General features: G+C 66.8%; 42 protein-coding genes (1 of these 42 running past the window's edge). 8 read left to right on the plus strand and 34 right to left on the minus strand.

The genetic code is table 11. The features are described from left to right. Positions 1-476, plus strand: the 3' portion of a protein-coding gene (locus BMZ69_RS08340; RefSeq protein ID WP_244543272.1) for a dioxygenase family protein. Its footprint begins 118 nt before the window's first position; the window shows 476 of its 594 coding nt (coding positions 119-594); its start codon lies beyond the left edge, outside the window; its stop codon occupies positions 474-476. A 3-nt stretch (positions 477-479) separates the two neighbouring features. On the opposite strand, the gene BMZ69_RS08345 is transcribed toward BMZ69_RS08340, so the two are convergent. The 22 genes from BMZ69_RS08345 to ruvA all read right to left on the minus strand — a co-directional run bounded on the left by BMZ69_RS08345 (position 480) and on the right by ruvA (position 21,810). Continuing rightward, entirely contained in the window at positions 480-2,465 is a 1,986-nt protein-coding gene (locus BMZ69_RS08345; RefSeq protein ID WP_139219000.1) for a hypothetical protein, read from the minus strand. Between the two features lie 99 nt (positions 2,466-2,564). After that, complete coding sequence (locus BMZ69_RS08350) at positions 2,565-2,978, minus strand: low affinity iron permease family protein (protein ID WP_092156097.1); 414 nt, start codon at positions 2,976-2,978, stop codon at positions 2,565-2,567. 74 nt (positions 2,979-3,052) lie between these two features. Further along, on the minus strand, positions 3,053-4,165 hold the full coding sequence (locus tag BMZ69_RS08355) for an S-(hydroxymethyl)glutathione dehydrogenase/class III alcohol dehydrogenase (protein ID WP_092156098.1): 1,113 nt from the start codon (positions 4,163-4,165) through the stop codon (positions 3,053-3,055). 32 nt (positions 4,166-4,197) lie between these two features. Continuing rightward, positions 4,198-4,497, minus strand: coding sequence for a metal/formaldehyde-sensitive transcriptional repressor (locus BMZ69_RS08360; RefSeq protein ID WP_092156099.1), 300 nt, complete (start codon positions 4,495-4,497; stop codon positions 4,198-4,200). Between the two features lie 119 nt (positions 4,498-4,616). Beyond that, a complete protein-coding gene (locus BMZ69_RS08365) occupies positions 4,617-5,477 on the minus strand; it encodes an outer membrane protein (protein ID WP_092156100.1) in 861 nt (286 codons plus the stop codon). A gap of 255 nt (positions 5,478-5,732) precedes the next feature. Then, entirely contained in the window at positions 5,733-7,076 is a 1,344-nt protein-coding gene (gene glmM, locus BMZ69_RS08370) for a phosphoglucosamine mutase (RefSeq protein WP_092156101.1), read from the minus strand. A 206-nt stretch (positions 7,077-7,282) separates the two neighbouring features. Then, positions 7,283-9,208: an ATP-dependent zinc metalloprotease FtsH gene (ftsH, locus tag BMZ69_RS08375; RefSeq protein ID WP_092156102.1), complete on the minus strand. Its 1,926-nt coding sequence runs from the start codon at positions 9,206-9,208 to the stop codon at positions 7,283-7,285. A gap of 112 nt (positions 9,209-9,320) precedes the next feature. Further along, positions 9,321-10,379: a tRNA lysidine(34) synthetase TilS gene (tilS, locus tag BMZ69_RS08380; protein WP_092156103.1), complete on the minus strand. Its 1,059-nt coding sequence runs from the start codon at positions 10,377-10,379 to the stop codon at positions 9,321-9,323. After that, positions 10,376-11,311, minus strand: coding sequence for a tol-pal system protein YbgF (ybgF, locus tag BMZ69_RS08385; protein WP_092156104.1), 936 nt, complete (start codon positions 11,309-11,311; stop codon positions 10,376-10,378). The genes tilS and ybgF overlap by 4 nt, the downstream gene beginning before the upstream one ends. A 129-nt stretch (positions 11,312-11,440) precedes the next feature. Then, positions 11,441-11,941 carry a peptidoglycan-associated lipoprotein Pal gene (pal, locus tag BMZ69_RS08390; protein ID WP_092156105.1) on the minus strand — a complete coding sequence of 167 codons (501 nt, stop codon included), beginning with the start codon at positions 11,939-11,941 and terminating at the stop codon, positions 11,441-11,443. 177 nt (positions 11,942-12,118) lie between these two features. Then, positions 12,119-12,778: a DUF2939 domain-containing protein gene (locus tag BMZ69_RS08395; RefSeq protein ID WP_092156106.1), complete on the minus strand. Its 660-nt coding sequence runs from the start codon at positions 12,776-12,778 to the stop codon at positions 12,119-12,121. A 131-nt stretch (positions 12,779-12,909) separates the two neighbouring features. Then, the gene (tolB, locus tag BMZ69_RS08400) at positions 12,910-14,232 is read right to left on the minus strand and encodes a Tol-Pal system beta propeller repeat protein TolB (protein WP_092156107.1); all 1,323 of its coding nucleotides are present in this window, start codon (positions 14,230-14,232) and stop codon (positions 12,910-12,912) included. Positions 14,233-14,276: 44 nt separating this feature from the next. Beyond that, a complete protein-coding gene (gene tolA / locus BMZ69_RS08405; protein WP_175506721.1) occupies positions 14,277-15,398 on the minus strand; it encodes a cell envelope integrity protein TolA in 1,122 nt (373 codons plus the stop codon). A 46-nt stretch (positions 15,399-15,444) separates the two neighbouring features. Beyond that, complete coding sequence (gene tolR / locus BMZ69_RS08410) at positions 15,445-15,891, minus strand: protein TolR (RefSeq protein ID WP_092156109.1); 447 nt, start codon at positions 15,889-15,891, stop codon at positions 15,445-15,447. A gap of 11 nt (positions 15,892-15,902) precedes the next feature. Continuing rightward, positions 15,903-16,616 carry a protein TolQ gene (gene tolQ / locus BMZ69_RS08415; protein ID WP_092156110.1) on the minus strand — a complete coding sequence of 238 codons (714 nt, stop codon included), beginning with the start codon at positions 16,614-16,616 and terminating at the stop codon, positions 15,903-15,905. Between the two features lie 395 nt (positions 16,617-17,011). Then, positions 17,012-17,464 carry a DUF2852 domain-containing protein gene (locus BMZ69_RS08420; RefSeq protein WP_092156111.1) on the minus strand — a complete coding sequence of 151 codons (453 nt, stop codon included), beginning with the start codon at positions 17,462-17,464 and terminating at the stop codon, positions 17,012-17,014. A 157-nt stretch (positions 17,465-17,621) separates the two neighbouring features. Continuing rightward, the gene (locus BMZ69_RS08425) at positions 17,622-18,269 is read right to left on the minus strand and encodes a TetR/AcrR family transcriptional regulator (protein WP_092156112.1); all 648 of its coding nucleotides are present in this window, start codon (positions 18,267-18,269) and stop codon (positions 17,622-17,624) included. A 57-nt stretch (positions 18,270-18,326) separates the two neighbouring features. Further along, positions 18,327-18,734: a tol-pal system-associated acyl-CoA thioesterase gene (gene ybgC / locus BMZ69_RS08430; RefSeq protein WP_092156113.1), complete on the minus strand. Its 408-nt coding sequence runs from the start codon at positions 18,732-18,734 to the stop codon at positions 18,327-18,329. A 328-nt stretch (positions 18,735-19,062) separates the two neighbouring features. Then, complete coding sequence (locus tag BMZ69_RS08435; protein WP_092156114.1) at positions 19,063-19,566, minus strand: DUF3828 domain-containing protein; 504 nt, start codon at positions 19,564-19,566, stop codon at positions 19,063-19,065. Between the two features lie 95 nt (positions 19,567-19,661). Continuing rightward, on the minus strand, positions 19,662-20,684 hold the full coding sequence (gene ruvB / locus BMZ69_RS08440; RefSeq protein ID WP_092156161.1) for a Holliday junction branch migration DNA helicase RuvB: 1,023 nt from the start codon (positions 20,682-20,684) through the stop codon (positions 19,662-19,664). 23 nt (positions 20,685-20,707) lie between these two features. Further along, on the minus strand, positions 20,708-21,196 hold the full coding sequence (locus BMZ69_RS08445) for a GNAT family N-acetyltransferase (RefSeq protein ID WP_092156115.1): 489 nt from the start codon (positions 21,194-21,196) through the stop codon (positions 20,708-20,710). Further along, the gene (ruvA, locus tag BMZ69_RS08450; protein ID WP_092156116.1) at positions 21,193-21,810 is read right to left on the minus strand and encodes a Holliday junction branch migration protein RuvA; all 618 of its coding nucleotides are present in this window, start codon (positions 21,808-21,810) and stop codon (positions 21,193-21,195) included. Before ruvA ends, BMZ69_RS08445 begins: the two co-directional genes overlap by 4 nt. A gap of 91 nt (positions 21,811-21,901) precedes the next feature. Here ruvA and BMZ69_RS08455 point away from each other — a divergent pair, with 91 nt between their 5' ends. Further along, positions 21,902-23,113: an NAD(P)/FAD-dependent oxidoreductase gene (locus tag BMZ69_RS08455; protein ID WP_244543273.1), complete on the plus strand. Its 1,212-nt coding sequence runs from the start codon at positions 21,902-21,904 to the stop codon at positions 23,111-23,113. Here BMZ69_RS08455 and ruvC read toward each other — a convergent pair. Continuing rightward, positions 23,095-23,613 carry a crossover junction endodeoxyribonuclease RuvC gene (gene ruvC / locus BMZ69_RS08460; protein WP_092156117.1) on the minus strand — a complete coding sequence of 173 codons (519 nt, stop codon included), beginning with the start codon at positions 23,611-23,613 and terminating at the stop codon, positions 23,095-23,097. The two genes, BMZ69_RS08455 and ruvC, sit on opposite strands and share 19 nt — an antisense overlap. Positions 23,614-23,841: 228 nt before the next feature. Here ruvC and BMZ69_RS08465 point away from each other — a divergent pair, with 228 nt between their 5' ends. Both BMZ69_RS08465 and BMZ69_RS08470 read left to right on the plus strand, forming a co-directional pair. Further along, positions 23,842-24,621, plus strand: a complete 780-nt coding sequence (locus tag BMZ69_RS08465) for a sulfite exporter TauE/SafE family protein (protein WP_092156118.1) — start codon at positions 23,842-23,844, stop codon at positions 24,619-24,621. A gap of 99 nt (positions 24,622-24,720) precedes the next feature. Further along, a complete protein-coding gene (locus tag BMZ69_RS08470; RefSeq protein ID WP_139219002.1) occupies positions 24,721-26,496 on the plus strand; it encodes a hypothetical protein in 1,776 nt (591 codons plus the stop codon). Between the two features lie 9 nt (positions 26,497-26,505). Here the strand turns inward: BMZ69_RS08470 and BMZ69_RS08475 are convergent, their stop codons facing one another. Beyond that, positions 26,506-27,249, minus strand: coding sequence for a YebC/PmpR family DNA-binding transcriptional regulator (locus BMZ69_RS08475; protein ID WP_092156120.1), 744 nt, complete (start codon positions 27,247-27,249; stop codon positions 26,506-26,508). A 179-nt stretch (positions 27,250-27,428) separates the two neighbouring features. Here BMZ69_RS08475 and BMZ69_RS08480 point away from each other — a divergent pair, with 179 nt between their 5' ends. Together BMZ69_RS08480 and BMZ69_RS08485 are read left to right on the plus strand one after the other, a co-directional pair. After that, a complete protein-coding gene (locus BMZ69_RS08480) occupies positions 27,429-28,781 on the plus strand; it encodes a globin-coupled sensor protein (RefSeq protein ID WP_092156121.1) in 1,353 nt (450 codons plus the stop codon). A gap of 79 nt (positions 28,782-28,860) precedes the next feature. After that, the gene (locus BMZ69_RS08485; RefSeq protein WP_092156122.1) at positions 28,861-30,864 is read left to right on the plus strand and encodes a PhoX family protein; all 2,004 of its coding nucleotides are present in this window, start codon (positions 28,861-28,863) and stop codon (positions 30,862-30,864) included. Between the two features lie 220 nt (positions 30,865-31,084). Here BMZ69_RS08485 and fba read toward each other — a convergent pair whose 3' ends face one another. The 7 genes from fba to tkt all read right to left on the minus strand — a co-directional run bounded on the left by fba (position 31,085) and on the right by tkt (position 38,006). Next, positions 31,085-32,167, minus strand: a complete 1,083-nt coding sequence (gene fba / locus BMZ69_RS08490; RefSeq protein WP_092156123.1) for a class II fructose-bisphosphate aldolase — start codon at positions 32,165-32,167, stop codon at positions 31,085-31,087. A 93-nt stretch (positions 32,168-32,260) separates the two neighbouring features. Continuing rightward, positions 32,261-32,521, minus strand: coding sequence for a hypothetical protein (locus BMZ69_RS08495; protein ID WP_092156163.1), 261 nt, complete (start codon positions 32,519-32,521; stop codon positions 32,261-32,263). A 54-nt stretch (positions 32,522-32,575) separates the two neighbouring features. Then, the gene (locus BMZ69_RS08500) at positions 32,576-33,769 is read right to left on the minus strand and encodes a phosphoglycerate kinase (protein ID WP_092156124.1); all 1,194 of its coding nucleotides are present in this window, start codon (positions 33,767-33,769) and stop codon (positions 32,576-32,578) included. Between the two features lie 13 nt (positions 33,770-33,782). Continuing rightward, positions 33,783-34,352 (minus strand): putative glycolipid-binding domain-containing protein, encoded by a 570-nt coding sequence (locus tag BMZ69_RS08505; protein ID WP_092156125.1) that lies wholly within the window; start codon positions 34,350-34,352, stop codon positions 33,783-33,785. Then, positions 34,349-34,813 carry a hypothetical protein gene (locus BMZ69_RS08510; RefSeq protein WP_092156126.1) on the minus strand — a complete coding sequence of 155 codons (465 nt, stop codon included), beginning with the start codon at positions 34,811-34,813 and terminating at the stop codon, positions 34,349-34,351. Before BMZ69_RS08510 ends, BMZ69_RS08505 begins: the two co-directional genes overlap by 4 nt. A 70-nt stretch (positions 34,814-34,883) precedes the next feature. Further along, positions 34,884-35,894, minus strand: coding sequence for a type I glyceraldehyde-3-phosphate dehydrogenase (gene gap / locus BMZ69_RS08515; RefSeq protein ID WP_092156127.1), 1,011 nt, complete (start codon positions 35,892-35,894; stop codon positions 34,884-34,886). A gap of 108 nt (positions 35,895-36,002) precedes the next feature. Next, complete coding sequence (tkt, locus tag BMZ69_RS08520; protein ID WP_092156128.1) at positions 36,003-38,006, minus strand: transketolase; 2,004 nt, start codon at positions 38,004-38,006, stop codon at positions 36,003-36,005. A gap of 258 nt (positions 38,007-38,264) precedes the next feature. Between tkt and BMZ69_RS08525 the strand changes: the two genes are divergently transcribed. Both BMZ69_RS08525 and BMZ69_RS08530 read left to right on the plus strand, forming a co-directional pair. Then, positions 38,265-38,573: a DUF4164 family protein gene (locus tag BMZ69_RS08525; protein WP_244543274.1), complete on the plus strand. Its 309-nt coding sequence runs from the start codon at positions 38,265-38,267 to the stop codon at positions 38,571-38,573. After that, positions 38,573-38,941, plus strand: coding sequence for a cell division protein ZapA (locus tag BMZ69_RS08530; protein WP_092156129.1), 369 nt, complete (start codon positions 38,573-38,575; stop codon positions 38,939-38,941). Before BMZ69_RS08525 ends, BMZ69_RS08530 begins: the two co-directional genes overlap by 1 nt. 63 nt (positions 38,942-39,004) lie before the next feature. Here the strand turns inward: BMZ69_RS08530 and BMZ69_RS08535 are convergent, their stop codons facing one another. From BMZ69_RS08535 to BMZ69_RS08545, 3 genes are read right to left on the minus strand one after another with little or no spacing between them, the layout of a single operon-like run. Beyond that, the gene (locus BMZ69_RS08535; RefSeq protein ID WP_092156130.1) at positions 39,005-40,195 is read right to left on the minus strand and encodes an ABC transporter substrate-binding protein; all 1,191 of its coding nucleotides are present in this window, start codon (positions 40,193-40,195) and stop codon (positions 39,005-39,007) included. A gap of 39 nt (positions 40,196-40,234) precedes the next feature. Further along, the gene (locus BMZ69_RS08540; protein WP_092156131.1) at positions 40,235-41,257 is read right to left on the minus strand and encodes an N-acetylglucosamine-6-phosphate deacetylase; all 1,023 of its coding nucleotides are present in this window, start codon (positions 41,255-41,257) and stop codon (positions 40,235-40,237) included. 6 nt (positions 41,258-41,263) lie between these two features. Beyond that, positions 41,264-42,007, minus strand: coding sequence for a glucosamine-6-phosphate deaminase (locus BMZ69_RS08545; RefSeq protein WP_092156132.1), 744 nt, complete (start codon positions 42,005-42,007; stop codon positions 41,264-41,266). Positions 42,008-42,256 lie beyond the last annotated feature (249 nt).

Genomic DNA, 42,256 nt, shown 5'->3' on the forward strand with positions numbered 1-42,256 from the left:
GCGAGGGACACGCCAGTGCAACGCCGCGCCAGACCGAGGGGCCCTTCTTCACCCCGTCCTCGCCACAGCGGGCCGATCTGCGGGACGACGGCAATGGCACTCTGCTGGTGCTGAGCGGCTTCGTACTGACCCGGCAATGCCGGCCGATCCCTGGCGCCCTGCTCGACTTTTGGCACGCCGACATGTCCGGGCAATACGACAATCGCGGCTTCCGCTTCCGCGGCCATCTATTCGCCGATCAACAGGGGCGCTATCAGCTCGCCACCCGCACGCCTGGGCTCTATACCGGCCGCACCCGCCATCTCCATGTGAAGGTGCGATCGGGCGCGCAGAGCCCGGTGCTCACCACGCAACTCTATTTCCCGGACGAGCCCGGCAACCGCCGCGACGGCCTATTCGACCAGAAGCTGCTGATGACTCTACGCCCGGCCGAGGGCGGCCAGCTCGGCCGCTTCGATTTCGTGCTGGCGGCCTGAGCGCTACAGCCGCGCCTGCGGATCGGGATGGCCGTCGATGCGCATCTGGAACAGGAAATAGGTCGGCGAGCAGAAGCCGTAATCCTTCACCGTCGTGGTCGCGCCCGGCACATCGTCCGGGATCGCCTGGCACATATAGTCCTCGCGGCAGAAGCTGGTGGCGCTGCATGTACCGCGATTGCCGCGTGTCACCACCTTCGACAGGCAATCGTCGAAGCGATTGGTCGCAACGCAATCATCGAAGGCCTTGCCGCCGGCGAGCCCGCAGATCTCGTCCGGCACCTTGCCGTTGGCGAAGCCGGCGAAAGTCCGATCGGCTGGCGTGCACTGGCGATAGGCCATCCCGGCGGGAACCCCGATCTTGGCCGGCCGGCAGTTGAACGCGGTCTGCGAGAAGCCGGTGGCGAAGGCGCCGAACTGCCCGGTCTTGCGGTAGCGGTCGAGATAGGGCTTGCCGACGGCAGTGGCGATCGCACCGGTCAGGCAGGGCTGGCCGGAGAAGTTGCGTGACTCCTCCAACCTGACGCATTGGCCGAACTCGATCCCGACCGCCTTGCTCTCGACCAGCGGCTTGCAGGTGGAGCCGGCAGCGCAGCCCCAGCCCTCGCCAAAGGCTTTCGCGCTCTCGCCGGTCAGGCAGGGCATGGTCAGCGCGGCCGGCCGATAGGCGAAGCTTCGCTCCTTTTGCCAATTCGCCGGCGGCGCGAAGGATGGCGGCCGGTAGCGCTCCGGCTCCATGCCATCAGCGACCGCAGCGACATAGGCGGCGCGGCGAAAACCTTCCGCATAGAAATGCGGGGAGATGCCGGTCTTGATCCGGTTCAGCGCCGAGGTCGAGCCGTCGTCGAGCCCGAACATGTGGAAGCCAGCGGTGGCGCCGGCCTGATGGCAGCCCATGCAGGAGCCGTTGTCCAGCCGCTCCAGCAGCGCCTTCTCGCTGCGCACCAGCCGGATGGCGCCAAAGTCGAGCCCGGTCAGCGCGCTCGCCGGCAGGGCTTCAGTGAACGGGTGGTTGGCCAGCCGGGCGCTGCCGAAGGTCGAATAGGAGATCGCCTTCGTCGTCAGGAAGCGTTCTGGCAATTGGTAGACGCCGCGGTCAATCGCCGGGAGATTGGTCCTGACATAGTCGATCAGCTCCTGCCGGAGCGCGGCATCGCTCTTCAGCCGGGCCACGTCAGGCGTGTTCTCCAGCAGCTTTGGCTTCAGCGAGAGGCCGGCTTCGCCTTTCGATGCCGCAAAGACGCGCTGCAGATACGCCGCCTGCCCGCCGAACTCGGTCTCCATCCCGGACGGGAAGCGCACGATCTGGGCGTTGAGCTCGATCTGCTTGAGGCTGACCCGCTGCTTCGCCAGAGGCCCACTGACGAGTTGTCGCGCCAAGGCAGCCGGGTCGCCGTCAGGCGCGATCGACCAGGCTTGCGCCGCCTCGCGACAGGAGCCGCCCTCGCCCGCCTTGACGCTGAAGACGGCGTTGAGCGTGAACGGCAGGCGCGAGGCCAGCCTGCGCTTCAGCTTCGCATCGTCGAAGGCATAGGCGAGCCGATAGATCAGGCGCACCTCGCCGCAGCCGGTTTCGCCGAGCAGCGCCGCGAAGTCCTGACGGTCGAGCCGGTTGACCACCGCGGTCAGCTGGAAGCGCGCGATCGGCGAGCGCAGCCAGCGCAGGTCGATCACCCGGCCGACATTGCCGTCGGTGACCTCGTAGAGCCTGCGGCCATTGGCCAGCATCTCGGCCCGCAGCGCCGTGAGGTCCTCGCCGACCTGGCCAGCGATGGTGCGAAAAGCCGAACTGTCGCGGACGAGATCGGACGTGCTGCCGGCCCGGCCACCGCCAAGCACATCGGACAGTGCATAGCCGGTTGCTTCGAGGCGCCGCAGCGTGGCGACGTCCTGGACATCGAGCAGTGGCTCGGCAGCGCCGGCAGGCTCGCTCACCGCAACACAGGCCAGCATGGCCAGACCAAGCCCACGCCGACCAGCCTCCCGCATGGCGTCCGTCTCCGGCAGATTCGCGCCGCATTGCGCAAGGAAAGGATAGCGCCACCCCTGCCGGCGTCCAGCCGGCGCTGTGCGGCTTCGGATGGTCGATCAGGCCGGAGCGCGCTTCTCGCGCAGTGCGCGTGCCTTGCGCGCGAGTTCTTCGAACTCGGCCCGCATCTCCTCGAGCTTGTCCTCGTCGAGTTCCTCGAGATCGAGCAGTTCCTCGCGCGCCCCTTCGAGCTTGTCGATCAGCTCGTCGAGCTTGATCTGCATCGCCGCCGTATCGCGGTTCTGGCTGTTCTGGATGATGAACACCATCAGGAAGGTGACGATCGTCGTCGAGGTGTTGATCACCAGCTGCCAGGTGTCGTTGAAACCGAAGAACGGGCCCGAGGCGGCCCAGACGACGATGATCGACAGCGCGACGAAAAAGGTCTGCGGTTTGCCGGCCCAATGCGCTGTCGCCTGCGACAGGAGGGTGAAGAAGGAGCGACTGTTACCCGCCGCGATCTTGTTGGCCATGGCTGCCTCCGGGTAGGCCTGCACCGATCAACACAGATCGCGTGCAGGCGTTCCCCGAAGGACGATGCCGCAGCTCAGTAGACCACGACAGAGCGGATCGACTTGCCCTCATGCATCAGGTCGAAGCCGTGATTGATCTCGTCGAGCGAGAGCTTGTGGGTGATCAGGTCGTCGATGTTGATCTTACCCTCCATGTACCAGTCGACGATCTTCGGCACGTCGGTGCGCCCGCGTGCCCCGCCGAAGGCGGTGCCCTTCCAGACGCGGCCGGTGACGAGCTGGAACGGGCGGGTCGCGATCTCCTTGCCGGCCTCGGCGACGCCGATGATGATCGACTCGCCCCAGCCGCGATGGCAGCACTCCAGCGCCTGGCGCATCACATTGGTGTTGCCGGTGGCGTCGAAGGAGAAGTCGGCGCCGCCGCCGGTCAGGTCGACGATCGCCTGCACCACCTTGTCGTTGCCGATCTCGGCCGGGTTGATGAAGTCGGTCATGCCGAATTTTTCGGCCATGGCCCGCTTGGCCGGGTTGATGTCGACGCCGATGATCTTGTCGGCCCCGACCATGCGGGCGCCCTGGATGACGTTGAGGCCGATGCCGCCGAGGCCGAAGACGACGACATTCGCGCCGGGCCAGACCTTGGCGGTATAGATCACCGCGCCGATGCCGGTGGTCACGCCGCAGCCGATATAGCAGATCTTGTCGAAGGGCGCGTCCTCGCGGACCTTGGCGAGGGCGATTTCCGGCAGCACAGTGAAGTTCGCGAAGGTCGAGCAGCCCATATAGTGGAAGACCTCACCTCTGTCGCAGGAGAAGCGCGAGGTGCCATCGGGCATGAGCCCCTGCCCCTGCGTCGCGCGGATCGAGGTGCACAGATTGGTCCGGCGCGACAGGCAGGATTTACAGCTGCGGCATTCCGGCGTGTAGAGCGGGATGACGTGGTCGCCGGCTTTGAGCGTCGTCACGCCGGCGCCGACCTCGCGCACGATGCCGGCGCCCTCATGACCAAGGATCGCCGGGAACTTGCCCTCGGAGTCCATGCCCGAGAGCGTATAGGCGTCGGTATGGCAGATGCCGGTCGCCATCACCTCGACCAGCACCTCGCCGGCCTTCGGCCCGCCGATCTCGATGGTCTCGATCGTCAGCGGCTTGCCGGCCTCCCAGGCCACGGCGGCACGTGTCTTCATCTCAGCATCCTCCTTCAGAGCGTTGCCCGCGCCTATTTCAGATAGGTTCGCAGCATCCGTATGATTCCGTCGAGTTCGGCTCCGGGCACGAACCCGGCCTCTTCCTCGCCTTGACGTCCGTGTCCCAGCGCAAGACCGAAGGTCTCGCGCAGATGGCTTTCCAGAACCTCGGCCATCAATCCGTTGGCCGCCCCGCGCAAGGCGGCGATCTGCTGCAGCAGCGCGCTGCAATCCACGCCCGCTTCGACCGCGCGCTCCAGCGCCTCCGCCTGGCCCTTGATGCGGCGCAGGCGGGCGACGGCACGCTTCTTCTCGTCGGGGCTATGCGGCATGGCGCGTCATGCCATAGAGCTAGGATACTCCATGGGAGTATGTCAATCGCCAGCACGACTCCAAAAGAAAAGCCGCGCGAGCGTGGCTCGCGCGGCTACTTTTTGGACTGTCGGACTGGTCAGTACTTGCGGACGACCGGGGCCGGCGCGTAGATCGGCTGTTCCTTCGGGCCGCAGCAATCGGGATCGCCGAAGTTCCAGCGCATGCCGATGCGGAAATCGTGGCTGTCGATGTCCTTGACCTTCAGCGGCGCATAGCTCTCGTTCAGGAAGGCGTTGCGGATGCGGCCCGAATGAGCATCGCCGAGATTGAGATAGCGGTAGCCCACTTCGAGTGTGAGGTTCTTGTTCACCTCGTAGCCGACGCCTGCCATCAGCGCCCAGGCCATTCCGGACTTGTCGCCATTACCTGCCGTGCCGAGCGTGCCGCCCCCGGTATATTGCAGCCCCTGGTCGGTCAGGCCGCTGATGCGGTTGGTCGCATAGCCGATACCGGCACCGATATAGGGCGTCAGGCAGTTCCAGGTACCCAGATCGACGTAAGCGTTGAACAGGGCGACCATCGACGAAAGGTTGCCCTTGTAGGTGTTGGACTGGTTGCCGCCGATGAAGGGGTTGAAGACCACGTCGGTCGCGCCGATCGTGGCGCCGCCGCGATACTCCAGCGTGCCGTCCACGCGGAACCAGTTGTTGAAGCGATAGCCGACACCAACGCCGGCGAAGTAGGAGTTCGATCTGTCCTCTTTGGTGACGAAGACTCCGCCGAACTGGGTGATGTCCGCTTGGTTGTAGTCGCCGTAATTGGTGACGCCGACGCCGATATCGCCGCGCAGATAGATGCCCGAGGAGATCGTGCCGCGCAGCTCCGGCGGCGGCGGCGGGGCCATCGGCTGGGCAACCGGAAAGTCTGCGGCGCTGGCAATGGCGGACGCGCTCACGGCCATGGCGCCTGCGAGCGCAAGGGTTTTCAGGCTGCCCATGGCAGATCCCTTCGAGTTTGCGCGCAGCCGGACTCAAAGCGCACGCGAGTTACCGATGGGGAAACCCTGCCATGGATTTCTTAAACGAGACTTAACCCTAAAAACTAACCCTATCGATCCGTAAACAGCTGCCTGGACGCTGACGGCGCACAATCCTGCGAAGTCTATCGTCCAAACCATCGCCCGTTCTGAAAACGGCATGCCTTGCCGGTCACGGCCTGGCCGAAACAGCGATGCAGATGCGGCGGAGCGCGTTCAGGCGGCCGCCTTGGTCACCGCCTCGACCACGTCGTCGACGGCCCGCATGACGAGATCGCGGTCGTCGCCCTCGGCCATGACGCGGATCACCGGCTCGGTGCCGGAAGGACGGATCACCAGCCGCCCGCTCTCGCCCAGCAGCTGCTCGGCCGCCTTGATCGCGCTGACGACCGGCTTTTCCTCCAAAGGACGGCCCTGCTTGTAGCGGACGTTCTTGAGGATCTGCGGCAGCGGCTCGAAGCAGTGGCAGACTTCGGAGACCGGCTTCTCCTGCCGCTTGACCACGGCGAGCAGTTGCAGGGCCGCGACCAGCCCGTCGCCGGTGGTGCCGTAGTCGGAGAGAATGATGTGGCCGGACTGCTCGCCGCCGAGATTGAAGCCGTTGGCGCGCATATGCTCCAGCACATAGCGGTCGCCGACCGCGGTGCGGGCCAGCGACAAGCCGAGACCGGCCAGATATCGCTCCAGGCCAAGATTTGACATCACGGTCGCGACGATGCCCGGCGCCGAAAGCCGCCCGTCTTCCTGCCAGCTGCGCGCGATCACGCCCATGAGCTGGTCGCCATCGACGATCTGGCCATGCTCGTCGACGATCAACACCCGGTCGGCATCGCCGTCGAGCGCGATACCAAGATCGGCGCGCAATTCGCGCACCTTGCTCGACAGCGCCTCCGGCCGGGTCGAGCCGACATCCTTGTTGATGTTGAAGCCATCGGGCTCGTCACCAATGGTGATGACCTCGGCGCCGAGCTCCCACAGCGCCTCGGGCGCGACCTTGTAGGCAGCGCCATTGGCGCAGTCGAGCACGATGCGCAGGCCGTCCAGACCGAGATTGCGCGGCAGCGTGCGCTTGGCGAACTCGATATAGCGGGCATGAGCGCTTTCGATGCGCTTGGCCCGGCCGAGCAGCGCCGAGGGCGAGAGCTGCTTGCCGAGATCGGAATCGATCAGCCGGGTGATCTCGGCCTCGAGCTCGTCGTTGAGCTTGTAGCCATCGGGGCCGAACAGCTTGATGCCATTGTCCTCGTAGGGGTTGTGCGAGGCCGAGATCATCACGCCGAGATCGGCGCGCATCGAGCGGGTCAGCATCGCTACCGCCGGCGTCGGCATCGGGCCGAGCAGCAGCACATCCATGCCGACCGAGGTGAAGCCGGCGACCAGCGCGTTCTCGATCATGTAACCGGACAGCCTGGTGTCCTTGCCGATCACCACCCGATGGCGGTGGTCGCCGCGGCGAAAAGCGATGCCAGTCGCCTGCCCCACCCGAAGCGCCAGGTCGGGCGTGATGATGCCGTTGGCTCGCCCGCGGATGCCGTCGGTGCCGAAATATTTGCGCGTCATCAGGTGGGTCCTCGGAGCCTTTGTCCGATCCGTTGTTTTGTCAGCTCATACAGGCTCTTCGCCCGCTCAGCTTCTCACAAATTGTGTCGAACCGTATCCGTCAAGCAGGGGTATGTCCTCTGCGCGGTGGATTGTGGGGGAAACGGCAAGAGAAAGGGCGGCCATAAGGCCGCCCTCGATCGTCTCGACCCTCGTGCCGCTGCTGCTCAGGCCTGCGGCTGAGGCTCCAGCCCGGCATCGGGCTCGTCGCGCTTGCGGCCCTTGCCGGCGCTCGGCACTGCCGAGCCGCGCGGCGCGTGCGGCGTATCGGCGTCGTCGCGCGCGGGGCGCTTGCCGGCGATCAGGTCGCGGATCTCGTCACCGGTCAGCGTCTCGTATTCGAGCAGCGCCTCGGCCACCGCAACGAACTCGTCATGGTGCTTGCTGAGGATCTCCTTGGCGTCGACATAGCCCTGATGGACCAGCCGGCGCACTTCGCTGTCGATCTTCTGCGCGGTCGCCTCGGAGAGGTTCTGCGTCCGGCCCATCGACATGCCGAGGAAGACCTCCTCCTGCTGGTCGCCATAGGCGACCAGACCGAGCTCGTCGGAATAGCCCATCTGGGTGACCATGGCCTTGGCCATCTTGGTCGCCTGCTGGATGTCGCCGGTGGCGCCGGAGGTGATGTTCTCCTTGCCGAAGGTGATCTCCTCGGCGACGCGCCCGCCCATGGCGACCGCGAGCTGCGAGGTGAACTCCTTGAACTTCATCGAATAGCGGTCCCCCTCGGGCAGGAACTTGACCATGCCCAGCGCACGGCCGCGCGGGATGATCGTCGCCTTGTGGACGGGGATGCCGGCCGGCACGTAGAGGCCGACGATGGCATGGCCCGCCTCGTGATAGGCGGTCAGCTTCTTCTCCTCCTCGGACATCGCCATCGACTTGCGCTCAGCGCCCATCATGACCTTGTCCTTGGCGTCCTCGAACTCAAGGTGCGTCACCATGCGCTTGCCGCGGCGGGCGGCCAGCAGGGCGGCCTCGTTAACGAGGTTCATCAGGTCGGCGCCGGAGAAGCCGGGCGTGCCGCGGGCCAGCACCTTGAGATCGACATCCGGCGCGAGCGGGACCTTGCGCACATGCACGCGCAGGATCTTCTCGCGGCCGGCGACGTCCGGATTCGGCACGACGATCTGGCGGTCGAAGCGGCCGGGGCGCAGCAACGCGGGGTCGAGCACGTCCGGCCGGTTGGTCGCGGCGATGATGATCACGCCCTCGTTCGGCTCGAAACCATCCATCTCGACCAGCAGCTGGTTCAGCGTCTGCTCACGCTCGTCATTGCCGCCGCCGAGGCCGGCGCCGCGATGGCGGCCGACCGCGTCGATCTCGTCAATGAAGATGATGCAGGGCGCGTTCTTCTTGGCCTGCTCAAACATGTCGCGCACGCGGCTGGCGCCGACGCCGACGAACATCTCGACGAAATCGGAGCCGGAAATGGTGAAGAACGGCACGTTCGCCTCGCCGGCGACGGCGCGCGCGGTCAGCGTCTTACCGGTACCCGGAGGGCCGACGAGCAGCACGCCGCGCGGGATGCGGCCGCCCAGGCGCTGGAACTTCTGCGGATCGCGCAGGAACTCGACGATCTCCTGCAGGTCTTCCTTGGCCTCGTCGATGCCGGCGACGTCCTCGAAGGTGACGCGGCCATGCGCCTCGGTGAGGAGCTTCGCCTTCGACTTGCCGAAGCCCATCGCCCGTCCGGCGCCGTTCTGCATCTGGCGGGACATGAAGATCCACAGGCCGATGAAGATCACGAAGGGAAGCGAATTGACCAGCAGCGCCATGAACCAGGGCGTGCCCTCGGACGGAGCGCGGGCCGAGACCTGTACGCCCTTCTGAGCCAGCGTCTTCAGCAGCGCCGGGTCGCCATAGGGCGCATAGGTGACGAAGCTGCGCCCATCCGAGAAGGTGCCGGAAATCTCCTGGCCTGCGACCACCACATTGGCGATGCGGCCGGCCTCGGACTCGTTGATCAGCTGGCTGTAGGGGATCTCGTTGGTGCTGGCGCGCTGGCTCGGGCTCTGGAACAAGGTGACCAGCGCCAGAACCAGCAGGAAGATCACCACCCAGAGGGCGAAATTGCGGAAGTTCGGATTCATTAGGGTTCCGATCCGCTCGCCGGCGGGTTTGCCGCGCGAGCCTCATGATTTTCGCTGTCTAATCTAGGGCCGCCATGCCCCCTTGCCAAGGGAAGCCTGGCCCTTCTTAGGGCTATACCGTCGCAGGGTGAACGCCTCGCCGCCTCGCCGCCTCGCGCGCGAGCGTCAAAACGCCGCCGCTGGCGAGCGACAGGCGGAAGCCGCCGAGCGTGCGCCGGACTGCCTTGCCCTCGCGCGCCGCGACGATCAGCGCCTGCGCGCAATCCTCGAGCCGCGCCAGACGCAGCGGCGCCTGCGCTTGCGTATCGCTGTCCTGCGCCGCGGCGAGGGCCAGAGCCAGGCCCCGGATGACGATCTCATCCGGCTCCTGGCAAAGACGGGCGAAATCGAACCAGCGTTGTCCGGCTTCGCCGCCCGCCGGCACAGCAGCCAGGGCGCGGGCTGCGATCCGGTCCAGCGCCTCGTCGGCCCGCGCCATCCGGCCTGCGAGCTGACCGAGGCGCACCGCGGTCAACCCGGCCTCGGCCAGCTCTGGTAGCAGCAGGCGCCAGCGGACGCGGGTGAAGCGCGGATCGTCATTGGACGGATCGCGCACGAAGGGGAGCCTGCGCGCCTCGCAGGTCGCGACGAGCCGGGCTTTCCCAATTCCGAGCAGCGGTCTTGCCAACTCGATCCCGTTTACGGCGCTGCGCGGCGCCATGCCCGCAAGACCAGCGAGGCCCGAACCGGCAGCCATGCGCATCAACAGGGTCTCGGCCTGGTCGTCGCTGGTGTGGGCGGTGACGATCGTCCTGGCGCCGAAAGCCTTCGCCTCCTCGGCCAGCAAGGCATAGCGCGCGATCCGCGCCTTCTCCTGCAGGCCGGTCTGCGGCTTGTTTCCGGGCCAGCGCCTGGTGCGATGCTCCACACCCAGCCGGGCACAGAGCCTGCCGACCTGGCGCGCCTCCTGTGCCGCCTCGAGACGCAGGCCGTGATCGACGGTGACCGCCAGGAGCCGCGGTCGGTCATGACCGGCCCATTCGGCCAGAAGCGCCAGGAGAGCGACCGAATCCGGCCCGCCGGATACCGCGACGAGCAGCACGTCCTCGCCCGCGAGCGGGCAGAACAGGCCAGCGGCTTCCGCTGCCGTCAGCGGCTCGGCTTGGTGTGGCTGGGCAAGCTCTGCGCTCAAGCGCAGCGGGCGCGCCGCTGCTCGCGCTCGACACCCTGGCGCACCGCATTGGAGGCGGCGGGATAGTCGACGCCGACCTTGGCGTAGGTGGCGCAAGCCTGGTCGCGCGCGCCGAGCCCGTTCAGGGACATGCCGAGCTTGAGCAGGCTGTCGGCGCCCTTGCCGGCCTTCGGAAAGTCGCGCGAGATCTTCAGGAATTGCTCGGCCGCCTCGCGATAGCGCCGACGCTGGAAATAGCTCTCGCCGAGCCAGAACGTGGCGTCGGCCGCCAGGCGATCGCGCGGATAGCTCTGCAGGAACTCGCGGAAGCTCATCTCGGCGCGCTCGTATTCCTTGCGCAGCACATGGGCGTAGGCGAGGTCGTAGAGTTCGCGCGGACTGCCTGCCTGCCCGGTCGCTGCGACACTCGGGCCGCGCGTCGCTGGCGGGAGGGCGCCATCCGGCACGGGACGGCCGACGCGGGACAGGTCCATCGGCCCCTGCCCCTGGTCCCCGGCGAATTCCTCGTCGATGATCTGGCCGAGCTGGCGCGGCCCGCCAGCAGCCCCCGGCTGAGCGGCAGGGTCGAAGGCGTCGCCACGGCGCTCGCGCCCCGGCTGCTGCGGCGGTGGACTGGCAGGGCGAGTAGCTTGCGGCGCCGGAGCCGCGCCGCCACGCTGACCGCCGCGCTCGGAGAGGCGGAAGTCGACGTCCTCCTGGAATTTGCGCAGCTGCTCGGTCAGGCGGCGGTTCTCGAACTGCAATTGCTCGATCTGGCCGGAAAGCTGACGCAGCTGATTCTCGAGCCGGCTCGTGCGCACCACGAGATCGGCCGCATCCTGCGCCGCGGCAGGCTGGGTCAGGCCGATCGCCAGCAGTGAAAAACCGGCAAGCAGGGCATGCCGCAGCGAGAGCCGCTTCCGGCCCGGAATCGAAATCGTCGCAAAGCTCATATCAGGCAAACCGCATCGCCTCGGGGACTGACGTTATCACACGCGAATACCACGGCCAAAATATGGAAAAGCCGGCGCTTTCCTTGCGGTAAGCGCCGGCCCCGTCAAGCTGTTGTCGCGCTGTCCGGATCAGACGCCGCCGGCCCCGTCGAGAACCGTCACGGCGCGGCGGTTCTGCGACCAGCAGGAGATGTCGTTGCAGACCGCGACCGGCCGCTCCTTGCCGTAGGAGATGGTGCGGATGCGGTTGCCGGGGATGCCGCGTGAGGCAAGGTAGTCGCGGACCGTCTGGGCGCGGCGGGCGCCGAGCGAATAGTTGTACTCGCGCGTGCCGCGCTCGTCGGCATGGCCTTCGATGGTGAAGGTGTAGCGCGGATAGCGCTGCAGCCAGGCCGACTGCTTGTCGAGGGTGGCGACTGCGGTCGGGGTCAGGTCGGTCGAGTCGGTCTCGAAGAAGACGCGGTCGCCGACGTTCACGACGAAGTCCTGGGCGCTGCCGGGGGTGGCGGCGCCGCCGGCGCCGAAGCCGTCGGCATTCTGGTCCTTGGCGCAGGCGCCGAGGGCGAGCGCGCCCATCAGGGCGGCGGCGAGGCGCACGGTGCGGGCGCTGGCAGCGAAGGAGGCGAGCATGTCAATTCTCTCCGAATGTCGGACGCGGAGCGCGCCGGGCGGCGTCACGCGTTCCCCATCAATGAAGTGTCAACCTAAACGAGACCTTGCCAAAACAAGGCGAAGTGGCGGCATTGCGGCTTATGGTTAACCAATTGTGGCAATGGGCGGCATTCCGGTCGCTGTTGCACGAATGCATCACGAACCAAGGTCTACTCGGGACTTCAGTTCGTCCGCGAGTTTTTCCAAGGCCGATCGCGGCAGTTCGATCGCCCGCAGCACCCAGCGCAAGCCGGCCAGCCCGAAGCGGAGACGATAGCGCTCCTCCTCCGCCGCGCCAGGTCCGGCCGGAACCCCGACGGCGAAGCTCGCCAGACCATCGAAACCGGAGTTTGCGAACAGTGTCCAGACGCCTTGCAGATCGGCGCGGGGCAAGGTCACACCCTGGCCGAGCAGCGCCCCGGACTGCGCCCTCGCCCCGCGCGCGCTGATCAGCGCCGCGATGGCCTGCGGCGTCAGGTGCTCGGCGATGATGGCATCGACATAGCCGGTGGCGACGCTGCCGACGACCTGGCGCGCCAGCGGATCGAGCGAACGCGTTTGCGGCTGGCGCCCGAGATAGGTCCGGACGATCTGACGCGCGAAGGATGCGCGCAGCGCCCGCAAATCGGTCCGCGCCAGCACCTCTTCGGTTGCGCCGACATTGGCCGCGAGCGCAAATCGCGTCACGCTCAGATAAGGGGAAGCCCAGTAGCCGATCAGCACCGCGGCGACGATGCCGAGCGCGATTCGAAGCCCCCAGCGCGGCCGGCGAGCCTCTGTCTCGCTGGCGGGTTCATCATCGATGGCCGGTTGCATCGTCACGCCTGCGGCTCCTGCCGGGCCGGGAGCAGCCCGCTCGCGACGATGCTAGGCGTCCAAAGTGTCCGAGGCACGGCCCCGCCCCAACTCTCGCGAAGTCGTGAGAACACCAGGAAGAAGGCTGCCGCTCAGCGCGCGGCCGTCAGCAGCGGCGACCAAGTTGGATCGGAGGCGAAGGCCGGCGTCGGCACCGGCACTTCGACACGGCCGGTGATGTCCACCATGTACAATTTGCCGCCGGACTGTCCGCCCGGATCGCGGAAGAACATGATGTACTGGCCGTTCGGCGCCCAGTTCGGCGCCTCGTTGTGGAAGCCCTCGGTCAGGATGCGCTCGCCCGAGCCGTCCGGCTTCATCACGCCGATCGAGAAGGTGCCGCCACCCTGACGGGTGAAGGCGATCAGGTCGCCGCGCGGCGACCAGGACGGCTGGGAATAGGAGCCCTGGCCGAAGGAGATGCGCTTGCCCTCGCCACCGCCCGCCCCCATCACGTAGAGCTGCTGCGAGCCGCCGCGGTCGCTCTCGAAGACGATCTGCGATCCATCGGGCGAATAGGACGGTGAGGTGTCGATCGCCGAGGTCGAGGTCAGCCGCTGCGTCGTGCGCGAACCGATGTCGATCGCGTAGAGATTGGCGTTGCCGCCCTGCTGCAGGCTGAGCGCGATGCGCGCCCCGTTCGGGGAGAAGCGCGGGCTCGTCGTCATGTCGGGGAAATTGCCGACGACCTGGCGCTGGCCGGTCTCGATGTTGAGGACATGCACGCGCGGCTGCTCGCCGGTGCGCTGCGCCATATAGGTCACTTCCTGCGCCACCGGCGAATAGCGCGGCGTCACCACCGAGGTCTCGCCGCCGGTCAGGTAGCGCACATTGGCGCCGTCCTGGTCCATGATGGCGAGGCGCTTGCGCCTTGCCTCCTTCGAGCCGGATTCATCGACGAAGACGACGCGCGTGTCGAAGAAGCCGCCGACGCCGGTGATCTTGGTGAAGACGGCGTCCGAGATGATGTGGCCGACGCGGCGGGAATTGTTCGGATCGGTGAAGTATTGCTGGCCGTCGATCTGCTGGCCGGCGACGACGTCCCAGAGCCGGAATTCGGCCCGGAGCCGGCCACCGTCGCGCGAGACCCGGCCGATCACCAGCGCCTGCACGCCGGCGGCCTTCCAGGCCTCGAACTGGGGCGCGGCGTCGAAGGGCGGGTTCTTCTCGGGATGGCGCGCCTTCTCGATCGGGATGAAGTAGCCGCAGCGCTTCAGGTTGTTGGTGATGATGCCGGAGACCAGCGCCCCGCCCTCGCCGGCGAAATCGGCGACCGCGATCGGCATCGGCTGGAAGGTGCCCTTGCGCAGGTCGATCACCAGCTCGGCCCGGGCCGGCGTGGCCAGCAGAGCGGGCAGCGCCAGCCCCGCGCCAGCGAGCGCGAGCGCGTGCCGGCGGGTCGGCCCGGCGGCCATATCGGCCGGGCGAAGGGTGGAATGATCAATGCGATCCATGGCGGTCACAGCACGTCCCTGGCGTCGAAATTGACGATGACGTCACGCCAATCGTCGTAATAGGCGGCAAATTGCGCGGGAATGCGCAGCGGCGAGCAGCGGCGGGTCGCCGTCAGCGCCGAATCGGCCGCGACCCTGAACAGAGGGTCCGGCGAAGAATTGGTCACGCTCGCCTGGCCGATCAGCGAGCCGTCTGTGTTGAGCTTCATCCGCACCTGCGGCACCACCGGCTTCGGCGCGCTCTGCAGCGCGATCGGCACGTTCCAGCACTTCTGAAGCTGGTCCTGGATGATGCCCATCAGTTGCGCCCTGAGCGAGGGCGAGAGCTTCTGCGAGGATCCAGTCTGGGTGCCCAGCGAAGCGGTGCGGTTGATCTGCGGCGCGCTCGATCCCGAGGACTGCGCCTGCTCCTTCGACTGCAGCAGCTTCGCGATGTCGTTCGGGTTGAAGTTCTTGGCGAGCTCGGCCTCGCGCTTGGCCTTGGCTTCCGCCTCGCGCTTCGCCTTGGCCTCGGCGGCGAGCTTGGCTTTGTGCTCCGCCTCGGCCTTCGCCTTGGCTTCCGCTTCGGCCTTCAGCTTGGCGGCCTTCGCCGCTTCGGCCTTGGCCTGCGCTTCGGCTTCGGCTTTCGCCTTGGCGGCAGCCTTGGCCTCCTGCTCGGCCTGTTTGGCCTTGCGCTCGAGCTCGGCCTCCTCGGCGAGCTTCGCCAGCTCCTCGCGGCGCTGCTCGGCTTCCTGAGCGGCGGCCTGCTCGGACTTCTGCGGCGGCTGCTTCACCGGCTCGGCCGGCGGGGTCGGCCTCGGGGTCGGGCGCGCCGGCGGCAGCGGCGCCGCGACGTTGTCGTCGGCGACCTTGAGCTCGGGCGGCCGCGAAGGCGGCGCCGGCGTGTCCTGCTTGGCCTCGCCCGCTTCCTTGCGCTCGACGATCTCGGACTGGCGCTCGGCGCGCTGCTGCGGCTGCTCCTGCACCTTCTCGGCCTGGCGCTCGCCGCGGGTCACCTGATTCAGCGCCGAGGGGTCGATCACCTCGACGGCGATCGCCTCCTGGTGTTCCGGCAACGGCGCCACGCCGGAAAACGCCAGCAACCCCGCGACCAGAACGGTCGCGTGGGCAAGGGCGGAAACCGCCAAGCCGGGTTCGGAGCGCGAAACCATCAACGCGACGGCACCTTCTCGTTCAATGCGAATTCGGCTCGGTGACCAGCGCCACCCGCTTGAAACCAGCGCTGGTGATCGTCGCCATCACCGAGGCGACGCGGCCATAGTCGACCTGCTTATGGCCGCGCACATAGATCCGGTCCTCGAAGCCCTGCTTGGCGAGGCCTTGCAGCTTCTGCACGAGATCGGGTTCGAGTGTCGGCTGGTCCTGCAGGAAGATCTGGCCCTTCTCGTCGATGGCGATGGTGATCGGCTTCTGATCGACATTGATCGGCTTGGCGCCGGTCTGCGGCAGGTCGATCGGCACGCCGGTCGCAATCAGCGGCGCGGCGACCATGAAGATGATCAGCAGCACCAGCATGACGTCGATGAACGGCGTCATGTTGATCTCGGCGATGGCACCATGGCGACGGGGCCGGCGACGGCGCCCTCCGGCCTTGGGACTGGCTGCGGCTGACATGCCCATGCTTCAGGCCCTCACGCAGCCAAGCGCTCGTCGATCTGCCGCGACAGGATCGCGGAGAACTCGTCGGCGAAGGCTTCGAGCCGGTTCTGGGCCTTGGCGACCTCGGCCTGCAGCTTGTTGTAGGCCATCAGCGCCGGGATCGCGGCGAACAGGCCGATCGCCGTGGCGAACAGCGCCTCGGCGATGCCGGGGGCGACAACCGCGAGCGAGGAGTTCTTCGAGACCGCGATCGCGGTGAACGAGTTCATGATGCCCCAGACCGTGCCGAACAGGCCGATGAAGGGCGCAGCCGAAGCGATGGTCGAGAGCACGAGCAGCTTCGATTCGAGCCGCTCCGCCTCGCGCTGGATGGTGACGTCGAGCACCTTGTCGATGCGCGCCGACAGGCTCGCCACCGAGCGCCCGCCATTCTCGAAGGAGCGCTTCCACTCGCGCATCGCCGCGACGAAGACGGCCGCCATGTCGTTGACCGGCCGGTTGGCGAGGTCGCGATAGAGCTCCTCCAGCGAGCGGCCCGACCAGAACACCTCCTCGAACGCGTCCATGTCCTGCCGCGTGCGGCGGTAGAGCAGGGTCTTGTCGATGATGATCGACCAGCACCAGATCGAGGCGGCCAGCAAGCCCATCATCACCAGCTTGACGACGATATGGGCGTGCCAGAACAGCGACCAGAAAGACATGTCGATCTGCGGCGCGGCCTGCGCGATCTCCACGGCGGGGTTCATCCTGTCATCCTTCTACCTGGCGAGCACGAAACCGAGTCCGGCCCCGCGCAGCCAATTCTCCGCGCCGCGAAGCTCGCGCCGCCGCCCGTTTCTGCGCTCCGGGGATATGCCGATGACACCAATTGCCGCTGAATTCGGCGAAAGATGGGCCAAACGGCGATGTTCCCGTGCGCCAGGGGCCTGAGATCCCGTTAAGTCAGCTTCGAGGTTAAGGGCCTGTATGGTTAATTTCGCGTTATGACGGCCATGCGGCTGGAGTGCAGCGGTTGGCGAGAGCGCGCACCTGCCGGGCTTGAAATGATCTCCGGAACCGCAAAATCGACGCCTGAAACGCCAACGGCCCGCTTCCGTGAGGAAGCGGGCCGCCGACGGTCGTCAGCTCTGAAAAGGGGCGATCAGGCGCTTTCGACAGTATCCGTGCCGCCGGTGCGACGGCGCTCGTTCATGAACTCGTCGAACTCGGCCTTGTCCTTGGCCATGCGCAGCCGGCCAAGGAAGTCATGGAACTCGCGCTGCTCGTCTTCGAGACGACGCAGCGTCTCGTCACGGTATTCGTCGAAGGCGCGGTTGCCGCTCGAGGACGGGCCGCGGCCCCAGCCGCCGAAACCGCCGCGGCTGCCCCATTGCTGGGCACCGCCCATGCGCTCACGCAGGCGCTCCATCTTGTCCTGCAGGCGATTCATCCGGTGCTCGTAGCGAGCCGGTCCGCAACCATGTCCCATGCGTCCACTCCAGAAAAGAAAGACCAGGGTCGCCAGACCCAGCGGCCAGAAGATGATGAAGCCGAGCACCGCGAAGGCGATCCAGGCTCCCTTTCCATATTCGTCAAGCTTCGCGACGATCGGCATCGATCCCTCTCGAACCTCAAATGGCAGCGGCGGATGCCGCGGCCGGCCAACCTCCCGATCGGCCCTCGCCGACCGTGTGAATGTAAATCACATTCACATATCTGGACGCAACCGCCAAGGTCTTCAAGACGGGTGGATGAAAAAATTCAGAAGGAGATCAGCCCGCCTGCTCGGGCGGCAGGCCCAAGCCCTTGAGATAGATCAGCATTCCCGCTTCGAGCAGGTCTGAAGCCGACATCGGCAGCGGTCGCCGGCCGGCATCGGCGCGGCCGAACAGGGCGGCGACGCCGTGCGACATCGCCCAGATATGCAGCGCCATCATCAGGGCCGGCGGCCGCTTGCCCTGCGGCAACGCCGCGATCAGCGTCTCGGCCGCTTGGCGCAATTGCTGGAAGGAGCGATCGGCGGCCGCGCGTAATTCGGGGCTGGCGTCGAGCGGAACACCCGCCTCGAACATCGCCGAATAGAAGGCCGGCTGGTCATGGGCGAAGGCGAGATAGGCCCGTCCGAGCCGGTGGAACGCCGTCTCGGCGTCTGGCTTGCCATTATCCCAAGCCTTGGCGAGCGCCGCCTCGAAGGCGGCGAAGCCGTGCACCGCGACATCGGCGAGCAGCTCATCACGATCGCGATAGTGCCGGTAAGGCGCCGCCGGGCTGACCCCGGCCATGCGCGCGGCCTCGGCGAAGGTGAAGCCGTTCGGCCCCTTCTCGCCGATCAGGCCGAGGGCGGCGCGCACCAGCGCCTCCTTGAGATTGCCATGGTGATAGCCCCGCGGCTGCTCGGGCTCGTTGCGTTTCCAGCTCATGTTACGGGCCCTAACATGGCGATCCGCCAGCGTCGATGCCAGCCGCGGCGGGTGCGATCATAGGATTTCGATACCGAGGCGATGCCTGAGCACAACCGGGATGCGCCGGGCCTTGCCGCCGCCGACGCAGGCGACCTTGACCTGTGCCGTGACCAGCACCTCCTCGCCACGCAGGATGCGCTGGTCGAGCTCCATGGTGGCGCCGCGCGCCAGCGTCGGCCTGGTCTCGATGGTCAGGAGATCGTCCATCACCGCCGGCCTGACGAAATCGATCAGCATGCGCCGGACCGCGAAGCCGAGCGCCGCGTCGCCGTCGAAGAGCTCGCGCTGCTCGATGCCGAGCGCCCGGATCAATTCGGTGCGGCCGCGCTCCATGAAGCGCAGATAGGAGGCGTGGTAGACGACGCCGGAGAAGTCGGTGTCCTCGTAATAGACACGGACTGAGATCGCGTGGGCGCCGGCCATGGTCGTCCTTCTGCAGGTTGGCGGGCGATCATTAGACCGGCCTGCCCCACACGAACAACCCGGAATGCCGGCCGGAACCGCATGCGGCTCGCTCCGTTTCCGCTAGAGAGCAAGACGGAGACAGCAATGCGCAAACTGAAGCAAGCCACCCAGCGCGAGAAGACGCGCCGGGCGTTGAGGGAGCAAAAGGAGGCGGACGCAACGAGCCGCGACCGGTCTGCGTCGAAGCCTATGAAAGCCAGCGCACGAAGCGGCGCTTCAGTGCCGAGACGAGCGGCCGAGAAGGCCGGCTCTCCCAGCCACAAGGCCACGCTGCACTGAGCCGTGGTCAGCGCTTGCAGGGCTTGCCCATGAACGAGCCACAATCATAGGGCTGCGACAGACCACGGCGGACCGAGTCCTTGCCCGTTCCGATATCGTCGATGCGCCAGCCGCCGCCTTCCTCGACCATGCGGAACGGCACCGACATCGTCTTGCCGAAGCTGCGGAAGCTCGCGATCACTAGCGCCTTGCCGCCGGCCGGCGCCTGCGTGACCGTGACCTTGAGGTTTTTCACCTCGCCGTCCTGCCCCTGGATGAATGGATCGGCCCCAATATGGCCGATATCACCGCTCTCGTCCTGATAGCGATCGTCGCGGGCGAACAGCGCCGCCAGGCTCTTGCTCATCAGCGCATCGCGATGCGGCGGCCGCCAGGGCGGCTCGCCACCGCCGTCCAGGGTCTTCTGCGTGACTTGATAGGCCTTGCGCACCGTGGCGTCGGGCGTGGGTTCGGCGGCAAAGCCCGCCACAGTAACCAGCATCAGGCCGGTGGCCACTAGCGCAGATCGCATATCGTCTCTCCCGGTACCGCCTGATCGACCTCGATGACAACACGACGGAGCGAGAGCCGCATCATCCAAATGCGGGGCAACACGATCGAGCGGCCTCAGTCCTCGTCCCCGTCCCCGAACAGGCCGAACTGCGCGCCCTCCCGGTTCGGCTCGGGCATGCCGAGATGCCTAAAGGCATGCGGGGTCAAAAGGCGGCCGCGCGGCGTTCGCTGGATGAAGCCCTGCTGCAGCAGGAAGGGCTCGATGATCTCCTCAATCGCGTCGCGCGGCTCGGAGAGCGAGGCGGCGATGGTCTCGATCCCGACCGGGCCGCCACCGAAATTGATCGCCACCGTCGTCAGGTAGCGCCGGTCCATCTGGTCGAGGCCGATCGCATCGACATCGAGCAGGCCGAGCGCCTTGTCGGCGACCTTGCGGGTGACGATCGCATCGCCATCGACGATGGCGAAGTCGCGCACGCGCCGCAGCAGCCGACCGGCGATGCGCGGCGTCCCGCGGGACCGGCGCGCGATCTCGTTGGCGCCGTCGTCAGACATCGGCACGCCAAGCACCCGCGCCCCGCGCGCAACGATGCCCTGCAATTCCTCGACCGTGTAGAACTGCAGGCGGATCGGAATGCCGAAGCGGTCGCGCAGCGGCGTCGTCAAAAGGCCGGCGCGGGTAGTGGCGCCGACCAAAGTGAACTTCGGCAGGTCGATCTTGACCGAGCGCGCCGCCGGCCCCTCGCCGATGATCAGGTCGAGCTGGTAGTCCTCCATCGCCGGATAGAGGATCTCCTCTACCGCCGGGTTGAGGCGGTGGATCTCGTCGATGAAGAGCACGTCGCGCTCTTCGAGATTGGTGAGCTGCGCCGCAAGATCGCCGGCCTTGGCGATCACCGGCCCCGAGGTCGAACGGAAGCTGACGCCGAGCTCGCGCGCCACGATCTGCGCCAAAGTCGTCTTGCCGAGGCCGGGCGGGCCGACGAACAGGACATGGTCGAGCGCATCGCCGCGGCTTTTGGCGGCATTGATAAAAACTTGAAGATTCGCGCGCGCCGCCGCCTGCCCGGTGAAATCGGCGAGCGACAGCGGCCGCAGCGAGGCGTCGCTGTCGTCGTCGCGCTTGTCCGCCGTCATCAGGCCGGGACGCTTCGGCTCACTCACAACTCGATCTCCAGCTCCAGCGCATCATGCACCGGGATGTCCTGGTAGCCGGTCTTGATGATCGTCGGAACCATCGCGCGATAGGCGTCGATCGCCTCGATATAGAGGCCGGAGAAGCGGAAGCCGTGCTTCTGGTAGAACACCAGGGCCGGCATGTTGTCGTTGGTCAGCATCGCCCTGAGCTTGCGCGCGCCGGCCGCCTTCGCCGCGGCCTTCACCGCCTCCAGCATGCGCGAGGCCGCGCCCTCGCCCGGCTTCAGCGAATGCAGCGCACACAGCACCGCGATATCGCCGTCACGCGCCCAGCTCGCAACAGCCAGCAGGTCGCCCTCGGCCGTGAACATCCCCATCAAGGGCAGTTCGGCGCAGTCATAGAGCTTCGAGCCGATCATCATGCGATGCGAGCCCCAATGCCGCATCATCAGCAAAAGGAACGCCGTCTTGTCGGCGATCTCGCGGAAGATCACCGCCGGTCCCTTCCTCATTTCGCCAGCTCCTTCAGGCCGAGCCGGATCAATTGCGCCGTGCCGGCGCCCTCCCCGGCCTCGCGCGAGGCGGCCGCGACCGCCGCCACGGCCTGCGCCTGCGGATAGCCGAGATTGGTCAGCGCCGAAACGGCGTCCGCCACCGGCTGCGGCAGCCTTTTGTCTTCCAGCGCGCCGGAGAGCTGCGCCAGTGCCGGGTCGACATGGCCGAAGGCCGGCGCCTTGTCCTTGAGCTCGGCGCAGATGCGCTGCGCGAGCTTGGGGCCGACGCCCGGCGCGCGCGCCACCGCCGCCTTGTCGTTGCTGGCGATCGCGGTCGCGAGCGCACCGGGCTCGAGCGTCGAGAGGATGGCGAGCGCGACCTTGGCGCCGACGCCCTGCACCATCTGCATCAGCCGGAACCAGTCGCGCTCGGTATCCGACAGGAAGCCGTAGAGCCGGATCGCGTCCTCGCGGACATGGGTCTCGATCGACAGTGCCGCCGCCTCGCCGGGCTTCGGCAGGCGCTGCAGCGTGCGCGAGGAGCACTGCACGACATAGCCGACGCCCTGCACGTCGACGATGACATGGTCCTCGCCATACGAATCGATGAGGCCCTTGAGCTTTCCGATCATGCCTCCTGTTAGCACGGCGGCAGCCGGCCGCCAGACCGGATCAATCAGGGCGGCCGCGCGTTCTCCACCGACGAGTTGGGGGAGCATCCACGTGCTGACGAAACAACGAGATCTGCGGACCGGTCGCTCGGTCTGGCAGGGCGAGCGACCACCGCGCTTTCCGAGGCACGAGATCACATCGGATACGCAAGCCGACGTCGTCGTCATCGGCGCCGGCATCTCCGGCGCGATGCAGGCCGACGTGTTGAGCGCCGCCGGTTTCGACGTACTGGTGGTCGACCGACGCGGCCCGATCCGCGGTTCGACGCCGGCCAGCACCGCCCTGCTGCAATACGAGATCGACCAGCCGCTGACGAAGCTGACGCGCCAGATCGGCGAGGAGGCAGCGATCCGCGCCTGGCGCCGCTCGCGCCTCGCCGTCGACGGGCTGGGGGCGCGGATCAGGGCGCTGTCGATCGCGCCCGTCACCCGCCGCGACTCGCTCTACCTGGCCGGCGACGTGCTCGATGCCGATGCCCTCGCGCGGGAACACGAAGCCCGCCGCCGCGCCGGGCTGGAGACCGCGTTCCTTGACGCCGCGGCGCTGAAGGAACGCTTCGGCATCGAGCGCCCCGCTGCGCTACTCGGCTACGACAACCTCGAAGCCGATCCGGTCGTGCTCGCTTCCGGCTTCCTGCGTGCCGCGCTCGCGAGAGGCGCCCACCTCGCCTGGCCGGTCGAGATCGTCGACCTCGATGCGAAACCGCGCTCGGTCAGCCTGCGCACCCGCGAGGGCCATCGCATAAGCTGCCGCCACCTCGTCTTCGCGACCGGCTACGAATTGCCGTTCGGACAGATGCCCAAGGGGCATGAAGTGCTTTCGACCTGGGCGCTGGCCACCGCGCCTCAGAAACGTAGCCTCTGGCCACGGTGCTGCTTCATCTGGGAGGCGTCCGACCCCTATCTCTACATGCGTACGACCCCCGACGGCCGCATCATCTGCGGCGGCGAGGACGAGGATTTTGTCGATGAAGACAAGCGCGACGCGCTGATGGGGGAGAAGACGAAAGCCATCCAGCGCAAGCTCGGCAAGCTTCTGCCCGGGATATCGACCGAGGCCGATTATACCTGGACCGGCACCTTCGGAGCATCGACGACCGGCCTGCCGACCATCGGTAAAATGCCGGATCTCAGGAATTGCTGGGCCGTGATGGGTTTCGGCGGCAACGGCATCACCTATAGCCGCATCGGTGCCGAAATCATCTGCTCCGGCCTCCTCGGCAAGGGCGACCCGGATGCCGAGCTCTACGCCTTCCGCAATTGATACTGTGCCAGAAGCGCCCGGGCGCCGCGGTGCTGGGCATGGCAGATCGCGACGGCGAGCGCGTCGGCCGCGTCGGCGCTGCGTGTCTCGGCCCTGGGCAGCAGCACGCGGATCATCGCCTGCACCTGCTTCTTGTCGGCATGGCCGACGCCGACCACGGTCTTCTTGACCAGATTGGCGGCGTATTCGGCAACGTCGAGTCCGGCCAACGCCGGCACGACCAGCGCGATGCCGCGCGCCTGGCCGAGCTTCAGCGCCGATTGCGGATCGCGATTGACGAAGGTCTCCTCGACCGCGACCTCCTGCGGCTGATGCCGCGAGATCACGCCGGCGATGCCCTCGTGCAACTGCTTGAGGCGGTCGGCGAGCGGCTGCTTCTCGTCGCTCTCGACCACACCGCAGGCGACGAAGGAGAGCTTGGTGCCCTCGCTGACGACGAGGCCCCAGCCGGTCTTCCTGAGACCGGGATCGAGGCCGAGAATGCGAATCGGATCGGACATCGGCGCAGACTAGAGCGTTTCCGCAATTCTTCGAATCGCGGAAATGGTCTAGTTCCTTGTTTTATCGCATTTTCTTCGCGCGAACCGGTGTCCACTTCGCTCCAAGATGCTCTAGATGATTTCAGGCGGGGCGGATGGATGAACGAGGCTCATCGCTGCCATCACAGCGACGGGGGTTGATCGCTCGCCTTGCAGCGTGAAGGAAAGACAATCCTTTCCGGCCGCGCGATGACCGATCTCGTTCCCCTGCTCTTTCCCGATGTCACGCCCCAGGGCATCGCCGTTCTCCTCGGCGCGACCCTGCTCGGCGGACTCGTGCGCGGCTTCACCGGATTCGGCTTCGCCATGGTGTTCATGCCGCTGGCCTCGATCGTGCTGGGCCCGGTCGCCGCGCTCGGGCTGATCTGGATGATCGACCTGCCCTTCGCCTTGCCTCTGGCGGCGCGCTCGGCCAAGCGGGCGGAATGGCGCGAGGTCATCCCGCTGATGATCGCCGCGACGCTGGCCCTGCCGCTCGGCATCGCCCTGCTCACCTGGCTCGATCGGCAGACGATGCGCTGGCTTCTCGCGCTGCTCGTGCTCGCGACCGTGGCTCTGCTGGCCTCGGGCTGGCGCTACCACGGCAAGCCCGGCATCCCGCTTTCGCTCGGCGTCGGCGCGGCCTCGGGCCTGTGCAACGGGCTCGCCAGCATCGGCGGCATGCCGCTCGCCGTGTTCTGGCTCGGCGCCCAGCGCAACGACCGGCACAAGACCCGCGCCAACATGCAAACCTATTTCGGATTGAGCACGATCGTCAGCGGCACGATCCTGGCACTGAAGGGCATCATCACCCTCACCTCGGCGCTGATGGCATTGCCGCTCTTCGCCGTCTACGGCGCCGGCCTCTGGCTCGGCACGCACGCCTTCGGCATCGCCTCCGAGCAGACCTTCCGCCGCATCGCCTATCTGACGATCTTCCTCAGCGCGCTCGTCAGCCTGCCACTCTGGGATGCGCTGCTGCAGCGTTGACGTCGCCGAGCCTGCTCCTGGACCCGAATTCTGTCCCCGCAGCACGCAATGGCTGTAGTATGACGCTACGGCACATCCTGCAGCGGGAGCGGAATGGCGATGAGCACGAGCACCGACACGACCTCGCAAGCCGGGCAGAGAAACCCGGCGAGCTACACCGCGGTCGTCTATTTCCACGGTATGGGCAGCCAGCGTCGCTACGAGGAAACCAGTCACCTCGTCGACCAGATCGACCGTCATCTCGGCAACCGGGCACGAGCCGGCGACCAGCAGGGGCAGATCCGCGGCATCAAGGCGCGTATCGAGCCGCTGCACCCGAAGCTCGGCGAGCCCGGCACCATCAGCTATGTCAAGGCGAGGCTGCTCGACCCTCCGATCGAGCCCGACAATCGCTCGCTCCGCTTCTACGAGGTCTATTGGGCGCCGATCATGGCGGAGCAGAAATCGCCCTGGGGCGTGCTGAAATGGATCTTCCGCCAGCCTTTCCGCCCGCTCGACACCTTGAACTCGCCCTGGCGCGAACGTCAGCGGCTGCGCCGCGCGGTGCTCGCCGCCATGTTCGAAGGGGAGCATGCAACAGCGACACCGGAGCAGAAGCAGGACTATCGCGACCTGCTCGAGCTCTATGACGATTTCGACCGCGAGGATCAGAGATTTCCGGCCGGCAGCTTCGACGATTTCCTCGCCTTCGTCCGCGAGCATCCCTCGGTCGCTCCCGATGCCGGCGTGCGTCTTCAGCTTCTGGCCCGGCGCTGGCAGTCGCAATACCGGCAGGACGAGGTGCGCAATGCCGTCCTGCTCGCGACCATGGCGCTCGCCCTGCTGCTTCTCGGCGGCGGTGCGTTGCTCGGCATCTTCGTCGCGCTCAAGGCCGTGCTCGGCCTGGAGCTGGTGCCACAATCCGCCCTGCCCTTCGCGGCTGACTGGAAGAGCGTGCTCGCAGTCGCGGGTTTTCTCGCCGCCGCGCTCGGGCTGACGCGCTTCCTGTCGGATTATATGGGCGACGTTCAGGCCTGGGCGACTTATGAGGAAACCGATGCCAAGCACATGGCGCGCAGCAAGGTGCTCGATCGCAGCCTGGAGGTGCTGAGCCATGTCCTACTGGACGATGCCTGCACGCGTGTCGCGGTCGTCGCGCACAGCCTCGGCACCAGCGTCGCCCATGACGCCCTGCTCGCGCTGAGCCGGCGCAACCGCGCCTACAATCCGGCCGACCCGATGACCGGCATGGTCGATCTCGGCAAGATCGAGCATTTCGTCACCATGGGCAGCCCGATCGACAAGATCGAGTATTTCTTCGAGAGCTATGTCTCGAACTCGCACCGCTACAAGCGGGTCGTCGAGGATCTGCGCGGCGACATCGGCACCGAGCCGTTCAAGCACAACACCAAGCCGTTCATCCACTGGATCAACTTCTGGGACGAGGGCGACCCGATCAGCGGCCCGCTGCATTCGCCGGCCAGCGCGAAGGACTTCGCCCAGCGCGTCGACAACATCCATGTCGCGAGCTACCGCTTCCCGATGCCGGCGGCCTCGCATGCCGGCTATTTTCATCACCGCACGGTGATCGACTGCCTGTACCGGGTGATCGGCCTGCGCGCGGCCTCGTTCCAGACCCTGACGCTGCCGGGGCCGAAACAGCAATATCCCTATGAGAGCGTCTATCTGGGTCCGGGCGAGCGGCTGGGCGCCCGCATGCCCTTCATGGTGATGGCGCTCGCCATTCCCTGGCTCGCGCTTCTCGCCATCGTGCTGGGCCTGCTCGGCGCCGCGCAGCTCGCCTTCGCGGCCGGCGGTCTCGGCGTGACCTTCCTCGTGCTGCTCGCGATCGGGCTGATCGCCAGCCGCGCCAAGGGCCACCTTATGCCGATATAGCGGCTCGCCTCAGCCGAGCTTGGCCATGATGTCGTCGGCGATCTCGAAATTGGCGAAGACGTTCTGGACGTCGTCGTCATTGTCGAGCGCTTCCATCAGCTTCATCATCGACGCCGCCTTCTCCTCGTCGAGCGGCGTCGTGGTCGTCGGCCGCCAGACCGGCTTGGCCGAGGCCGGCGCACCGAGCGAGGCTTCCAGCGCCTTGGAGACCTCGTTCAGGGCGTCGAAGGCGCACAGGATGGTGTGGCCGTTCTCATCCGAGATCACATCGTCGGCGCCGGCCTCGATCGCCGCCTCCATCACCTTGTCGGCATCCCCGGCCTCCGGCGGATAGCTGATCTCGCCGACGCGGTTGAACATGAACGAGACCGAGTTGCTCTCGCCGAGCGCCCCGCCGGACTTGGTGAAATAGGAGCGGACGGCGGAGGCGGTGCGGTTGCGGTTGTCGGTCAGCGCCTCGACGATCACGGCCGTGCCGCCGGGGCCGTAGCCCTCATAGCGGACCTCGTCATAGTTCTCGCTGTCGCCACCGAGCGCCTTCTTGATGGCGCGCTCGATGTTGTCCTTGGGCATGTTCTCGGCTCGCGCCGCCAGCACGGCCATGCGCAGGCGAGGATTCATGTTGGGGTCGGGCATGCCCATCTTGGCGGCGACGGTGATTTCACGGGCCAGCTTCGAGAACAGCTTGGAGCGCACCGCATCCTGCTTGCCTTTGCGGTGCATGATGTTCTTGAACTGTGAATGGCCGGCCATACGCCCTGATCTCCGCTGTTTCGCCCGCGCGGCTTATACTCAGCCGGCTCGCTGCGAGGCAAGCGCAGCGGCGGGGTTTCCAATCTACTCGCGCCCCGCCTCATGCTTAAGCGTTTCTTCGCGAACTACCCGCAAGGTTCCGGAGAGAACCATCGGCAGAAGCGAACCCAGCGCGCACCATGAACAATGCCATCGTCGAGCATACAGCGCGCCTGCGGACCTTCCGGATCGACGCTACCGACATCCGCCTGCTGCGGCAGCAGGCGGAGTTCGGGCGCCGGCGCCTGCCGACCCTGCTGCCGGAATTGCATGAGCAGTTCGAGGCCTGGCCTGAGATCCTGCGGGCGATGCAGCGGCCGGACGTGCATGAACTCCGGCTCGCGCACTGGATCAGGCTGGTCTCGGGCGAATTCGAGGACGGCTTTCTGGAGTCGGCACATGCCCTCGCCAGTGCCTTCAACGACAATGGCGTTCCAGCCCATGCCGTCGCGATCTGCCACGCCATCGTCAGTAATGCGATCGGCGCCGAGCTCGGCCTGCTGCGCGACGGCCTCGCCAGGCTCAGCCACATCTGGCAGGCCAAGGAATACAATCGGCGTATCGCGCTGCGCGCCGCCTTGCAGAAGGCGGTGCAGCTCGATCTCGAACTGCTGCTCGAGACCTATGCCCACGTCCAGCGCCAGAGCCGCGAGCGCATCCAGCACGAAATCTCGGCCTTCCAGGTCACGGTCCGCGACGTGGTCGGTGCCGTCACCGGCAGCGCCCGCGTCGTCGAGGAGATGGCGCACACGATGAATGGTGTCGTGAAGGAAACCGGCCTGCAGGCTGTCGCCGCCGCGCGAGCCTCGGACGAGGCTTCCGACAATGTCGCCAGCGTCGCCAGCGCTACCGAGGAGCTTTCCGCCTCGCTTAGCGAGATCTCCGGCGAGGTCGCCCGCGCCACGACCAAGGCTCACGATGCCAGCAATGCGGCACTCCGGACCGAGGCGATCGTCAAGGGCCTGGCGCAGTCGGCGCAGACGATCGGCTCGATCGTTGACCTGATCCGCGACATTGCCGCGCAGACCAATCTGCTGGCGCTCAACGCGACCATCGAAGCGGCCCGGGCCGGCGAAGCCGGGCGGGGCTTCGCGGTGGTCGCGCAGGAGGTGAAGCAGCTTTCAGCGCGCACCGCCAGGGCCACCGACGAGATCGCGGCCCAGGTTCCGGCCATGCAGGCGGCGACGCAGGAGGCCGTCGAGGCGATCGAGAGCATCGTCGGCTTCGTCGGCGACATGGACCAGACGACGCTGACGATCGCGAGCTCCGTCGACGAGCAGCGGGCAGCCACCCAGGAGATCGCCCGCAGCATCAGCTTCGCCTCGCAAGGCACGCAGGAAGTCGCGCAGGCCATCGCCAGCGTCAACGACTCCGCCCAGGCCGCTGGCATGGGCGTCGACGAGATGCTCGGCCTCGCCCAGGCCTTGACGCGCCAGGCCGAGACCCTGACCGAAGCCTTCGAGAACCTGACGAAACAGAACCGCGCCGCCTGACCATTGTCCGTCACCTACCTGTCAAGCACGGCTCTTAATTTTGAGTCATTCTAACTTTGACGACAGGACGGGGCCGGCCATGACCAACGAGACGCAATACGAATCCACCTTCGGTGCCAGCATGCTCGAGCATGACGATGCGCCGCCGCAGAACCACTCCGCCAACCCGACCATGGGCGAACTGATCGGTCAGCGCTTCTCGCGCCGTGGCCTGCTCAAGGGCGCCCTCGCCGTCTCCGCCATCTCCGCAACGGTCGGCGCGGCCGCGCTGGCTACTGCCGAGGAGGCCAAGGCCCAGGCGAAGGGCTCCGCTTTCAGCTTCAAGGAAGTCGAGGCCGGGGTCGACGCCGACCACCATGTCGCGGAGGGCTATCAGGCCGACGTGTTGCTGCGCTGGGGCGACCCGCTCTTCCCCGACGCGCCGGCCTTTGACCCGACGAAGCAGACGGCCGAGTCCCAGGCCAAGCAGTTCGGCTACAACAACGACTTCGTCGGCTACCTGCCGGTGCCGGGAGCGGCCGACCCGTCGGCCCATGGCGTGCTCTTCGTCAATCACGAATACACCAACCCGCATCTGATGTTCCCGGGCGTCGTTGAGATCAAGGACGGCAAGCCGGTGATGAAGAACGCGACCCCGGAGCGTTTTGCGATCGAGGCGATGGCGCATGGCGCGACCGTCGCCGAAATCCGCAAGACCGACGGCAAATGGGCGCTGGTGAAGAATTCCAAGTATAATCGCCGCATCACGGTCGCCACCGAGATGCAGCTCTCCGGCCCTGTCGCCGGTTCCGATCGCGTCAAGACCAATGCCGATGCCAGCGGCCGCAAGGTCTTCGGCACGCTGAACAACTGCTCGGGCGCGATGACGCCCTGGGGCACTTTCGTCTCCGGCGAGGAGAACTTCCACGGCTACTTCTCCGGCAAGCTGCCGGACGGCCACCGCGAGGAGGCCAATTACAAGCGCCTCGCCATTCCCTCGGCGCCCTATGCCTGGGGCCGCTTCGAGGAGCGCTTCGACCTCGCCAAGGAGCCGAACGAGGCCAACCGCTTCGGCTGGGTGATCGAGGTCGATCCGTTCGATCCGAACTCGGTGCCGAAGAAGCGCACCGCGCTCGGCCGCTTCAAGCATGAAGGCGCCGACAGCATCGTCGCCAAGGATGGCCGCGTCGTCGTCTATCTCGGCGACGACGAGCGCTTCGACTATGTCTACAAATTCGTCACCGCCGGCCGCTTCGATCCGAACAACCGGGCCGCCAATATGGACCTGCTCGATGCGGGCACGCTCCATGTCGCCAAGTTCGCCGCCGACGGCACGGTCGAGTGGCTGCCGCTGGTCTTCGGCCAGGGTCCGCTCACGGCCGCCAACGGCTTCGTAAGCCAGGCCGACGTGCTGATCGAGAGCCGCCGCGCCGGCGACCTGCTCGGCGCCACCAAGATGGACCGGCCGGAGGACATCACCCCGAACGGCGTCAACGGCCGCGTCTATGTGATGCTGACCAACAACACCAACCGCAAGGAAGACCAGGTCGACGCCGCCAATCCGCGCGCCAAGAACGCCTTCGGCCACATCATCGAGATCATCGAGGATGGCGGCGACTTCACCGCGACCAAGGGCAAGTGGGAAGTGCTGCTGAAATGCGGTGATCCTTCCGTCGCCGCCGTCGGCGCCAGCTTCTCGACCGAGACCAGCAAGGATGGCTGGTTCGGCATGCCGGACAATGCGGTGGTCGATTCCGCCGGCCGGCTCTGGGTTTCGACCGACGGCAACGGCCCGCAGGAGACCGGCCGCACCGACGGCCTCTGGGCGGTCGACACCGAAGGCGAGGCGCGCCGCACCTCGAAGCTGTTCTACCGCGTGCCGCATGGCGCCGAGCTCTGCGGACCCTGCTTCACACCGGACGACACCACCGCCTTCGTCGCCGTCCAGCATCCGGGCGACGACGGTCCGGACTGGCCGGCCTTCGGCCGTCGTTCCTATTACGAGGATCTCTCGACCCGCTGGCCCGACTTCAAGCCGGACATGCCGACGCGTCCCTCGGTGGTGGCGATCACCAAGCGCGGCGGAGGCAAGATCGGCGTGTGAGCGAAGCCGTCATGGTCGGGCTTGCCCCGACCATCTCTTGAAATGGAAACGCCCGGCGAAGTGCCGGGCGTTTTGCTTTTGGCTGCCATGCCGCTCCGCCGTCATGCTCGCCCTTGTGGCGAGCATCCACGTCTTGAACACCGAACTCGATCGGCGAAGCGAAGACGTGGATGGTCGGGACAAGCCCGACCATGACGGATGCCGCAGCTTCAGCGGGTGATCACGCCGCCTTCTTGGCGCCGAAGGTCGGGTCGAGCTCGCCCTTGGCGTAGCGCTTGGCCATGTCGGCCAGCGTGATCACGCGCTTGATCTTCGAGGCCTGGCCGGCGGTGTTGAACTCTTCCAGCCGCTTCTTGCAGAGCGCGGTCATCGCCTCCATCGCCGGCTTCAGATACTTGCGCGGGTCGAACTCGCCGGGATGCTCGGACAGGATCTTGCGGATCTGGCCGGTCATCGCCATCCGGTTGTCGGTGTCGATGTTGATCTTGCGCACGCCGTGCTTGATGCCGCGCTGGATCTCCTCGACCGGAACGCCCCAGGTCTGGGGCATCTTGCCGCCATACTGGTTGATGATGTCCTGCAGGTCCTGCGGCACCGAGGAGGAGCCATGCATGACGAGGTGCATGTTCGGCAGCTTCTTGTGGATCTCCTCGATGACATGCATCGCGAGGATCGCGCCGTCGGGCTTGCGGGTGAACTTGTAGGCGCCGTGCGAGGTGCCCATGGCGATGGCGAGCGCGTCGACCTTGGTCTCGGCGACGAACTTCACCGCCTCGTCCGGATTGGTCAGGAGCTGGTCGTGGCTGAGCTTGCCCTCGAAGCCGTGGCCGTCTTCCTTCTCGCCCTCGCCGCTTTCGAGCGAACCGAGCACGCCGAGTTCGCCCTCGACCGAGATGCCGCCGAGATGGGCCATGTCGGTGACGGTCCTGGTCACGCCGACATTGTAGTCCCAGTCGCCGGGGGTCTTGCCATCGGCCTTGAGCGAGCCGTCCATCATCACCGAGGTGAAGCCGGCCTGGATCGCGGTCATGCAGGTCGCCGGCTCGTTGCCATGGTCGAGATGCACGCAGACCGGGATATGCGGATAGATTTCGGTGACCGCGTCCATCATGTGCTTGAGCATGATGTCGTTGGCGTAGGAGCGCGCCCCGCGCGAGGCCTGGATGATCACCGGCGCATCCGTCGCGTCCGCCGCGGCCATGATCGCGAGCGCCTGCTCCATGTTGTTGATGTTGAAGGCCGGAACGCCGTAGTCGTTCTCGGCGGCATGGTCGAGCAATTGGCGAAGCGTGATGCGGGCCACGATGATCCTCCGGTTGGGCTCTGCTTTATCCGGAGGGTTTAGAATCGAACTGTGGCGGACGCAAAGCGAAACCCGCTGAAAACGTGAACGCGCTCAGCGCAGTCGTGCTTCGACAGCCGCCATCCGGTCCTCCAGCTTGACGATACGGTCGATCTCGAGCTGGTTCAGGCGCTCCTCGTAGACGCCTGCCGCCCCGCGCATCATCACCAGCATGGCGGCCGTGTTACGGCGCTCCTGCTTCTGGATGGTTTCGAGACGATCGAGGCGTTCCGTCACATCGCGACGGAACGCGGCAAGGTCTTCCTGAATTTTCATCAGGATCTGCGGAACGACGCCTTTGATGTTCTCGCTCATGCACGAGAACATAGCATAAACATCACTGCGCTCAACCGCAGGCTGCGCCGCCGCTCAACCCTTCCGCAGCGCCTCGACGCCCGGCAGCGCCTTGCCTTCCATCCATTCGAGGAAGGCGCCGCCCGCGGTCGAGACGTAAGTGAGGTCCTCGGCGACCTCGGCGTGGTTCATCGCCGCGACCGTGTCGCCGCCGCCGGCGACAGCGACGAGCTTGCCGTCCCGCACCCGCTCCGCCACCGCCTTGGCGACAGCGACGGTCGCCGTGTCGAAGGGCGGTAGCTCGAAGGCGCCGAACGGCCCGTTCCAGACCACGGTCTTCACGCTGTTGAGCTTGAGCACGACCTCGGCGACGCTGAGCGGGCCGGCGTCGAGGATCATCTCGTCGGGCCCGACCTCGTTGATCGAGACGACACGATGGCCCGGATGCGCCTTGAACTCGCGCGCCACCAGCGCATCGACCGGCAGGATGATCTCGCAGCCGGCCGCCTTGGCCTTGGCCTCGATCTCGCGGGCGGTATCGGCGAGATCGTGCTCACAGAGCGACTTGCCGACATTGACGCCGCGGGCGGCGAGGAAGGTGTTGGCCATGCCGCCGCCGATGACGAGCACATCGACCTTCTGCACCAGGTTCCCCAGCAGTTCGAGCTTGGTCGAGACCTTGGCGCCGCCGACGATAGCCATCACCGGGCGGGCCGGGTTGTCGAGGCCAGCCGAAAGCGCCTCCAGTTCGGCCTGCATGGTGCGCCCGGCATAGGCCGGCAGCAGATGCGCCAGCCCTTCGGTCGAGGCATGGGCGCGGTGGGCGGCCGAGAAGGCGTCGTTGACATAGAGATCGCCATTGGCGGCGAGCGCCTTGACGAACTCGGGGTCGTTCTTCTCGTCGCCGGCGTGGAAGCGGGTGTTCTCGAGCAGCAGGATTTCGCCGTTCTTGGCGGCGGCGATCGCCTTCGGCGCCTCCTGGCCGATGCAGTCGCCGACGAAGATCACCGGCTGGCCAAGCGCATGCGCCAAGGCCGGCACGACCTGCCTGAGGCTGTTCTTCTCGTCGCGGCCCTTCGGCCGGCCGAAATGGGCGAGCAGGATGACCTTACCGCCCTTCTGCGCGATCTCGCGGATCGTCGGCAGGATGCGGTCGATGCGGGTGGTGTCGGTGACCCTGCCCTCCTCCATCGGCACGTTGAGATCGACGCGGACGAGGACACGCTTGCCGGCGAGATCGGCGTCGTCGAGGGTGCGGAAAGCGGGCATGGAGAGTGCTCTCTTACAGGCGTTGAAACAGACAGGGATAATCCATGACGAGGCCGTCCTCGTCGACCGGAAGCTCGGCGGTGAAACTGCCATCGGCGGTCTCGAACCGGAAGAGCCTCGGTGCGAGGCAAGTGTAGATCTGCTCGGTGACGAATGGCTCGAAGCTGTCGAACGGTACGAACAGCATGGCGATATGCCGGTGCTGGCCGGGCTCCAAAGCCAGGCGTCGGATCGGCAGCGTGTTGGTGAAGGGCGTGGCGGAGAGGTCGATGTCGATACAAGCATCGAACGCCGGCGGATGGCCACGCTCGCTATCGTGCCAGGCGCCATCGCGCCGGGCCATGGCGAGCCGACGGCCGTCGGTCGTCGCGATCTCGAAGGAGCGCACCGTGAAATCAGCATTGCAAGCGATGCGATAGGTCGCACCGAAGCGGCTCCCGTCGCGCTCGCCGACCAGGACGGCATCGGCGCGAAGGCCGTTGGCCTCCGCGCGCAAGGTCAGATGTTCGAGCACACCGCCTTCCAGCGCCCGCCAGCGGACACTGCGCCCGTCCGCGAGATCGGCGGGCGGGCAGAAGCTCATCGCGGCAGGATCGGCGGCAGCACGCCGGGAACGCCGCTCTTCAACACGATCACCGTCAGGATGACGGTCAGCACCGCCGTGACGATGCCGGTGAGCAGCAAGGCGCCGAAGCGCGGGGTCGAATTGACACGCTGGCGCAGGGCCGAGAGTTCCTCGCGCAGGCCGGCGAAGTCCATCGTGCCAGCAGCGAGATCGACCTTCTGGGCGCTGCGCTCCAGCGAGGCCTCGGCGCGGGTCAGCACCGCCTCGTAGCGCGCGAACTTCTCCTCGATCCGCGCAGCCTTCTCCTCGATGCGCGAAAGCTGATCGAGCTTGCGCGGGTCGCTGGCAGCAGCGGGCTCGGCCGGCTTCGCCTCGGAGGCGCGGGCCGCGGCGATCTCGGCCATGCTCGGGGCCGGCGGCACGATCACGGCCTCGGTAGGCGTGGTCGGCGTGGCGACGGTCGGCTCGATCTTGTTCATTGCGCGGTCCGTTCCTCGGCGGCGTGGGCGCGGCCGCACCGGATGGGCACGGCCGCAGCGATTGTATGGATCAGATCAGCTTCGCCATGGCGACGGCGGTGTCGCTCATGCGGTTCGAGAAGCCCCACTCATTGTCGTACCAGGACATGACGCGCACGAACTTGTCGTCCATGACCTTGGTCTGGTCGAGCGCGAAGGTCGACGAGGCCGGATCGTGGTTGAAATCGATCGAGACGTTGGGCTGGTCGGTGACGGCCAGGATGCCCTTCAGCGCGCCGCGCTTGCTCGCCTTGACGATGGCGTCGTTGATCTTCTCGACCGTGGTCTTGCGCTTCGAGATGAACTTGAAGTCGACGACCGAGACGTTCGGCGTCGGCACGCGCACCGAGGTGCCGTCGAGACGGCCCTTGAGCTCGGGGATGACGAGGCCGATCGCCTTGGCGGCGCCGGTCGAGGTCGGGATCATCGACATCGCGGCGGCGCGGCCGCGGTAGAGATCCTTGTGCATCGTGTCGAGCGTCGGCTGGTCGCCGGTATAGGCATGGATCGTGGTCATGAAGCCCTTGTCGATGCCCACGGCGTCATGCAGCACCTTGACCACCGGCGCGAGGCAGTTGGTCGTGCAGGAGGCGTTGGAGACGACGATGTGGTCCTTGGTCAGGGCCTCGTTGTTGACGCCATAGACCACGGTCAGGTCGGCGCCGTCGCAGGGGGCCGAGACCAGCACGCGCTTGGCGCCGGCGGCGAGATGCGCGGCCGCCTTGTCGCGGGTGGTGAAGATGCCGGTGCATTCCAGCGCGATATCGACACCGAGCGCCTTGTGCGGCAGATCCTTGGGGTCGCGGATCGCGGTCACCTTGATCGGGCCGCGGCCGACATCGATCGTGTCGCCGGAGACGGTGACCGTGCCGGGGAAGCGGCCGTGCACGGAATCGAAGCGGAAGAGATGGGCGTTGGTCTCGACCGGGCCGAGATCGTTGATCGCCACGACCTCGATGTCCTTGCGCTTCGACTCGATGATCGCGCGCAGCACGTTGCGCCCGATACGGCCGAAGCCGTTGATCGCCACCTTGACCGTCATCTCAATCCTCTCCTTCGCCGTTTGCCGGCGCAGCCGGCGTCATTCACGCGGGCAAATCGGCCAAACCAAGGCGGAACGCAAGGGCAGGCCTTAAAAATTTGAGACGGCTCAGCCGTTGTGACGCTTGATCGCCGCCTCGGCCACCGCCTCCGGCGTGATGCCGAAATGCTTGTAGACCTCCTTGTAGGGGCCGCTCGCCCCGAAGGAAGACATGCCGACGAAGCCGCCGTCGGCGCCGATCACGCCATCCCAGCCGAAGCGCACGGCCGCCTCGACCGCGATCTTGATCGGCGCATCGCCGATGATCCCTGCCTTGGTCGCCTCGTCCTGCTCAAGCAGTGCTTCCAGCGAGGGCACCGATACGACGCGGGCGCGAATGCCCTTATCGGCCAGGAGCTTGCGGGCAGCGACTGCGATCTCGACCTCGGAGCCCGAGGCGAAGAGCGAGACCTGCGCCTTGCCGCCTTCAGCCGCCAGCAATTCATAGGCGCCCTTGGCCGAGCGGTTCGTCGCCGAGGCGTCGGTGCGCACGGGCGCCAGGTTCTGGCGCGAGAGCGCCAGCACGGTCGGCCCGTCGGTGCGCTCCAGCGCGATCTGCCAGGCTTCGGCCGTCTCGATCGCATCGGCGGGTCGCAGCACGCGCATGTTCGGCATGGCGCGCAAGCTGGCGATCTGCTCGACCGGCTGGTGGGTCGGCCCGTCCTCGCCGAGGCCGATCGAATCATGGGTCATGACATAGACGACCGGCAGGCCCATCAGCGCCGCGAGCCGCATCGAGGGGCGGGCATAGTCGGCGAAGACCAGGAAGGTGCCGCCGGCGGTGCGGAAACCGCCATGCAGGGTGATGCCGTTCATCGCCGCGGCCATGCCGTGCTCGCGGATGCCGTAGCGGACATAGCGGCCCTTCGGGGTCTTCGGCGTGAAGTCCTCGGCCGCCTTCGTGCGCGTGTTGTTGGACGGCGTGAGGTCGGCCGAGCCCATCACCAGCTCCGGCATGACCGGCGCGATGGCTTCGAGCGCCAGCTCCGAGGCCTTGCGGGTCGCGACCGTGACCGGGCTCGCAGCCAGCGCCTTCTTATGGGCGACCAGCGCCTTGGCGAGCTTGGCCGGCACGGTATGGTTCAGGCGTCGCTCGAACTCGCTGCGCTTGCGCTCGGACAAAGCCGCCAGGCGCGCATTCCACTCCTTGCGCTCGGCGAAGCCGCTGGCGCCAAAGCCGCGCCAGGCCGTGAGCACGTCGGCGGCGACCTCGAACGGCCCGCCGGTGATGCCGAGCGCCTTCTTGGCGGCGGCGAGCTCGTCGGCGCCGAGCGGCTCGCCATGCGCCTTGGAGGTGCCGGCCTTCTTCGGCGCGCCGAATCCGATCACGGTCTTGCAGGCGATCAGCGTCGGCTTGTTCGACTTCTGGGCACGGCGGATCGCCGCCTCGATCGCGTCGGGATCATGCCCGTCGACGCGTTCGGCCTTCCAGCCGCAGGCCTTGAAGCGCGCGACCTGATCGACCGAGTCGGAGATCGAGAGCGGCCCGTCGATCGAGATGCCGTTGTCGTCCCAGAGCACGATCAGCTTGTTGAGCTTCTGATGGCCGGCGAGCGCGATCGCCTCCTGGCTGATGCCTTCCATCAGGTCGCCGTCGGAGGCGAGGACATAGGTCTTGTGGTCGACCAGCTTCTTGCCGAATTCGGCGGCGAGCATGCGCTCGGCCATCGCCATGCCGACGGCGGTGGCGAGACCCTGGCCGAGCGGGCCGGTGGTGGTCTCGACGCCGGCGGTCATGAAGTTCTCGGGATGGCCCGGCGTCTTCGATTCGAGCTGGCGGAATTTCTTGAGGTCGTCGAGCTCCATGCCAGGCGTGCCGGTGAGATAGAGCAGCGCGTAGATCAGCATCGAGCCATGGCCGGCCGACAGCACGAAGCGGTCGCGATCGGGCCAGCGCGGCTCGGCCGCATCGTATTTCAGGATGCGGGTGAACAGCACGGTCGCGACGTCGGCCGCGCCCATCGGCAGGCCGGGATGGCCGGACTTGGCCTGCTCGACGCCGTCCATGGCGAGGGAGCGGATGGCGTTGGCGAGCCGCTCGTGCTGGGCGCGGTCGATCGCAGGCGTCGTCATGGAATTTCTCCGGCGAAGGCGGAACGAGGCTCGCGCCGAAGCTGGCCGGCGACGAGCAGCGAACTCTTGAGAAAAAGGTCGCGCGTTCGATAGGCCGCCCGCTCAAGCGGAGTCAATTCGCCTGCAAGGACGCAGATATCGAGTTTTCCCCACGCTTCGCTCGGACCGCACCGGCCAAAGCGCTTTCCACGGAGATATTTGTTAATCTACGCTTCCGAATCGGATGAGCCGGCTTCCCCGGCACGCAAAGGAAGAAGCGTGGCGTCTCCAGCACTGGATCACGCCCTGTCGCGCCTCGAAGGCGCGCTCGGCCAACTCGAAGCGGCCGCCCGCAGGCGGCTCGAGGTCGAGCGTGGCCGCGCCAATCTCGAAACCGAACTCACCCTGATGCAGGATGACCGGGCCCGCCTCGCGGTCGAGCTCGATGGCGCCATGGCCCGGATCGGCCAGGTCGAGGGCGTCGCGCAGGAGGTCGACCGCAAGCTCGACCGCGCCATGACGGCGCTCGCCGAGGTGATCGCGCGCGTCGAAGCCCACCCCGAGGAAGAAGCCGAGCAGGACGCCTGATGCCCCAGGTCAACGTCACCATCTCCGGCAAGGCCTACCGCATGGCCTGCGGCGAGGGCGAGGAGCCGCATCTGGAGGCGCTCGCGCAGCTCTATGACGGCAAGATCGAGGAGATGCGCCAGGCCTTCGGCGAGATCGGTGACATGCGCCTGCACGTCATGGCGGCGCTGATGGTCGCCGACGAGCTCAGCGAGCTGAAGAAGAAGGTCGAGACGCTCGAAGGCCGGCTGCAATCGCTGCAAGGCGATGCGGGCTTCGCCGACCAGCGTGCCGGCGAGGTCGAGGAGAAGGCTGCCGCCGCCCTCGTCGCGGCGGCCGAACGCATCGAGAGCGTGGCGAAGAGCCTGCTGCCGACTCAGGCGGGATAGGCAGCGCCTCATCCCGCCCCGGGGCGGTGCCGTCCTGGCCTGCCGGGCCAAGACGGCGGAGCATCATTTCGCCCGCTTCGCTCCGACCAGCTCGTCCCACTTCCTGAAGGCGACGACCATCTTGTCGGGCTTCAGCGGCAGTTCGATCGGGTTGTTGGCGATGAGGTCGGCATATTCCGGCCGGCCGAACTCGGCGATGACCTTCTGGCTCGATTCCGGCGCCAGCGAGAGCGGCACGTTCTTCACCGCCGGGCCGGGATAGAGATAGCCCTCGTCATAGGAATAGGCCTGCATCTTCGGCGTCAGCACATGCGCCATGATGTCGAGAACGACGGCGAGCCGGTCATTGGGCAGGCCCTTGGGCACGCACATGAAGAAGGCGTCCGAGACCCAGTGGAAGCCCTTCAGCGTCTGGATCTTCGCTTCCTTCGGCACGATGCCGAGCGCGCGCGGATTGATGTCCCAGCCGGTGGTCGTGATGATGATGTCGCGCGAGCCGTCACCGAACTCCTTCATCGTCGCGCCGGTGCCGGCCGGATAGTACTCGATGTACTGGCCGAGCTCCTGCAGATAGGCCCAGGTCTTGTCCCAGCCGCCGACCGGGTCCTGCGGGTCCTTGTCGCCGAGGAGATAGGGCAGGCCCATCATGAAGGTGCGGCCCGGGCCGGAATTGGTCGGGCGGGCATACATGAACTTGTTCGGATTGGCCTTGGCCCAGGCGAGCAGTTCCTCGGCCGTGGTCGGCGGGGTCTTGACCCGGTCGGGCATGTATTCGAGCAGCGGGCCGGAGGGGTAGTAGTTGACGACGACGCCGAAGCCGTCGCCCTGCGCCTTGTGCAGGTTGAGCGCGGCCGGCTCGTAATTGGCCTCGATGTTCGGGAACTTGTCGGCGAAATCGGGCAGGATTTTCTGCCAGAGCTTCTGCTCGAGGCCGGCGGCGAGGCCGTCACTGCCGGTCAGGATCAGGTCGAGATCGACCTTGCCGGCGCCCTGTTGCGCCTTGAGCTTGCTGGCGAGCTCGGGCACAGGCGCCTTCACGAAGGCGATGCGCGAGACCAGCTTGGGATTGGCAGCGCGGTAATCCTCGAACGCCTTCTGCATCAGCGCGAGCGCGCCGCCGACATCCATGACGCTGATCACGACCGGGCTGGTCGGCAGCGGCGGCGAGGCGGCGAGCGCCGGCCCGCCCGCTGCGAGTGCGCCGAGGCCACCGAGCACGGTGCGGCGGTCGATACCCTTGAGATGCTTGGTCATTGCCTTCCCCTCTTGTTGTCGCGCCGCTGGTGGCGGCGTTCATGCGTCGTAATGGCGTTCCTGATCGGCGAGGCGGACGCGCCGGACGAAAAGCTCATCCGACCACTCGACCTTCCCCTCGGCAAGCGTAATGCCATGCGCGAACAGGGCCGGCCGGATCGCGGCAAGGGCATGGTCGGAGGCCATGGCGAAAGCCTGCTCGGGCGTCGCGATGCCCCAGGCGACGACATTGCGCACCGCCTCGTCGAGGCAGAGCGCCGAGCCGGCGAGCAGCCCTTCCTCCTGCCGCACCGAACCATCGGGCATCCTGTCGACCGCCATGCCGGCGAAGTGGTAGCGGCCGATCGGCGCCGCGGCCGCCACCACCGCATCGGTGACGAGGATCGAGCGCTCGAAACCCTTGGCCCGGATCAGCGCGGCGAGCGCCTTGGGATGGACATGGATGCCGTCGGCGATGAAGCCGGCCATCAGCCGGTCCTCCGCGAGCTGGGCGAAGATCGGGTTGGCGAGCTTGTGCAAGGTCTGCGGCAGGCCGTTGCCGAGATGGGTCGAGAGCGAGAGGCCGGCATCGGCTGCGGCGGCGACCTGATCGAAATCGGCCGCTGAATGGCCGATGGCAACGATCTTGCCGGCATTGGCCAAAGTCTTGGTCAGAGCGAGCGCTCCTTCGCGCTCGGCGGCGAGCGTCACCATCAGGATCGGCCGTGACAGGTCGCGCTCGGCCTCGGCGATCAGCTCGGGCCGCGCCGCCGTCATGGCCTGCGGCGGATGGCAGCCATGGTAGCCCGGCGCCGGGTTCAGGAACGGGCCCTCGAGATGATAGCCCGGGCACATCAGGGGCCCGAGCCGGCTCTCGGCGACGGCTTTGTCCAACGCCTGGAAGCGCTCGACCAGCTCGTGCGGATGGGCAGTGATGATCGTCGGCAGGCAATGCGTCACGCCGCTCGCGAGCATCGCCTCCAGCGCCCGGTCGAGATCGGCCGGAGTGATCGCCGGATCGTTGAAGTCGACGCCGGCGAAGCCGTTGACCTGGAGATCGACGAGGCCGGGCGAGACGGGCATCGCCGCTCAGCCCTTGTTCAGCAGCGAGGCGGCCGGCGGATCGAGGAAGAGCACCGTATTGGGATGGCGCTGCAGGATCGAGGCCGGGTGCAGCGGCGTCACGTCGCCTTCGAGCGCATCCTTCACCGCCTGCGCCTTGCGCGCGTCCGGCACCGACAGCACAATCAGCTCGCTCTTCAGGATCTGGCGGATGCTCATCGAGATCGCCTGCTCCGGCACGGCTTCGAAGCTCTCGAACCAACCCTCGCCGAACTGCTGGTTGCGGCAGGCCTCGTCGAGCGTGACGACGATGTACGGCTCCTCGGTCTCGAAATCGGCCGGCGGGTCGTTGAAGGCGAGATGGCAGTTCTCGCCAAAACCGGCGAAGCAGAGATCGATGCGGCGCCCGGCGATCAGCGCGTTGAGGCGCTGCGTCTCGGCAGTGGGATCGCCCTCGCCATTGACGAAGTTGAAGGCCGGCTTGACCGCGAGCGGCGCAAGGAAGCGCTCCCTGAGATAGCCGCGGAAGCTCGCCGGATGGCTCTCGGGCAGGCCGACATATTCATCGAGATGGAAAGCGGTGACCTTCGACCAGTCGATACCCTCGGCCACGACGAGGTTCTGCAGCATCTCGAACTGGCTCGCGCCGGTGGCGACGATGATCGTCGCCTCGCCGTGGCGGGTGATCGCGGCGCGGATCGCCTCGGCGCCGAGGGCGGCAGCCTGCTTGCCGAGCTCGTTCTTGTTCGGGGTGATACGGATATCGATCATGCTGCTCCTGCCCGGCACGACTGCGGTGGTGTTGGTACACTACCATACCAGATCTCAGCCTAGCATGAGCGCGCGGCGACGCACCTATCGAAGAGGTATGGCACGCCGCTGCCTTTTTGCGGGGTTTGCGCGTAGGAATTTGTATTCCCTCTCGGATTCCTCTGCGAAACGCGGCTGAGGCCGATTGTTTGGGGTGCTGGTTTGGTGGGCGGTCTTCAGCGGCTGGCTTGGAGGGCTCGCAGTCGGCCC

The sequence above is a fragment of the Allobosea sp. CRIB-10 genome, from assembly GCF_900112185.1.
Lineage (GTDB): Bacteria > Pseudomonadota > Alphaproteobacteria > Rhizobiales > Beijerinckiaceae > Allobosea.

Bases quoted from the DNA above. Each gene is read 5' to 3' on its own strand.
- BMZ69_RS08480 (WP_092156121.1), top strand. From the start codon at position 27,429: ATGAACAATGCCATCGTCGAGCATACAGCGCGCCTGCGGACCTTCCGG.
- gap (WP_092156127.1), bottom strand. From the start codon at position 35,894: ATGACGGTCAAGGTGGCGATCAACGGCTTCGGCCGTATCGGGCGCAAC.
- BMZ69_RS08425 (WP_092156112.1), bottom strand. From the start codon at position 18,269: ATGAGCTGGAAACGCAACGAGCCCGAGCAGCCGCGGGGCTATCACCAT.
- tkt (WP_092156128.1), bottom strand. From the start codon at position 38,006: ATGACGACGCCTGCGATCGACCGCGCCCAGCACGAGCGGCTCGCCAAC.
- BMZ69_RS08350 (WP_092156097.1), bottom strand. From the start codon at position 2,978: ATGGCCAACAAGATCGCGGCGGGTAACAGTCGCTCCTTCTTCACCCTC.
- BMZ69_RS08420 (WP_092156111.1), bottom strand. From the start codon at position 17,464: ATGCCGATCGTCGCGAAGCTTGACGAATATGGAAAGGGAGCCTGGATC.
- tolR (WP_092156109.1), bottom strand. From the start codon at position 15,891: ATGGGCATGTCAGCCGCAGCCAGTCCCAAGGCCGGAGGGCGCCGTCGC.
- ybgC (WP_092156113.1), bottom strand. From the start codon at position 18,734: ATGGCCGGCGCCCACGCGATCTCAGTCCGTGTCTATTACGAGGACACC.
- BMZ69_RS08435 (WP_092156114.1), bottom strand. From the start codon at position 19,566: ATGCGATCTGCGCTAGTGGCCACCGGCCTGATGCTGGTTACTGTGGCG.
- BMZ69_RS08470 (WP_139219002.1), top strand. From the start codon at position 24,721: ATGAGCACGAGCACCGACACGACCTCGCAAGCCGGGCAGAGAAACCCG.
- BMZ69_RS08540 (WP_092156131.1), bottom strand. From the start codon at position 41,257: ATGCCCGTCTCGCCCGGCCTCGTCGATCTCCAGGTCAACGGCTTCGCC.
- BMZ69_RS08530 (WP_092156129.1), top strand. From the start codon at position 38,573: ATGCCCCAGGTCAACGTCACCATCTCCGGCAAGGCCTACCGCATGGCC.
- BMZ69_RS08360 (WP_092156099.1), bottom strand. From the start codon at position 4,497: ATGCCGCATAGCCCCGACGAGAAGAAGCGTGCCGTCGCCCGCCTGCGC.
- BMZ69_RS08475 (WP_092156120.1), bottom strand. From the start codon at position 27,249: ATGGCCGGCCATTCACAGTTCAAGAACATCATGCACCGCAAAGGCAAG.
- BMZ69_RS08510 (WP_092156126.1), bottom strand. From the start codon at position 34,813: ATGAACAAGATCGAGCCGACCGTCGCCACGCCGACCACGCCTACCGAG.
- ruvB (WP_092156161.1), bottom strand. From the start codon at position 20,684: ATGACGGCGGACAAGCGCGACGACGACAGCGACGCCTCGCTGCGGCCG.
- BMZ69_RS08465 (WP_092156118.1), top strand. From the start codon at position 23,842: ATGACCGATCTCGTTCCCCTGCTCTTTCCCGATGTCACGCCCCAGGGC.
- BMZ69_RS08500 (WP_092156124.1), bottom strand. From the start codon at position 33,769: ATGCCCGCTTTCCGCACCCTCGACGACGCCGATCTCGCCGGCAAGCGT.
- pal (WP_092156105.1), bottom strand. From the start codon at position 11,941: ATGCTCGCCTCCTTCGCTGCCAGCGCCCGCACCGTGCGCCTCGCCGCC.
- glmM (WP_092156101.1), bottom strand. From the start codon at position 7,076: ATGACGCGCAAATATTTCGGCACCGACGGCATCCGCGGGCGAGCCAAC.
- tolQ (WP_092156110.1), bottom strand. From the start codon at position 16,616: ATGAACCCCGCCGTGGAGATCGCGCAGGCCGCGCCGCAGATCGACATG.
- ruvC (WP_092156117.1), bottom strand. From the start codon at position 23,613: ATGTCCGATCCGATTCGCATTCTCGGCCTCGATCCCGGTCTCAGGAAG.
- BMZ69_RS08495 (WP_092156163.1), bottom strand. From the start codon at position 32,521: ATGAGCGAGAACATCAAAGGCGTCGTTCCGCAGATCCTGATGAAAATT.
- BMZ69_RS08545 (WP_092156132.1), bottom strand. From the start codon at position 42,007: ATGATCGATATCCGTATCACCCCGAACAAGAACGAGCTCGGCAAGCAG.
- ruvA (WP_092156116.1), bottom strand. From the start codon at position 21,810: ATGATCGGAAAGCTCAAGGGCCTCATCGATTCGTATGGCGAGGACCAT.
- BMZ69_RS08395 (WP_092156106.1), bottom strand. From the start codon at position 12,778: ATGCAACCGGCCATCGATGATGAACCCGCCAGCGAGACAGAGGCTCGC.
- tolB (WP_092156107.1), bottom strand. From the start codon at position 14,232: ATGGCCGCCGGGCCGACCCGCCGGCACGCGCTCGCGCTCGCTGGCGCG.
- BMZ69_RS08505 (WP_092156125.1), bottom strand. From the start codon at position 34,352: ATGAGCTTCTGCCCGCCCGCCGATCTCGCGGACGGGCGCAGTGTCCGC.
- ybgF (WP_092156104.1), bottom strand. From the start codon at position 11,311: ATGAGCTTTGCGACGATTTCGATTCCGGGCCGGAAGCGGCTCTCGCTG.
- BMZ69_RS08445 (WP_092156115.1), bottom strand. From the start codon at position 21,196: ATGAGGAAGGGACCGGCGGTGATCTTCCGCGAGATCGCCGACAAGACG.
- ftsH (WP_092156102.1), bottom strand. From the start codon at position 9,208: ATGAATCCGAACTTCCGCAATTTCGCCCTCTGGGTGGTGATCTTCCTG.
- BMZ69_RS08535 (WP_092156130.1), bottom strand. From the start codon at position 40,195: ATGACCAAGCATCTCAAGGGTATCGACCGCCGCACCGTGCTCGGTGGC.
- BMZ69_RS08355 (WP_092156098.1), bottom strand. From the start codon at position 4,165: ATGAAGACACGTGCCGCCGTGGCCTGGGAGGCCGGCAAGCCGCTGACG.
- BMZ69_RS08345 (WP_139219000.1), bottom strand. From the start codon at position 2,465: ATGCGGGAGGCTGGTCGGCGTGGGCTTGGTCTGGCCATGCTGGCCTGT.
- BMZ69_RS08485 (WP_092156122.1), top strand. From the start codon at position 28,861: ATGACCAACGAGACGCAATACGAATCCACCTTCGGTGCCAGCATGCTC.
- BMZ69_RS08365 (WP_092156100.1), bottom strand. From the start codon at position 5,477: ATGGGCAGCCTGAAAACCCTTGCGCTCGCAGGCGCCATGGCCGTGAGC.